This is a genomic window from Thermostichus sp. MS-CIW-36, from assembly GCF_054059035.1.
In genome coordinates, this window is sequence record NZ_JBSSBR010000002.1 from 111,808 (window position 1) to 168,443 (window position 56,636).

The following is a 56,636-nucleotide window of genomic DNA, read 5'->3' on the forward strand; positions in this document are numbered from 1 at the left end:
CGTGTGCATCTCGCCAAGATAGGAACTATCCAGCCTATCTGGAGCCGTCCGCTGCCAAGTCAACCAAGCTCTGTAACCGTAATCAAGGACTGCGCGGAGCGGTACTTTGTTAGCTTCGTCGTAGAGGTGGAGCCTATGCGTGTTCCTGCTCAGTCTCCCAGCGTTGGGGTGGATTTGGGCATCAAAACCGTTGCCGCTGTAAGTAACAGAGCTCAGTACCACAGCCCCAACGATGAGCCTTTGTACCGGCGCATCGCTCAGTTGCAAAAGCCATTGGCCAGACGGGTCCAAGGGTCAAAGCGGTGGGAGCGGACAAGGCTGAGGATGGCCAAGTTGCACCGTCGCCTTGCTGACCTGCGGTTGGACTTCCTGCACAAGCTGTCTACCAAGCTCATCAGCGAAAACCAAGTGGTTTGTTTGGAAGACCTGAATGTAAGTGGGATGTTGAAAAACCGCAAACTGTCCAGGGCAATTAGCAGGCAAGGGTGGGGGATGTTTCGCGCTTTGTGCGAGGCAAAAGGGGGCAAGTACGGCAGGGAAGTGCGGGTCATTGACCGCTGGGCAGCAACCAGTCAGCACTGTTCGAAGTGTGGCTGGCATTGGGGCAAGCTTGACCTAGCTACTCGGGTGGTGGTCTGCGACGGTTGTGGCACAGTCCACGACCGGGATGGGAATGCTTCCCGAAGCATAGAGCAAGTCGGGATGGGGCAAAGCGCTCCGCGCCGCCAAGGCGAGCGCCCGACTCTAGAACGGATGTGGAGACTGTTCGCGCCAGCGGGACGGAGTCCTAGTAAGACCAGCTTGCTGGCATCGGTCTGTGAAGCGTCAAGAATCCTTGCTCTTTAGGGCATGGAGTATGTCAACCCACTCTGGCCCTGAACAACTGGCGCAGGTGCGGCTTGTGTTGGTGCAGCCGGCTGGGCCACGCAATTTGGGCGCTGTTGCTCGCATCATGAAAAACATGGGCCTCAGGCAATGGGTGCTGGTGGATCCCCAATGTGATCCCCTGGATGCCGAGGCGCTCACCGCAGCCGTGCATGGGGCGGACTTGCTCCACCAAGCCCAGAAGGTGCATACCTTGCCCGAAGCCCTGCAGGGGTGTGTGCAAGTTTTCGGGACAACGGGACGCAGCCAAACCTACCCACCCGAATGGCAAATTCAGTCTCCTCGCCAAGCCTTCCCTGCCCTGCTGGCCGCCGGCCCTGCTGCCCTTGTGTTTGGCCCCGAAGATCGCGGCTTGAGCAACGAGGAGCTGGCCCTCTGCCATCGCCAGATCCAGATCCCCACCGATGCGACCTATCCCTCTTTGAACTTGGCCCAAGCCGTGGCCATTTGTTGCTATGAGCTGTACACCCTTGCCTGCGAGAGCCCTTCTCCCGCTCCTCCTGTGCCCTCACCGCAAAGGCTTGCCCCCTTCGAGCTGCTGCAAGGCTTTTTCGCTCACCTGGAAGCGCTGTTGCTGCAGATTGGCTACCTGCGCCCCCACACAGCCCGCCGCAAAATGCTCAAGTTTCGCGCCCTGTTCCAGCGGGCCGGCCTAACCGTGGCCGAGGTGGCCTTGCTGCGCGGGATCCTGCGGCAACTGCAATGGAGCCAGGGATCCTCCTGTCAAGAACCTCTAGAAGCAAATAGGGATCCTGTCCCGCCGACGCGACCGGGTTCCAGCGGGATCCCATCCTAACTGCTAGAGCTTGAGGGCGGCGCGGGGATCGTAGGATTGAACCCGCTGCAGCCTTTCGTAAAGTTCTCGCTCTTCTTCGGAGATCTGGGTGGGCAAATGGATCTGCACCACCACGTAAAAATCCCCCCGTTCTCCGTTGCCTTTGGGAAATCCCCTTTCCGCCAGCCGCAACTTTCGCCCCGGCTGCATGCCAGGTGGGATCCGCAGCTTCACCACCCCATCCAAGGTGGGCACTTCCACCTGGGCGCCCAAAACCGCTTCGCTGGGGCTGATGGGCAGATCGCAGTAAACGTCGAATCCCTCTAGGCGATAGAAGGGGTGGTCTTTCAGCTCAATTTTAAGGTACAGATCACCGGCACCGCCGTTGGGGTTGGGGTGGCCTTGGCCGCGCAGGCGAATCCGCTTCCCTGGCGTAATTCCCGGCGGGATGTTTACCTCGAGCACGCGATCCCCGCCCACCCGCAGGCGACGCTTGCCCCCCTCAAAAGCTTCTGGAATGCTGATCTGGATGGTGGCCTCAGCATCGTAACTGGTGTTGCCAGTGGATCCCGAAAATCCGCTGCTGCGGTCTGTGGTTTGGCTGCGCACCCGGCCCAGCAGTTGATCGATGAAGTCTTGAAAATCATCAAATTGGCTGAAATCGACGCCACTCCCCCCAAATCCGCTCCCCCCAAAGTCTTGGCTGAAGGGGCTGCTGCTGTAGGTGTAGGCATCGCGGCTGGAGCGAAACCCGCCCTGCTGATAGTATTGGCCAAATTGGTCGTATTGCCTGCGCTTGCTGGGATCCGAGAGAACTTCGTAGGCTTCGTTAATGTCTTTGAATTTCTCTTCAGCCGCTTTGTCGTTGGGGTTGACATCTGGGTGATACTTGCGGGCTAGGCGCCGATAGGCTTGTTTCACCTCATCGGCAGTGGCCGTTTTGCTGACCCCCAAAATCTTGTAGTAGTCCTTAAAGTTTTGCATGGAGGCGTCCGCAGGCAAATCGCTGAGAGTGGGCAGAAAACCACGAGGCTAGGCGTCCCCGGCAAGGGCTCCTTCCCTCCGACCTACTGAAGAAAATGAGGAGGCGGGCTAGACGCCATCGCCCATCCCGTCCCTCCTCATTATCGGCGCTACAAGTAAGGGCGGGATCCGCCCTGGGCCCGCGGCCCACGGAGGGATCCCTGAGCAGTCACTTGCTCTCGGTGAAGTCGGCATCGATCACATCATCGCTGCCGCCGGAGGTTTTCCCTGAGCCGGGAGTGGGGCCAGAGGAGGCCCCCGGCTGTTGATACAGCTCGCTGCTCATGGCGTAGAGAGCCTCTTGCAGCTCCCGCTCTTTGCTCTGGATGGCGCTGTCGTCCTCCCGCTGGATGGCCTCCCGCAGTTCTCGCACCAGAGTCTCGATTTGGCTGCGTTTGCTGGAGGAGATCTTGTCGCCCAACTCCTTCAACTGCCGCTCGGCTTGGTAGGCCAGCGAGTCGGCCTTGTTGCGGCGCTCAATTTTCTCCCGGCGGGCCCGGTCTTCGGCAGCGTATTTTTCTGCCTCAGCAATCATGCGCTCCACCTCTTTGCTATCCAAAGTAGAGGCGCCGGTGATGGAGATGCTCTGCTCTTTGCCGCTGCCTTTGTCTTTGGCCGTCACCTTGAGGATGCCGTTGGCGTCGATGTCGAAGGTGACCTCGATCTGGGGCACACCGCGGGGGGCCGGCGGGATCCCGTCCAGCTTGAAGCGGCCCAGAGATTTGTTGTCGCGGGCCAGCTCCCGCTCCCCTTGCACCACGTGGATTTCCACGGAGGTCTGCCCATCTTCGGCAGTGGAGAAGATCTCCGACTTGCGGGTGGGGATGGTGGTGTTGCGCGGGATCAGCTTGGTGGCCACGCCGCCCAGGGTTTCCACCCCCAAGGACAAGGGGGTGACATCCAGCAGCAGCACGTCTTTGACTTCGCCCGCCAGCACACCCGCTTGGATGGCCGCCCCAACCGCCACCACCTCATCGGGGTTGACGCTCTGGTTGGGTTCTTTGCCCAGCAGCTCCCTCACCAGCCGCTGCACTGCCGGAATGCGGGTAGATCCCCCCACCAGCACCACTTCGTTGATGTCGGCCTTGGTGAGCTTGGCATCCCGCAGGGCTTGCTCCACCGGCCCCTTGCAGCGCTCCAGCAGGTCGGCACAGAGGTGCTCAAACTGGGCGCGGGAGAGCTTCAGCTCCAGGTGCTTGGGCCCATCGGCAGTGGCAGTGATGAAGGGCAGGTTGATGGTGGTTTCGGAAACGCTGGACAGCTCGATCTTGGCTTTTTCCGCAGCTTCCGTTAGCCGTTGCAGCGCCTGCCGGTCTTGCCGCAGGTCGATCCCTTCCATTTGCTTAAACTGCTCGGCCATCCAATCGACGATCTTCTTGTCGAAGTCGTCGCCCCCCAACTGCGTGTCGCCGCTGGTGGATTTCACCTCGAAAACGCCATCCCCCACTTCCAGGATGGACACGTCGAAGGTGCCGCCGCCCAGGTCGAAGACGAGGATGGTCTCGTTGTTGCGCTTGTCCAAGCCGTAGGCCAAAGAGGCTGCTGTCGGCTCGTTGATGATGCGCAGCACTTCCAAACCGGCAATGCGGCCCGCATCTTTGGTGGCCTGCCGCTGCGAGTCATTAAAGTAAGCAGGAACCGTGATCACCGCTTGGGTGACCGGCTGGCCCAGGTAGCGGCTGGCATCATCCGCTAGCTTGCGCAGCACCATGGCCGAAATCTCTTCCGGCGCAAATTCCTTGTTCAGGCGGGGTGCGTACAGTTTGACATTGCCCCGCTCGTCCCGCCGCACCTGGTAGGAGACCCGCTTGGAGTCGGCATTCAGCTCATCGTACCTACGACCGATGAACCGCTTAACCGAGTAAAACGTGTTTTCCGGGTTGAGCACCGCTTGGCGGCGGGCCATCTGGCCCACCAGGCGCTCTCCATCTTTGGTGAAGGCAACCACCGAGGGCGTGGTGCGAGTGCCCTCAGCATTGGCGATGACGGTGGGGACACCCCCCTCCATTACGGCGACAACCGAGTTGGTTGTGCCCAGGTCAATTCCTACAACTTTTCCCATCGGCTCCTTATTCTCCTCTTCTTGAGTACATTGCTTCGGTTACCGCCGCCAGCCTGTGTGAAGTAGCTTGGGCAGCCAATCTGTGAAAATCCGGCAGATGCTTGGTCACTTCCTGGGTCGATCCTAACCAGCTGGTTGGCGAGGCCAGGGCGAGAATGCCGCCCATTTCTCGGGGTTGAAGGGCAGACCGGTTACGGATCTCCGTACCTGCAGCAGCCTTGCTTTCGGTGCCGCTTGGGGTATGGCCTGGGTTGGCAGCTATTGGCAACTCTTGGGGGACTGCTGCCAGGCTAGCTCTGGATAAGCTGCAGCGCCTCCAGGCCGCGGTTCACAACGGTTGCGGCCAGGGGCAGGTAGCCCATCTCCTCGGCCAGGGCTTGTCCTTCGGTAAGGGCCCAGCGGAGCACAGCTTGCAGGGCGGCGGCCATGGCGGGATCCGAGTACCGGCGGTAGGTCAGGATCCAGGTGTAGGTGACGATGGGATACGCTCCAGGGCCAGCGGGATCCGGCACAAAAGCCCGCAGGTTTTCCGGCAGCTCAATTTCGCTCAAGGCCAGGGCCGAGGCTTCCGGGGAGGGGAGAATGAACTCGCCGCGGCGGTTCTGCAGAGCCGCCACCGACAGATCCAGCTCGCGGGCATAGACCGACTCCACGTAGCCGATCACCCCTTCGCTGAGAAGCATTTGGGCGCTCATGCCCTCGTTGCCTTTCACCCCAATGCCCACCGGCCACTCTAGCGACATGCCAACACCGATTTCTGAGGCCCAAGCCGGATCGATGGCCGCCAGGTGGCGGGTAAAGGTATCGGTGGTGCCGCTGCCATCGGAGCGGTAGCAGACGGTGATGGGCAGATCGGGAATGGTTAGCTCCGGGTTCAGGGCCAGGATCTCCGGATCCCGCCACTGGTCGATTTGGCCGCGAAAGATCTTCACCAAAACGGGTCGAGACAGCTTGAGTCCAGAAGGGATCCCCGGCAGGTTGTAGCCTACGGCAATGCTGCCTGCGGTCATCGGGATCATGACCACACCCCGCTTCACCTCGGCGATCTCGGCATCGGTCATGGCCACATCACTGGCGGCAAAGTCCACTGTCTGGTCAATAAATTGCCGGATCCCGGCGGCGCTGCCCACCGGTTGGAAATTGATCTCCACCTTGGGATCCACCTGGCGGTAATCGGAAAACCAGCGCAAGTAAAGAGGAGCCGGAAAGGTGGCCCCGGCTCCGTTGATCAGCAAAACTTTGTCGGAGGACTGGCTGCCGGAGGCAGGAACGGGATCCCTGCCGCTGGGTTGGTCAGAACGGGATCCCCTTTGGCAGGCGCTCAAGGTAGCGCTGGTGGCCAATAAAGAAAGCAACACTTCTCGGCGACGGAAGCGGGGCAGTTGAGCCATGGTTCAGGTTCTCCGAGGTCACCGCCCCAATCCTTGTCTTGCCTGCGGGGCCCTGTCAAGGGTTGCCGGCGAGAGCTCTTGGGATCCCGTGCGTGGCCCACTTTCCCCAGGTGGCTGTCTTTCCCTCTGCGCCATCCCCGTATTCCTCGCTACGCTTCCCAGCAAAAGTCGGGATCCGACCCAAGCTCAGAAAGGAGAGACGGAAAACGGAGAATTCAAGAGGAAAACAAAGAAAAACAGCGCAAACAAGAGATTGAGCGAGATGACTTCTGCGGCAGTTGCACAGAGATCCTCAAGCCAAAGCCTTGTCTGGCAAGGCTTAGCGGTTTTTGGGCCTGAGTCCCCCCGCACCAGAAAAATCTTGACATATTCTGGAATAAGGCAATATATTGTGGATTCTGTGCAGAAATCCTGCGCTGTTCACATCTCGGTATCTGGGGGACTACTATGCCGACTTTGACTCGTTCTCCCTGGACACTGCGAGACAGCGAAAAGCTCTATCGCATCTCAGGTTGGGGGGATCCCTACTTCCGTATCAACGCCGCCGGTCATGTGGAGGTGACCCCACAGGGCTTACAGCAGCAGGAACCGGGCATTGACCTGTACCACTTGGTGATGGATCTGGTGGCGCGGGGCCTGCAGTTGCCCCTCTTGATTCGCTTTCCCGAGATCGTGGCCGACCGCATGCGGCAAATTTGCGAGAGCTTTCAGCAGGCCATCCAGCGCTTTGGATACCCCAACGTCTATCGGGGGGTCTATCCCGTCAAGGTGAACCAGCAGCGCCACCTGGTGGAGGAAGTGGTGAAACACGGTCGTGCCTACCACTTTGGCCTGGAGGCGGGATCCAAGCCGGAGCTGTTGATTGCCCTAGCTTTGCTGGATACTCCCGGGGCTTTGTTGATCTGCAACGGCTACAAAGACCGGGATTTTATGGAGACGGCTCTCTTGGCCCAGCGGCTGGGGCGCACACCCATCATCGTTTTGGAGCGGCTGCAAGAGCTGGAGCTGGTGCTGGAGGCTGCCGACCAACTGGGCATCGACCCCATCTTGGGGGTACGGGCCAAGCTCTCCGCCCAGGGCAGTGGACGCTGGGGCACCTCGGCTGGGGATCGGGCTAAGTTCGGCCTCACGGCCACCGAGATTTTGCAAGTGGTGGAACGGCTGCGGGAAGCGGGCAAGCTGCATTGTCTACGCCTGTTGCACTACCACATCGGCTCCCAGATCTCGATGGTGAGCGTGCATGGACGGGCCGTGCGGGAGGCCAGCCAAATCTACATCGAGCTGGTCAAGCTGGGGGCCCCCATGGGCTACCTGGATATCGGCGGCGGCTTGGGGGTCGATTACGACGGATCCCAGTCCCCCAATCCTTTTTCCCAGAGCTACAGCATGGAGGACTACGCCGCCACCGTGGTGCAGACCGTGCTGACCGCCCTAGAACCCCACGGGATCCAGCCGCCGGTACTGGTGACCGAAAGCGGACGCGCCCTCATGTCCCACCAGTCGGTGCTGGTGTTTGACGTGCAAGATGTCAACGCTGCCAGCCCCTACCCGATGCCCACCCAGCTCACTTCCGATGCGGAGGTGATCCAGAAGCTAAACCAGCTCTACTACCAAATCCAGCCCGATACTCTGGTGGTCAACTATCGCCGTTGTCAGGAGCTGAAGGAGGCCGCCCTGCGTCAGTTCACCGAGGGATCCCTCAGCCTGCAGGAGCGAGCTGAAGTGGAGCGGCTGTTCTGGAACTGCTCCGACAAGATCTGCACCTTGGCCTACGAGCAGCACCAAGCAGGGCACCCTGTGGCAGTGGATCTCCTGGATCTGGACGAAATGTTGGCCAGCATCTACTACGGCAATTTCTCCCTGTTCCAATCCCTGCCGGATAGCTGGGCCATCGACCAGGTATTCCCCATCATGCCGATTCATCGTTTGGATGAGGAGCCACGCCAATGGGCTACCCTGGCCGATCTCACCTGCGACAGCGACGGCAAGATCAACCGCTTCTTCGGCGAAGATGGGCAGATCACCTCGGTCTTGCCGCTGCACGACCCCAACGGGCATCCCTACCTACTGGGGGTGTTTCTGGGGGGTGCCTACCAGGAGATCCTAGGGGATCTGCACAACCTGTTTGGCGATACCAACGCGGTGCATATTCGCTCCCGCCCCGGCGGCTACCAAGTTTCCCAAGTCATCAAGGGGGACACCATCGGCGAGGTGCTGAGCTGGGTGCAGTACAACAGCGAAGATCTGGTGGAGACCCTCCACCACGCCACCGAGACCGCCCTGCAGCGAGGGCAGATCACGCTGGATCAAGCCCGCGCCTTGCAGCAGCACTTTGAAGACAATCTGCGGGCCTACACCTACTTGCAGTAAACTACCCGACTCCGACCGCTAAGCGGTACGGAGCGGGCTTTCAGTAGCCCTGAGCCTGTTCTGCTCTACCAGAGAACAAAACAAGCCCGGACCTCTAGGCTGGTTTACGACAGCCCCCAAGAGCGCAATTACGTTTGCACCATTCAAGTCCGCATCTCCTTCCCATCCACAGTGCCCACACTTGAACGACTTGCCACTGCGGTAGGATTGCGCAGGATCGGGATGGATGTGTAAACACTTGTGACAGGTCTGCGACGTGTAAGCAGGCGGCACAAGAACCAGAGAAACCCCTGCAACCCTCGCCTTGTATTCCAGAAATTGACGTAGTTGGTAGAACGCCCAACTGTTGGTCCTACGCCGCTCGGCTTTGCTGCGTGGCTGTTGATTGACTCTTTTCCGGATCCCTGTCAGGTCTTCCAGAGCAATAGCGCTGTTGGTAGCCTTTGCCCTGGAGACAATAGCTTTGGAGATGCGATGATTGACCCACACTTGAAAGCGCCTCTCCTTGCCAGACAGCCGTTGCAGCAGTTGACGGCATCTGCGCCGCGAACTGCGGGTGCCCTTACTGGCTTTGCGTTGGAGTGCCGCCCTCAACCGGGAGTAGTGGTCTCGGACTCTGTTCAACTGCTGTCCATTCCAGTTGTCCCCTTCTGAGGTATGAGCGATATCCGTCCTGCCCAAATCCACCCCGATCACCTTGTCGGTATCTTGTTGCTTGGGTGGTTTTTTCTCTACGCAAATCTGGATGTAGTAGGCGCCGTCCTTCCGCTGGACTAGGGTGGCCGATTTGGGGTTAGAGCCAGCCAGCATTCCCCTCTGGTAGTTACCAATGGCTAGCTCAAAGCGTTCTCTCCCTTCAACCGTGGTCAGCGACACCGTCCAGTCTTTTTGACGGAACGAAAAGATGCGAGCGTCGTAGGTAACAAAGCCGCTCTTAAACTCCTTGACGGGACGCTTTTTCTGCTTAGCCACTTTGCGGGAACCCGCTACCCGTCTGCACACCTGTTGAGCCAAGTTACTGGACAAGCCAAACCGGGCTCGAATCTCGTAGTAGCAAAGGGATTGCAGCTTGACCGCGTTGACGATCTTCTCCGGCGTGTTCTGGTTGACCCAATTCAAGGCTTGGCCAAAAGCCTCCAAAGTCGCGTCCAATTTGGCGGCTTGCGACTGGGCTACCTTGAGCTTGCAGGAGACGGTCAGGACTTGGGTCATGGTTCTATTGTAACCTCGCATTCCTCCCGGCACTGACCCTACGTGTACAGTGCGGGGCTCCTGCGATTTCCAGCTGACTCTATAGAAAAGAAGATGGGAATTTCATGAATGCTAGAAAGGGATCCCCCGCTCGCTGCGACTTCACAGCCCCCAGGCCCTAAACAAAAAAAGACTGGCAGTGTGAGGTCTACCAGTCTGAGTCAGTTCCCTGTGAGTGAGCTGATGCCGTCGTTGCCAACGTCTTCAACCCGATTCCCAGTTTGTGTTGCTTTTTGCCATTTCGAAGTGATTCAGATCACTTGAAACTTGAGGAGCCCGCAGCTTTGGCAAGCACTCCTGTCCTGATTTCTTCGTACAGGGATCCCCCATCCCCACCCCTATGAACCCTGAGGCGACAAAGAGAGCATGCCTCTAACCCCCAAAACCCTGAACTTTGCTGAATTTACTGAGCTTTAGGCGGTTTGGCAAAAGTCATTGAGAGGGATATAGTAGACCAAGTTTCCCCCCTGATCCTTGAGTCCACCGCAACGGTTGCCGGGAAGTGAAGGGGGAAAGCGCTCGGGGGGTATTCCTCAGGGCTTTGCGGGATACCGCCTTCCTGCTTGGACTCCGTCCCGCTAACGCGAACAGAGATAGGCAGGATGCGATCGCTTCTTTCCTGAACCATGTTCAGGAGAGTTCAGCGTGAATGTATCAGCATCTCAAAACCAGTCAAAACAAAGGCAACTGCTCCTCTTCTGCTGAGGCAGGGCTTGAAGCTCCCGGCTCCTCCCAGTTGGGATCCCAGTCCTGCAAGGGATCCGCATATTCCTCCAACAACTGACGGGCGGCGGCCAGCAAATCGTTGTGCAAGGGGGCCAGATCGCTGCGGTTGGCCAAATACTGCTCCAGAGCCGTCAGGGGCTCAAGTCGGCTGGGATCCCATCCCGGCAGACGGATGCGGCTGGGGCTGACCACTTCTGGGGCGATGGTGTAGCTAAAAGCAGGGGCAAGAGCGTTGTGCAGAGCCCGCTCATCAATGCACTCTAGCTGGTCGGGCCGTATGCGGTAGATCAACCGCAGGATGGAGCCGGCCACGGGGGCCTTGGCGATGGCGGCCAGCAGCTTGGACTGCGCCTGCTGGGGTGGATCTGCGCTCAGATCCAGGCGAATGGTGTGAAAGGTACGGGTTGGCAGGGGCAAAAATTCATAGCTGGCCCCCGTAGGGGTGACTTCCACCAGCACACAGCCTTTTTCCTCTTTTTCTTCGCCAAAATCCACCCGCTCAATGCTGCCGGGATAGAGCATCAAGGGATCCCGACACAGCACCTGGTGACGGTGTACATGCCCCAAGGCAACATATTGATAGGCAGGCCGAGCCAGCAGCGAAAGGGGCACCGTAAATCCTCTGCCCACCGAAAGATGGCGTTCTGCTCCGTAGCGGGCTGTCTCCACCATGACGTGAGCCAGCAAAATCGCCGGGATCCCTGGCTGCAGGGTGCGGATCTCCCCTTCTAGGGCTAGGCGGAGGCGCTGCAGGAGCTGATGCGCGAGGATTTCCCCTTCAAGCGCCAAGCTTTCCTGTTGGGCGAGTAGAGCAGAGCAACTCAGCCAAGGTAAAGTGGTCACCTGCACCGGGCCACCGCGAGTTTCGATCCGATGAGTTTCCAGTCTGTCCCCCACAATAAAGCCTGAGACCCCCAAAGCGCGGTAGATAGCCAGGCTGTTGCCTCCCTGTCCCTGCCCGTACTGATCGTGGTTGCCCACCAACAGGACGGTTGGGATCCCTGCATCGGCCAGGCGGCGAAACTGTTGGGCAAAAAGCTCTTGATGGAGAGGGGGGGGTGTCGCATCGGGGAAAGCATCGCCCCCAAACAACACCAGATCCACCGCTTGGTTGAGAGCATGGTCAATGCACAAGCGCAAAGAAGCTACAAAATCTTCCAAACGGGTATTCAGGCCGGTAGCTGGGTTAATGTGGCCGTAGGCAAGACCACTACCCAGATGAATGTCGGAAAGATGTAGCAACCTTACCATCTTGGGCGCTCTTGGAGACTTTGCAGCTCTCCCATCTGTTGGGATAAACCTTGCCGTTCGCGTTAGCGGGACGGAGTCCTTTGGTTGTCCAGAATGGCAAACCCAGGGTTGAACAATCTTTGCTTAGGCTTGGCGGCGGGGCCTGGCTCGATCCAAACGCAGAGGCCGGCCCATGAATTCCTGCCCGTTCGCGCTCTCGATGGCTTCGTCCTCCTCAGCTTCGGTTGCCAGATCCACAAACGCGAAGCCTCGTGTCTGACCTGTCTCTCGGTCTATCGGGATTGTAACCGACTTAACGTTCCACCTCTGCTGGAAGAAAGCTTTCAGTTCTTCTGTTGAGGCTTTATAGTTTAGGTTCCCCACAAAAATGGTCATGGCAATTCAAGCAAAGTAAGTCACCAATCAGCAAGGGTGGCAACAAAGCTCCAGAGTACTTCACTTCTATCATGGAGCCTTGCTAAGTCGCACAACGTGAAAGGATGTAAAGGGATCCCTGCCGGAAAATCTTCCCCCTTCCCCATCCAAAATGCACCTTTGTCCAACTTGACGGGCCTGTACTTTTCTGCCACTGGGTTGAGGTTCTCTGCCCTCGCCTCGGCCAAGCTCCCTTCCGGCACGTCGAGATCCGGCATCTTGTCACGTTGTTGCGATTTGTTAAGATATGTATTATCCTGCTTGCACTACCTGGCCAGATCTGCGCTGTTGGAACTCTTTGCAGACCTCTCTACCTGAGCACCCTGAGGTGATAATGATGGATGAAACGCTAGAGCTCTCTTTGGAGCAGCAATTTCGCCAGCGGGCTTTCGAGACCTTGGTTTCTCGGATGAGCCCCGAGCAGGCCAAGGACATTTTGGTCAAACTGCACAAGCAAATGCTGTTGCAGGAGGCCACTTACCGCCAACTGCTGCGTCATTCCCTCAGCGCCTGATGCACGCCCTTTCGCTTCCCACCTGGTGGATTCACGTTGCCAGTGTTTTGGAGTGGATCGCTGCTGTTGTTCTCGTGTGGCAATTTGGGGAGCGAGTGGGCCGGCCCGAATGGCGAGGTCTAAGCTGGGCGATGCTGCCTGCTTTGTTAGGGGCGATGTGCGCGATCACCTGGCACTGGTTTGACAACGACCCCAAGTTAGACTGGGTGGTGACTGCACAGGCCAGCTTCACCTTGCTGGGCAACTGTACCCTGGCTTGGGCTGCCTACCGCATTTGGCGAGCTGAGAGAGCCGACGAGCCTGCACAGGAGGGGGATCCCGACTAGGCGATGAACAGTTTATTTGCCCTTTCTTTGTTCCCCTACCTGGTCTTTTTATTCTTCCTGTCGCGGCTGCGCCGGATCCCACGTTTGGCCTTGGTTGGATTTTGGCTGCTGTTGCTTTTTGTGGCCGTCAGCATCCCGGCAGGGCTGTACGCTCAGATGCACTACGGCACTTCCCTGGCCAATGTGGATCCCTTGCATGGAGGGGCAGAGGCTTTTCTCACCCTCTCCAATATTTTGGTGGCCTTGGGCTTTAAGCAGGGAATTGACCAACAGGCCCAACGACTTCCAGAGGCTGGCGACGGCAACCCTGAGCCATGATCATCCCAAACAAGCCTCTACCCCCTCTCCAAAGGGAGAGGAGAGCTAGGCAACAATGGTTTCAGCACAACCGGGACTGAATGTAGAATGGGGATCCAGGCCTAATACCTGCTGTTATTCTGTGAGATCTGCCGGATGGTGGCTACCCTTTCTGTTGCCGTTCCCAAAGTGAAGCTGAAGCATCCGCCCCTGCACATTTATCGCATGGGGGACAAGGTGCTGCGGCAGCCGGCCAAGCGCATCAGCCAGGTCAACGACGAGATCCGCCAGCTTGCCCGGGACATGCTGCAGACCATGTACAGCTTTGATGGGATTGGTCTGGCGGCTCCGCAGGTTGGCATTCCCAAGCGCATGATTGTGGTGGATCTTTATCCCGATAAGCCGGAGGTGCCACCGCTGGTGCTGATCAACCCGGAGATCCGGGAGTACATTGGCGAGGCCGTTGCCGGGCAGGAGGGTTGTCTAAGCATTCCGGGGGTGTTTTGCGAGGTCGTGCGCCCAGAAGGGATTGTGGTTTCGTTCAAGGATGAAACGGGGCGGCCCCGCACCTTTCGAGCGGACGATTTGCTGGCGCGGGTGATCCAGCACGAAATCGACCACCTCAACGGCGTGTTGTTTGTGGATCACGTGGAAAACGAGCTGGTGCTGGATCAAGAGCTGCGCAAACACGGCTTCCAGATGCAGGATGTGCAACGCAAAGGCAAGCCCTCTGCTGCCCCCCGCTGAAGCCTTGCTAGATGAGTGTCAGTTTAGTGGTTTAGTCTAGTGTTGCAAGCGCTGGGCCAAGAGCTGCTCTTCCAGAGCGGCAATGCGGTTGTAGGCAGCGGTTAACTGGGCACTCAGGCGCTGTATTTGGGCTTCGGGGGCCAGCTCATGCCCCATGCTGCGGTTGCTCACCACGGTGGGTTCATCATCCAGCAGGAAGTTGTGGCTGCCATCTTCCACCAAGTCTGAGATTAGAACGCTGTAACGGGAGGGGGCGGGGGTGTTTTTTTTGGCTTCCTGGGTAGCCAGGAGAACAGCCACCACCTGCTCGGGCATCCGCTCGATGGCAGCTTTTAGCTCCTGTATTTGCGACTCCAGACGCTCAAGGTAGTGCTGCACTGCTTCGCTCATAGCTGCCCCAGTTTTCGACTACCTTCATTGAAAAAGGCAAATTTCGGATCCCCTCTTCTTCCCCCAGATCATTTAACGATTGCTTCCGGGAGGTGTTCCCCGAAACTCCTGGGTTCTCTCACAAGCCACAATTGAGGTGTGCATTTTCCGGAGATTTTGGTTTTCCGGTCATCCATTTCCGAAGCAAAAAGCTGTGCAGATGCAGGATGCTGTTCAGGGATCCCGACCGCGGGGCTATACCTTGCCCGTTTTCGCCGTTGCCTCGGCCAGGGCTGCTCTTCACCACCTTCTGGGGATCCCTTTGGAGAAGGAAGGGGGGCGCTTGGTTGTTGCGGTGCAGGCTGAGCCCCAGTCCCTTGAGGCTCGGATCCACATCCCGGTGGAGCAGGTAGCTGCCTTGGAGAAGACAACAGCTCTGGCCATTACCCGCTCGGATCCCGGCCCCCACCTGGATCTCACCCGCGACACGCCGGTCTGGGCTTGGGTGAGGTTGGAGGAGAGGGATCCCGAGGATCCCCCCTTGATCTTGGAAGCCGGGGAAGGGCTGGGGCGACGCACCGATGGCAGCCCGGCCATTTATGCCTATGCCCGCCGTTTGTTTGAGATCAATCTTTTGCCCGGGATCCCAGAGGGCTGCCGCCTGCGGGTGCGCATCATTTTGCCGGAAGGAAAGCTGCTGGCCGAGCGCACCTCCAATGCCGCTTTTGGGGTGCTGGAAGGGCTGGCCCTGTTGGGAACGCGGGCGGAGGTGGAGCCTTCCTCAAGTGTTGAGAGCTTAGAGCAAGCCCGCCAAGAGCTGCAACAAAAGTTGGAGCGGCACAAGCATTTGATCTTTTGCGTGGGCAGCCATGGGCAGCAAGTGGCGCTGCGGCAAGGGATCCCGGAAGACCAGATCCTGCGAGTAGCCAATTGGATAGGGCCGTTGCTGGTGGAAGCGGCGCTGCGGGGGGCGGAGTCCATTCATTTGATCGGCTACCACGGCAAGCTGATCAAGCTGGCAGGGGGGATCTTCACCACTTCCAGCCACGTGGCCGATGCCCGCTTGGAAATTCTGGCGGCAGCCCTGATCCGGCGTGGGGGAACGGCAGAACAGGCACGGCAAGTGCTGGAGTTGCGGACAGTAGAGGCAGCGGTGCACCATCTGGATGGCCTTGGCTGGGCAGCACCCGTGATGCAGGAGTTGGCTCGCCAAATCCTGGAGCGAGCCACAGGCTATGTGCAAAAGTATGCCGGTCGATCCCTGCTGTTGGCGGTGACGTTGTTCGACCGACAGGGGCAAATCTGCGCCCAGGTGGGGATCCCATAATGAGGTCATTTCGATTGAGACGAGGACATTGCAATCCCCCCGGATCCTCAACCATTTTTCTCCCGAAGTGTCTTAAGCGCTCCGTGCCGCCAAAGGCAACCACCCCCGGCTCCTCTCCCTTTAGTCCGTGCTCCAAAAATCAATCCCTCTGCTCGAAACCCGCTGAGCAACGGCGGATCCCGGCCAAGACCACATAGGAGAGCGTTACGGCTGAGGAAGCAGATCCACTTTCCCAGCCACTGCCAATCAGACTCAGGTTGGCACTAGGATCCCACACCTAGTTCCCGGAGATGTTGACACTATCCACCCGCCAGCGAGTGGCCGAGCCGGAAGCTGTACCAGAAGAGCGATAGCGGAAGGCAATGTAAACACGGTTGGAAGGCTGGATCCCAGCCAGAGAAATCGGGCCGGAGTCGACGAAGCTGCCCGTAGAGAGAGTGGGAATCGTCAGAGCAGTCCAAGTGGCTGCATTCACTGCCGCTGGAGTGCCTGCACCGCTGTAGTTGGTGGAGTAAAGAACGCTTAGTTGTTGCGAAGGAGGAAGGCCGTTATCGCTAAAAGAACTCTGATTGCGGAAGGTCAGAACTGGGTTGCTGACGGAAGCCAGGTTCAGAGGAGGAGTGATCAGCCAGTCATTACCCGGTTGCTGACCGTTGAAAGCGTTGGCCTCGGCAAGGGAGTTGACACAACGCCAGGAACGACTGGTGTCGCCGTCCACATCCACAATCTGCCAGCCGGCTGGAGCAGGGTTGCAGTTATCAAAGCCTTCTGTCAAAGGCAGGTTAACGGAAGGAGGAGTTGGTGTCGGTGTGGGCGTCGGTGTCGGTGTTGGGGCCGGAGTCAGGTTCAAGCCAACGAGCACCGGATCGTGGTCGGAAGAGCGGAAGGGATCGCTGGCGTAGAAGAGGCTCTGCTGAGAGGGACTCTTGAAGCTCAGGGTGTAGTCCAAGCTCACGGGCTCATCAGCGTTGATGTGCCACTTAGCTGAGCCTGTAACTTGGGGTCTCAGACTGCTGTTGGCCAGGGCATGATCCAGGGATCCCCACTGTCCTTGGAAGCTAAAGGAGTAGCTGTTGGAGCCATTGAGGTTGATGAACCCGCCCGCCTCCAGAGTTTTGATCGGATCCTCCATAGCGTAGGAGTTGAGATCCCCCATAATCAACACATCCGGATCGGTGGAGCCAGTTGGATTGGTGGCGAGCCAGCTCAAGAGTTGCTGAGCGGCCCGGGTGCGGTTGCCGTTGCAATTGCCTTGGAAGGGATCGTTGTCAATAGGATCGCAGGGAGAAACCTTGGACTTGAAGTGGTTGACCACAACAGTGAAGGTGGCGTTGTTGCTCCGCTGCCGGAAGGTTACAGCCAGAGGAGGACGATGGAAGCGTCCGGGGCCTTGGGTGAATTCCCCTGTGTCCAGGAAGGCCGGGTTAGTGCCGGGGGCAATTTCAACCGTAGCTGGCTTGTAGATAAAGCCGTTGGTGATGGCATCGCCGCCCAGGTTGGGCACTCCAACATTCACAAAGGCGTAGGTTCCTGCCCCCATGACCTGGTTGAGCCCGTTCACCAAATCCTGAATGGAACTATTCGAACCGTATCCATCGTTTTCTAACTCGTTGAGGCCTACGATATCGGCATCCATGCGGCGAATAGCCTCGATGAGCTTATCCCGCTGGCGGGTGAACTCGGTGGCGTTGCTGGCTCCCTGACAGGAGGAGTTATTGGGGAAGCAGGCGTTGCCGAAGGTGTTGAAGTAGTTGAACAGGTTAAAGCTAGCTACCCTCAGGGAGCCCCCTACTGAGGGTGGGTTTTGCGGGCGAGGGTTGGTGGCTGTAAACCTGGGCAAGTTGTTGGGATCATTGGGGTGGATACGGTAGTCAATGGTCGCATCCACATCGCCACTGACATTCCGGCCTCGCAACTGGGTCATGATCCCGGTGATGTTGCTGACGCGATCGCCGCCGCGCACAGTGTTAGCCGCGCTCAGGCCACCCGGAGTGGGGTAGATAACCGGATCTGGGTTTTGGGTGAGCAGCCGGTCATCAATGCGAATCCGCTTTCGGTCGTTTTCCGCTTGAATGGCAGCTGCCTGGCTGGGAGCCGCAATTTGCGTAGGAGTGAACAACCGCTCTGTGGCCACACTCAGCTCCCCGTGGCGTCCCAGCAAGAAGGAGTCGGTTACAAACAGGGGCTGATTTCCAAATGTGACCAGCATTCCTTCCAGAGCTTCCCTTTGCTCCGCAGTCAGCGGTAGAGAGATCTGCACTGGGGCCGGCAACGGATTGTCAGAGCTACAGACAGTAAAGCTGGTGACGTTGGAGAGCTGGGTTTGCTGGCGGAACTCAGCAACCGTTCCGGTCACCTGAACCCTATCCCCAAGCCTGACGTTATTAGCTGTGCCACTGAAAACGAAGATGCCATCTGATGTGGCGGGATTCCCGTCACCATCATCTTGTAGGTAGTAGCCCTGGAGATAGGTTTGGCCAGCCACCCCCTCATTTTCAAAGTCTCCTACTACGATTCCAGAAACCGTGACTGTTTGGTTCACCAGGGGGGAAGTGAAGCCAGTGCCCTGGACAGTGCCAACTGGGATCAGGTTGGCGTTGGGATCACAGCCTCCCGGCGTGGGCGTCGGTGTTGGCGTGGCTGTGGGTGTTGAAGTCGGGGTCGGTGTGGGCACAGGTGTAAGTATTGGCAAAAGAGTTCTTCTGGAGCCGAACCCTTGCAGAGAAACCAAAAGCACCAAACCAAAAACTAGCACCGCAATTGATTGGGCAACACGACGCGAAGTAACCCTAGACCACATCTGCTTCACTCCTCCCGAAACTTCAAAGGATCCCGTATTTTTACCGTCTATATGGACTATATGGATACCATCTTCAGGAAGGAATCTGAGTAAAGGGGCAGCTAAGGTACGCTTAAGAAGACAAGAAGTTACCCCCGCCTGAGTCAAAACTCAGGGGAGAATATGGGCAGGCTTTTTCCCCTAATCCCCCAATTCGGGATCCGGTCGTACCCGCACCCCCATCTGGCGCAGCAGGCGTAAAGAGTTTTCTGGTCCATCGATCATCTGCTGCTCGTTGATCCAGTAGGTGGCAATGCCCAGGTCTTCTAGAAATCGCACATAGGGATCCGGCGGCGGTCCATCGAAAACGGCGGCCTTCTGAACGGAAAAGCCCTGCTCGATCCAAGGGCCGAGGGCAAAGCGCTCATAGTAGAGCAACTGTCCCACCACTTCCTGCAAAGCCTCTGCCGCATCCTTGTGGTGCAGGAGCTTCACTTCGGCCAAAAGCAGATGCCCGTCCGCCACGGCCAAAAAGTCAAAGGTATGCTGATCCTCCCGGACTTCCAATCCTGCCAGGCGGAACCAGCGGCGAAACTGGTGCAAGATCTCGTTGTGGCGCTCGCTGCGCTCCAACTGACGTCGACGGCGGCGTTCTGCCATCAGCGGGTCTGTCCCGGCGCTGTGAGGGATCCCACTGCTGCGGAACTGGGGCGGCTCATCGGGATCCAAAACCACCTTGCCCCCAGCAGGTTGATGCAGGAGGGGCGGCATCTGGGGCAAGAGTTCTGTGGATCCCCACTCCACCTCTGGCTGCTGAGCCCAGGTAAGCAGGTGTCGATTCAAGGGGTGCTCAGGGTGGGTGTCGAACAACAGGCGCAGTTGAGACTGGCTGAACTGAAAATCCAGACGAAATTGCTCGATGGAGAGGCTGCTCCGCCCCTTTTGCAAAGTTTCTTGGCCAAAGTAAAGCATCACCAAGAGCGGGTAAATCGGCAGCGGACGATGGGAGGGAATGAGCATCGCCCACATGTCATCCGTCCAGTGGGGGAGCAGGATCTCGGCCTGTTTGCCTTTGCCCACCACCTGCAACATTTTGGGGTGTCCCGGCTGCCAGCCACAGGGGTGATCGTCAAAGCCGCAAGTCTGTCGCCCTTGATCCACGCTCAAGGGGTAGCGCCCATCATAAAGGCGGAAAGGACAGAGATCCCGGTCTTCGGCCAAAAAGCGCTCGTCCTGCCACAGGTGGGCCGCCAAGGCATGACAGCCGATCCCTTCCTGGCTGTTGCAGGCTTTGAGCCAGCGCCGTTCCGCCAGTTTCCCGCCCACTTTGCTCGGGGCCAGGGGCCGGATCAAGCCGTTTTCCCCTTGGTTGAACAGAGGCCACACCAAAGGCTCGCCGGTTTCGGGTAGGGTCGGCAAAAGAGGGTGGGTTTTGCTGTAAAACGGGTCGCAAATGCGCTGGGCCACTTGCTGCAAGGGCAGTCCGCGAGGGGATCCCACCCAAGGCAGCAGGGATCCCGATCCGGCCTGAGCGCGGTGATACTGGATGGCCAGGGCCACCTCCAGCCCTATGGGACGGAGTTCCGGCGTGAGCTGCCGGTAGCGCTGCAGCAGCCGGGAAGCCTGCACAAACAGGTCGTAGCGCCGAACGGGAACTGCGTCAGCCATAGTGTTGCAGGAAAAGCTCCCCACTGCCTTGGGCAAGAGCTGGTACAGGCAAGCACCTCCGCCTCAAAAGAGGATACTTTGGCAACCGCCTCTACAGACCCAGACCTTGCCGAGGATATCGGGCCGACACCCCCTCCTCTTGGCACCAGGTCAGTTGTCAGTGTAGTAGAGAAACTCTAGGGCGAGAAGATGCTGCCACCCGCTTGCAGGTTGTGGGAAGAATGCGCAGCAGACCCTAACGCCACGGCCACCCAGGAAAGGGAAAGGGGCGCTCTGTCTCTGCATCACGGTCGTACTCCGTAGGTCGGCCTGTGTCCCGCTGAAGCACCAAGCTGCCCACATAGTCGGCCTCTCGATAGACGCGGGCAATTTGATGGTGGATTTGGGCCATGTCTTCAGCAGAGACCACGCCATTGTCGGTGGCTTTGTAGAACTGGACCGTGACCCGAATGGGAAAGCGGGGATCCCGCTCGATGTCCAGGTTGTTGATCTCGGTGAAGGGGCCCTCTACCTCTCCATGTCCGATGACAGCGGCTTCTACATTGCTGAGGCCGGCCAGGTCGTCTGCGGGTCCGAAAAACTTGACAGAGATATCCTCAACTTCCCTTCGCGGCGGCTGCCGCTGCTGGAGAGCATGCCTCTAACCCCCAAAACCCTGAACTTTGCTGAATTTACTGAGCTTTAGGCGGTTTGGCAAAAGTCATTGAGAGGGATATAGTAGACCAAGTTTCCCCCTGATCCTTGAGTCCACTGCAACGGTTGCCGGGAAGTGAAGGGGGAAAGCGCTCGGGGGGTATTCCTCAGGGCTTTGCGGGATACCGCCTTCCTGCTCAGAGATAGGCAGGATGCGATCGCTTCTTTCCTGAACCATGTTCAGGAGAGTTCAGCGTGAATGTATCAGGTACTTGGATCACCATCACCAGGTTCAGGGCTTCTTCTGCTACTTCCGCCGAATGGGGATCTCTGGGGGTTGGGTTGGCGGCTTGCTCAGCCCGAAAATCGCTGAGGCGCTGCCCGGTGAGGCTGGCCCGTTCACCGTTTTGATTGAAGAAAAGGCGCTGGCCCCAAATAGCCCCGCCCACCCTATCTTCGGTGCGGTTCTCGATCACCGTAATGCTGGTGCCCTCGCGGGTGGCCAAGATTGCCAGCACGGCTGGGTTACCGGGATAGGATTGGTAGTTGAACAACACCGGGTTGAATTGGGCAGAGCCCCCGACAGGGATAGGCAAAAAGGCAGCTTGGGCGCTCACCAACACATGGCTATCCCGTGGAGCCAGCAGGGAGTTCCGGTTGCCGGCCCAAGAGCCGGGATCATGTAAGTAGCGGCGCAGATTCCCCAGCAGCTCTCGCAACGACACGGGTTGCAGGGGTTTTCCTTTTTCGTTGCCCACCAGCACCTGTAGGCTATCGAGGGGCAGGTCGGCAGACAGATCGGCAAAGTTGGGGTAGCGGATCACCGGCATCAGGCTCAGCTCGTAGCGGCCCGTTCTGGGGTTGAGCTGTTGTACCTGGATGGTCATGTCGCTGATGTTGGGGCCAAGGGCGGATCCCTTGTGGCGTCCGGTATCTTCCCAGGTGATGTTGAAGATATCCAGCCCATACTGCTTTGCCAAGGCTCGCGCTTGCGGATCCCAGGTCATGGAGATCGTCTGGTCAATCACCTGCCTGTAGGCCAAGTACTCTGCCCACTCTGAAGGCGAGGGGGAAGAAAGGGACTGGTGGAGGGGAAAATCCATAGGGGTTGCCTGAGAAGTAGACACCATCGGCGGAGCGGCCAGGGAAATGCCCACCCAGCTCAGTGAACTCAGCAGCCAGGGGATGGGGGCGCGCATAGCAATATTCCTGAGGATTGGAAATTGGGGGACTATACCCTGACAATAGCTCCCAAAAGGGGAGAGGGTGTGGCGGTTTCACTTTTGGCAACCCCATGCTTTTGCCGGGATCCCAGGCCGCCTGGGCTACGATAAAAAGCTGTAGCACCCTTTCGAATCATTCCAGATCATGGCCAATATCCGCCGGGATCCCGAGGTCAACGCTTCTGTGGCTTCTGTAACTCCAGCTTCTCCAGAGCCTCAGGTGCAGGTTCAGTCTTTGCCGCTGCATGTCATGTTCCGCCTGGGCCTGTTTCAAATGGGCTTGGGAATGATGTCGCTGCTCACTCTGGGAGTGCTGAACCGCGTCATGATCGACACGGATCTGCTGGCCATCCCGGCAACAGTGGTGGGAGGATCCCTGGCCATGCACCAGTTGGTCTCCCCGGCTCGGGTTTGGTTTGGGCAGCTCTCGGATGCCAAGCCCCTGTTTGGCCTGCATCGCACCGGCTATGTGCGTCTGGGATCGGTGCTGTTTGCGGTCTGCATCTTCCTGGGGGTGCAGGTGGTGTGGGGTTTGGGGGAGAGCTTTGCGGCTACGGGCTGGTCTGGAGCCACCTATGGCTGGATAGGCTTGGCCTGTTTGATGTTTGCCCTTTATGGTCTCTGCCTCAGCGCCTGCTCCACACCTTTTGCGGCTTTGCTGGTGGATGTGTCAGAGGAGGACAACCGCTCTAAGTTGGTGGGGATTGTCTGGTCCATGTTGATGGTGGGGATTGCCGGCGGGGCCATTGGCTCGGCAGTTCTGCTGCGGGGCTTGGATCCGGACAACCTGCAGAGCACCATTAATCGCCTCTTCATCATCATTCCAGCCGTGGTGATCCTGCTGGGGGTGGTTGCTACCTGGGGGGTGGAAAAGCGCTATTCCCGCTACGGATCCCGTTCCACCCTGGCCGGACGGGAAGACCAAATCACCCTTGGCACGGCCATCAAGGTGCTGACCGCCAGCCGCCAAACCCTGATCTTTTTCGGCTTCTTGGTGTTGATGACCATGGGCCTGTTTATCCAACAGCCGATCCTAGAACCCTATGGTGGCGAGGTGTTTGGCATGACGGTGGCCCAGAGCACCCAACTCAATGCCTTTTGGAGTTTGGGCATTTTGGTGGGGATTGTGCTGACCGGATTTTTCATCGTGCCTAAGCTGGGCAAGCAGACAACGGCTCGTCTGGGCTGCCTTCTGGTGGCAATCTCTTTTGGGCTGACCATTGCCTCAGGGTTTACAGGCAATTCACGGCTGTTGCAACTGTGCATGATCCTGTTTGGTTTGGCTTCTGGGATCACCACCAATGGCGCCATTAGCCTCATGTTGGACTTGACGGCAGCGGAGACGGCAGGCACCTTTATCGGGGCTTGGGGTCTGGCCCAGGCCATGTCCCAGGCGGTTTCCACCTTGCTCGGCGGGGCTTTGCTCGATCTGGGGCGCATTCTCTTCCCCACTTCTTCAGTGCTTGCCTATGCCACCGTCTTTGGGGTGGAGGCAGCGGTGATGTTGCTGGCCGTGTATTTGCTGGGACGGGTGAGCGTGGCCGAGTTTCGCGAAAAGACCAACCGTGCGCTGACCCAGGTGTTGGCTCTGGAGCTGGAGGGCTAGCAACGCGGGGCCGACTCGTAGTGGGGGCAGCCCTGACAGGGCCCGCTGGGGTTGACGGCACAACGCAGCAAGGGCGAGTGAGCATTAAACCGACAGGAGGGATCCCCCAGGAACCTTCCCACTTCCTGAGGTGGGGTGACCGAACGCACCAGGGCGCGGATCCCACACAGGTGGTATTTGCCTTGCCGGAGCCGGTAGGAATGACGCTTTTCCAGAACCAGGTAGTGCTGCTCTGCCAGTTGGACGTAGGTGCCCGGATGGGGACTGCTCTCCCAAGGGCATTCTTCCACCACCTCTCCCGAATCCGCGTCGATCCACTGAATGGGCAAGGTCGGGTTGATGGAAGACATAAGGCGCAAACGGAGCCAGTTTAGGGCAGCAGACTACAAAATGATGGACTGGGCTTGACTTGGTGATTAACAAATTGTGCAACTTTTTCCGGCAACACTGAGTATGGCTGGTACAAATGTTCTCTCTTGTGTGACCTGGAGCCTGCTAATCTACAGAACTTCTACAAAGTTAAGTTAGAAAAAGCTGTACTCAGTGTAATGGATTTTCTGCGGCGGGCGGAGAACGGGATAGGTTGGGCCTGCGGCGGCGAAAAGATGGATGCTTCGACTAGCTATTGGAATGGGCTTGGCGGGCCAGTTGGGTGAGAAAGGCCAGAGGATGACGGTTTTGGAGCTGCTGCCTAATCCGCTCTTGCAGGATTTCCTCTTGCCAGGGATCCCCAGAGGACAGCCACTCTAGGTAACTGAGCCCCGCCACCCGCGTCAGGTAGGCCCCCGTCACTGCCTGCAGGGGGATCCCCATCACCATCAAGGGGCTGGCCTTGAGCAGAGAGCCCAAAGCCTGAGTGGCCAGCTCCAGCCCCCCCAGTTGCACCACCATTTGCGCCAAACTCTGGGCAATTTGCTGGGCCCGGCGCAAGGTAATGCGTCGGTCAAACACCTGGTGCAGTTCCCCAATCATGCGCGCCTGAATGGCTACTCCTGCCAGCACATCCAAAGCAGGAAGAGGGTTTGCCGCCAGGGCAGCAGCGGTGGCCCACTGCATCCGTTCCACGATCTGGCGACCCTGTTGGCGACGTTCTTCTTGGAGGGCCTGCTGGACGGCTTCGCTGAGAGTTCGGGTTTGCAACAAGGCATTGGCCAAGCGCAGGTGGGATCCCTTCTGCTGCAGCAGGTGAGCCATTTGTTGAATGAGGGCCTCTGTCTCGGGGGGCTGCGGCTCCCAAGTTTCCCACACAGAGCCATCTTCGGAGTAGTAGCGAACCTTGAGGGGCTCTGGATCGGCGGCGATGGCCACCACCTGTTCGGCAGGGATCACACCGGCAGTGCGCCGGCGCAAATGGGTCAAGATGGTCTCCACATCCTCCGGCAGCATCTGATCGGTTTTGTTGAGGGCCAGGATGGCGGATTTGCCCAGCCGGGCCAACTCCAGCATTTCGGCATATTCCGAAGCCAGCAGGTCTCCGGCCACCACCAAGATCAGCAGATCGGCTTTCTGGGCTAAGTCGCGGGCTTCCGCTTCCCCTGCTCCCCCAATCGTCAGCAGCCCAGGTGTGTCGGTAAGGGAAATGGGGCCGTTCCAGCCCTCCAATTGGTAGGTGTGGATGGATCCCTGCTGGGTGGTGCCCAGGGTGGGGGCTGTTTCGCCCACTGGTCGGCCCATCAAGGCATTGATCAACGAGGTCTTGCCGGCGGAACTGGTGCCGAACACCACCAGATGCAATTCCTCCTGGTTAAGCCGCTGATTGATCTCTTGCAGCTTGGCACGCAGGGCACGGCGACTGATGTCATTCTGCAGCTTCTGGATCAGGCGATCGGCATCTTCCAGATCGGCTTGCACCTGATTCCGAGTTAACTTAACCCGCCGCAGCGGTTGTGTCCGCTGGTTTGGAGTACTTTGCCGTCGGCCAGCCTGCTGCCACCAATGGCGCGCTGCCAGACCTGCTGCTGCTGTCCCTCCCAGGATCCCGGCCACTGCCAGATCCGCCAGCGGCAACGAATGGGGGGCGATAAAGCTATAGATCCCGCTAACCCATTGCAGATATTGGCTCAGGGCCGCCAAACCCAGCCCTGCCCACAACCACACCCAAGTGGAGCGCGACAGCACCATCCCAACCCACAGCCTGCCCAAATCTTCAAATCAAGCAACCCAAAATTGCTGAGCCATCCGAGTCGCTTCTCCAGCATAGGGCTTGCTGTAGCTGAGCATACAGTTTTGTCGAGAGCTTTTTTGTCGAGAGCTTTGCTGAGAAGTAGCTGAGCAAGAGACCAGAGAAGGGAGCGGGGAGTCAAAAACACCCTCAGCTCAACCGGCCCAATGAGCCAGGGATCCCCTCTCCCAAAATCGCCGGCGGCTCCAGCGGTGCCGGCAAAAACTCGCCCCCGCGATAATCCAACAGCTGTGCCAGCAGCAAGTAGCCCACCCCCAGAGCAATGGCCAGGATCCCTGTAACGATTGCTACCCACTTAGGCCGCTCCACGCTGAATCTCCCCAATAAAGTGCTGGATCTCGATGCTTCTATGATGCCCGAAGTGGTGGCCCAATGCCTAACGCGGCGGGATCAAGACTGCATCGATGACGTGGATGATGCCGTTGGCAGCTCGAATATCGGCGGTCAAAAGCCTTTCTCTCACGGGTGGCCCTAGAGTAGAGCAGAGAGCACCTTGGCGCAGAAACAGCTGCCGTAAAGTTCGGTATCCTGGGGCTGTGATTGCTGGAGAGGAGAAAGGCCGTCAAGTACCCCCATTCTTAGCTGGGGGCTTGTGGGAGTAGGGCCTAGCCAGCCTGAAACCCCAAGGGCAAGGAAAGACTAGCCTGCCCAAGCAACCCAGTCATGGGGGGCGTTTGAAGGAGACTGAGCCGACTGGGCGTGGCAGCCCAAAGTACGTAGCGAATGCTTCCCTAGTTTGCTACCTCTACGTCGGCCAGGGGCGAAGGGATGTACATACTCCGCAAGGAGACTTACCGCATGTTCGTGCCCGTCGTAGACCACAACCAAAACCCCCTCATGCCGACCACTCCCAGCCGGGCGAGGCGGTGGGTTAAATCCGGCAAGGCTACTCCCTTTTGGAAGAGAGGGGTGTTTTGTGTTCGTCTCAACGGGGAACCTTCTGACCGGCAAACCCAACCCATAGCCGTCGGTATTGACCCAAGAAGCAAGAAAGAAGGGTGGTCGGTCAAATCAGCCGCACACACCTACCTCAACATCCAAGCGGACGCGGTTAATTGGGTGAAGGAGCATGTTGAGCAGCGTCGAAACATGCGTCGGTTGAGGCGGTATCGCCAAACGCCCTGTCGGCAACCGAGAGCGAACCGGGCTAGAGGCGGATTGCCCCCTTCCACCAAGGCTCGGTGGCAGTGGAAGCTCTGTCTTGCCAGGTGGCTGAGCAAGTTGTTTCCCATATCCGTATTTGTGGTGGAGGACATTAAGGCGAAGACCTCAGGCCAGCGTCGCTGGGACGTGTCTTTCTCCCCCCTAGAGGTGGGTAAGCAGTGGTTTTATCAACAACTAGCGGGCTTGGGGCAAGTGTTGATCCGCTCAGGGTGGGAAACCCAGCAGATGCGGGACGCCCTTGGGCTGAAGAAAACCAACAAAAAGACAGCCGAGGTCTTTGAGGCTCACTGCGTGGATGCGTGGGTGTTGGCTAACTCCGTAACCGGTGGGCACCTGCAACCTGACAACCGGCAGATGCTCATAGTAGTTCCTCTACGGTTTCATCGTCGTCAACTGCATCGTTTGCAACCGGCCAAAGGTGGGAAAAGACTGCCCTACGGGGGGACTATCAGTCTGGGTTTGAAGCGCGGCAGTTTGGTGCGTCATCCCAGGTGGGGGCTCACTTTTGTGGGTGGCAGTTCTGGGGGGAGGTTAAGTTTGCATTGCTTACGGAGCGGGAAGAGGTTGACGCAGAGCGCCAAAAGAGAGGATGTGCGGTACTTATGCTTTTGTTCCTGGAGGTTTTATGGAGAGTAAAGCCGCCCTCAAGAGCGGGGTTTCAGACCTAGGTTGTGTTGATCTTTAGCCAGAAGAGAGCACCTGCGAAGTAGAGAAAGCTCAAGAAGTTCCTGGCCAACTTGTCAAAACGAGAAAACAAATGCCGATACTGCTTTAGCTTCTGAAAAAAGCACTCTACTAGGTGCCTCTCTCTGTAAACATGCCGGTCGTAATCTCGCACCACCCTCCTCTTCTTCCTAGAAGGAATCACCACCCGACTCTCCCTTATCACTTTCGTGCGTTCTTTTTGCCAGCTGTATCCACCTCGACTCCTGCCCAAGGCTTGCTCCCCTCTGGCTGCACAGGGATGAGCACGAACGATAGTTGAGTCCAGGATAAGATGCTCTCAATCGGGTTCTGTGATGAAGAACTGAAACATTCTTTCCCAGACTCCCAAGCGACTCCAGTGATGGAATCTTGGGTAAACGGTGTACCACTTTCCACATCTTTCCGGGAGGTAGCGCCAGGGGGAGCCAGAACGAGCCATCCACAGCACGCCCTCGATAAACCGCTTGCATCCTGCCTCTTTGCCAATGTGGGGTTCTGTTCGCAGAAAAGCCAGAATCTTTTGCTATTTATTGTCATCTATGACAAGGCAACTCATCAGACCTTGCCCAAAAACTATCCTCACCTCATACTAAAAGTAAACACAGCCTAGTTTTTTCGATGAACGGGATCCAGTCGTGGTTGCGGCAACTCCGCCGCTGGCTGCCCTGGGCTGCTCTGCTTCTCATTCTGGTCTTGATCGGCTACTGGGTGGGTCCTCGGGCCAGACCCTACCCCCAAGAGCCGGAGCTGCCCACCCTGGCCCCTCTGCCGCAGCACCCCCGCATCCGGGTGGTGTTCAACCAAAGCCGCGAGAGCACCTATCGGGATCCCTACCGCCAGATCCGCCGCTACGGCTACAACCTGGAAGAGTTCATCATTTCCCAGATTCGCTCCGCTCGGCAGTCGGTGGATATTGCCGTGCAGGAGCTGAACCTACCCCTGATTGCCCAGGCTCTGGTGGAGCGGCGGCAGGCGGGGATCCCTGTGCGTTTTATTACTGAAAACACCTACGTGCGAGCCTGGCACCAGCTCACCCCTGCCGAAGTGCAGGCGCTGGACGAGCGCAGCCGTCGCAAGTTCGAGGAGTACCGCAACCTGGTGGATGTGAACCGCGATGGACGGTTTTCTCCCGAGGAGATTGCCAGCCGAGATGTGTACGCCTTGCTGGATGGGGGGCGGGTGCCCTGGCTGGATGATACCGCCGATGGCTCCAAGGGCAGCGGCCTGATGCACCACAAATTTGTGGTGATCGACGGGCAGAAAGTCTTGACCGGATCGGCCAATTTCACGCTCTCTGATATTCACGGGGACTTTGATGCGCCTGGCAGTGTCGGCAATGCCAACCATCTGCTGCTGCTGGACAGCCCGGAGCTGGCCCGCCTCTACACCGAGGAATTTGATCTCATGTGGGGCGATGGTCCTGGCGGCCTGCCCGATAGCCGCTTCGGCGTGCAGAAGCTCAAGCGTCCCCTGGAAACGGTGTACCTTGGCGATGCCATTGTGGGGGTTCACTTTTCTCCTGCCAGCCGCTCCCTGCCCTATGAAGCCACCTCCAACGGCATCATCGCCGCCACCCTGGCCCAAGCCCGGCGACAGGTGGATCTGGCTCTGTTCGTCTTTACGGATCCGGGCATTGCCAACCAGCTCAGGCAACTGCGCCAGGAGCGTAACGTGGAGATCCGCGGGGTGTTCGATCCTGGTTTTGCCTTCCGGGACTACAGCCGCACCCTGGAGATGTGGGGGCTGTTGCTCCCCGACGAAAAGTGCCAGGTGGAGGCGGCGCGCCTGCCCTGGACGCTGCCGGCCCAGTCTGTAGGCATACCCAACCTCGCCCCCGGCGATAAGCTGCACCATAAGTTTGCCATCATCGATCCCGGCACTCCTCAGGCCACGGTGATCACCGGATCCAACAACTGGTCGGTCTCGGCCAACCACCTCAACGACGAAAACTTCCTGATCATCCGCAATGGCCGAGTGGTGGATCACTTTGTGCGGGAGTTCGACCGGCTGATGGCCGAGGCCCGTTTTGGCCCCAGCCGCCGCTTGCAACAGCAGGCAGAAGAGGCGTCCCGTCGCTGCCCCAACCCCGTCCCCGTTGCCGCTTCCTTGCCTGAACCGGAGCCGGAGCTGCTGGAAGTCGAGGTCGTTCTTCCTCCTGAGGCGGGATCCCCTTCCCCGTCGGTTGCTTTTCCGGTGGCGTCTCCTGGGGGATCCCCTCGCGTTAACCTGAATACGGCCACGGCGGCGGAGCTGGAACAGTTGCCCGGCATTGGCCCCGCCCTGGCGCAGCGCATTATCGAGGCCCGCCCCTTCTCCTCTTTGGAGGATCTGCAACGGGTCAATGGCATTGGCCCAGCCCGGATTGAGCAACTGCGGGATCGGGTAACCTGGTAGGAGTTAGCCCCCTCTTAGTCAGGTTGAGGGCGCGGAGTGCTTTCGGAAGTTCATCCCAGAGCAGCTCCTAAAGAGCCTCTCCCCTCGAATAAACCCCAAATTAAACCCCAAATATAGTCATTTCAGGGATGCATAAGTCTATTCAGAAAGCTCCAGAAACGCTCCCATGCGGCGAAACTTTTGGTAGCGCTCCTCGCGCAATTCTCGCCCGCTCAGGCTAGAAAGTTCCTTGAGATGCCTGAGAAGAGCCTCTTTGAGGGTTTGAGCAGCTTCCAAGGGCGCGCGGTGGGCGCCGCCAACCGGCTCTGGCAGGATCTCGTCGATCACCTCCAGTTGCAGCAGGTCTTGGGCGGTAATGCGCAGGGCTGCCGCCGCTTGGGGAGCTTTTTTGGCGTCTTTCCAGAGAATAGCCGCGCAGCCTTCCGGCGAGATCACGGAGTAGACGGCGTGCTCGAACATCAGGATGCGGTTGCCCACCCCAATGGCCAAGGCTCCGCCCGATCCCCCTTCGCCGATGACGGTGCAGATGATGGGGATCTCCAGCCGAAAGAGGGTTTGTAAGTTGGTGGCAATGGCCTCTCCTTGGCCCTCAGCTTCCGCCTTGACGCCTGGGTAAGCCCCCGGCGTGTCGATGAAGGTGAGCAGGGGCAGGCCGAAGCGGTGGGCATGTTCCATCAGCCGCAGGGCTTTGCGGTAGCCGGCGGGATTGGGCATCCCAAAGTTGCGGTGGATGTTGTCTTTGGTGTCGCGACCCTTTTGGTGGCCGAGGATCATCACCGGCTGCTCCCCCAGCTTGGCCAACCCGCCCACAATGGCTGGATCGTCCTGGCCGTGGCGATCCCCGTGCAGCTCAAACCAGTCGTCACAGATGGTCTGTACGTAATCCAGGGTGGTGGGGCGGCGGGGGTGACGGGCCACCTGGAGCCGTTCTACTGGCGTGAGCTGGCTGAAGATCTCACGGCGCAGCTCTTCGGCTTTGGCTTCCAATTGGCGAATTTGCTCAGAGGCATCGATGTCGTTTTCTTCTGCCAAGGCCCGAATTTCCTGAATCCGTTGTTCTAGGGCGGCGACAGGCTGCTCAAACTCCAGCAGTAGGCGGTCGTTGGACTTGGTCATGACCGGTTGGCTAAATTTCGGGAGCGTGCTGTGACCGGCAGAGGCTGCACAGATTTCGGGGTCAGGCTTTGATCTTCTCACATGTAGATCCCGTAGGCTAGAGGGAGCAATCCCCCTACTGCCCAAGAGGGATCCCTTGTCTGCTTCTGTCTCTTCTCCCCCTTCACCCCTTCCCCCCTGGCTGCGCTGGGGGGTGGTGGGATCCGTCGTCTTGGCTATCGGGGTGGGAGCCTTTTGGCAATACGGGCGGCCTGAGCGGCAAATCCGGGCCCACACCCAGAGATTGCTGCGGGCGGTGGAGCAGCGCAACTGGGATCAGGTGGAGATGTTGGTCTCTGAGGCCTATAGCGATGGTTGGGGCCTGAACAAGCAGCGGGCGCTGGCCTACAGCCGCGAGATCTTCGGCCAATTTTTTCGCTTGCGCCTCCAACCCCAAGCGCTGCAGGTGCAGCTCGACCCAGGGGATCCCAGTCGCCAAGGACGGGCCACCCTCTGGTTTGTGATCGAGGGATCCGGCGGCCCCTTAGCCAACCTGACGCGGGATCAGGTGAACGCCTTGGAGCAACCCTTCCGATTGAATTGGCAGCGACGGGGTGGGGAGCCCTTTCGCTGGGAGCTAACCCGCGTGGAGAATCCAGAGCTGCAACTGCCCCTTCTCCCCGCTCAAGAACAGGCAGGCCAGAGATGAGGGTCGAACACCAACAGGGGGAGCTGGCCTTCGGCTGGCGGGATCCACTGCACAATACCCCGTTGGCGGGCCTGAGCTGCATAGCGGCTGGGGAGAGGCTGCAACTGGGAAGAGGGCAGACGGCGCAGGAGGGGCTGAGTGGGAATGGGCAGAGCCCCTGTTTCTGGGTTGTCGATCTGGTCGGACAATCCGTCCTCAGAACTGCCTGGCTGCAACAGAATAACCCCTTCCGGTTGAAAAGGGATCCCTCGGCCCAGCAACAAACGACCGGTATCCAAAAGCTGGGGGCCGCCCTCCTGAGCAAGCTGAAACTCTGCCCAGCTAAAAACTCGCCGCGCCCGATCAACAGGGAGGCCGAAGCAGTAGGAGCCCAGTTGGAAAGTAATCAAGGTCTGCCGGTTTCTCAGTTGTTCTTGCCGAGCCAGACGACGCAGGCGCAGAGGGGAAAGCAGGGGCATGGACTACCTCGCCATCAAAACGCCGGTGGAAGGTGCCGAAGAGGCTGGTTGCAGCAGTTGCCGCAGCTTTTGGATCAGCTCCTGTTCCTGGAAGGGCTTGGAGAGGTAGGCGCTGGCTCCCAGCCGCTGGGCCAGTTGGCGGTGTTTCTCGCCACTGCGGGAGGTGAGCATGACCACGGGAAGCTGGTCATACAGGGGGTGGGCACGAATCTGGGCCAGCAAGCCAAAGCCATCCAGCCGCGGCATTTCAATGTCGGTAATCACCGCTCGGATGGGAATTCCTCTCTGCAAGTGCTCGAGGGCCTCTTGTCCGTCGCGAGCCTGTTCAACCCGGAACCCTGCTCTTTCTAGGGTCATGGCCAAGAAGCGGCGCACGTTGACCGAATCTTCCACCACCAGCAGGGTGGGCTGGGCGGCAAACCTGGGCTGGGGAAGGGGATCCCTTGCCGACTGACAGGGCTGATCCCGCTGGGCGAGCAGCCAGCTCAAGAGGGCAGGCGGATCCACGAAAAGAGCGATTCGCCCATCGGCCAAAACCGTACAGCCGGAGAATCCCGACGGCAGAGGCAGACCTCCCTCCACCGGGCGCAGAGTTACCTCTTGCTCCCGCCAAAAGCGATCCACCAACAGGCCATAGGGCCGGTTGTCTTCTACCACCAGCAGCACCACAGGTCGGTCGAGAAGGGGGGTCTCGTCAATTTCCCGGCGAGGCTGCCAGCGCGCGAAGCGAAACCAGTGGCCCACAGGAATTAAAGGGATCTGCTCCCCTTCCCAGAGAAAGGAATCGGCAGGCAACTGCGGGGGGATAAGCAATTCTTCCACTGCGTTGGCCGGAAAAGCCAACATCAACCCCTGGCATTCTGTCAGCAGCACGCGGGTGACGCTCAAAGAAACGGGCAGAGTGAGGGTAAACAGCGTGCCCCGTCCCGGCCAAGATTCCACCTGCACCTGGCCGCCAATTCGTTGCAGGTTGGTGCGTACCACGTCTAGACCCACTCCCCGTCCAGATAGCTCGCTGACTCGCTCGGCGGTGCTGAAGCCCGGCTGGAAGATCAACTCCAGCAGCTCCTGGGAGCTGGCCTCAGCCAGGTCGGCAGCGGAAAACCCTATCTGCAAGGCGCGGGCCCGGATTTTATCCAGACAGATCCCTGCCCCATCGTCTCGCACCGTGATCAGAGTGCGGTTGCCCCGTTGGCTGGCGGCAATTTCGATGAGGCCCTTGGCCGGCTTGCCCTGGGCCAGGCGGGTGTCTGGAGCCTCGATGCCGTGGTCAAAGGCGTTGCGCACCAAGTGCAACAAGGGATCCGCCAAGGCCTCCAAAATCGAGCGCTCGATTAGGGTGGATCCCCCCAAGACCCGCAGCTCCACGGGCTTGCCATGGGCTAAGCTCAGCTCCCGCAGCGCTCTGGGGAAGCGATCCGTCAAATCCGATAGAGGCTGCATGCGCACCTGGTCGAGACGGGTTTGCATTTGCCTGGAGAGGCGGCTGAGCTGGCGGGCGCTGCCTTCGGTCTCCTGCAGGGTGGTGTCGATATCGTGGGTTACCTCATCAATTTGCACAACGGTTTCCATCACCTCTTGGGTCAGCAGGTGCATCTCTCCATAGCGATCCATCTCCAAGAGGTCAAAGGTATCGGCCAAGGTCAGGCCGGGATCCCCTTCTTTTTTCAAGAGCACAGAAGCAGGCACGGTGGCAGCGACGCGGTCGTAGCTGCTGCGCAGGCGGCTGTTGGTTTCTTCTAGAGTGCGAACCCGCCGTTTGAACAAGCTGACCAGCTCCCGCAGCCGTTGCAGGCGACTGTTTAAGCGGTTGCGCTCCCCTATGAGCTCTCCCAACAGCTCCCCCAACTGTTCCAGAGGGCGAGCCGGCACCCGTAGCATCTCGGCAGCGCTTTTGGCCCCGGCTGGAATCGAATCCGGCAGCTCGGTGGCTCCTGCCATTGCAGGGGGAGGGGCTTCTGGCGGGGGGGAAACTGGAGGCTCTGCCGGATCCCAGGAGCTGGGGAGAAGAGCGACCTGACCGACCAGCACCAGGGCCTGCGAGCGTCGCCAAGCTTGTAAAGCCGCCTGAGCAACGGGCAACACCTGCTCCTTGGCATTTGGCGGCAGCGTCTCCAGAGCTTGGACTACTGAGCCGCACAGGGTGGCAAAGGCAGGCAGATCCAACATTTCCCCCAGCGCCCCCAGCTCTTGGGCAGCAATGAGAAACTCCTCCCGCAAACAGGGCTGCTCGGGGTGGGCCAGCACACCTTCCAACCGCTGCAGACAGGCCTCCACCTCGGTTGCAAACAGCAGCACCCGCATATCGCCCCCGGCCTCTGCTGCCAGGACTTGGACGTTGTCCTCAGGCTGCAACTCTCCCAACTGCTCTCGCAATTGATCGAAAAGAGGCTGCACCCGCTCTGCCAGCCAAGATTCGTCCAAAAGCCGCTGCTGGCGGTGCTGCTGGGCTATTTGGCGCATGCAATCCAACGCCGCCAAGAGGTTGCGCTCCACTGCGGGGTCGGCTTTTTGGGGATCCACCTGCAAGATCTTGAAACCATCTTCCAGGCGATGGGCCAAGTCGCTAAGCACCGGAAAGCCCATCATGGCCGCCCCGCCCTTGATGGAATGAGCAGCCCGCAGCAAGCGATCCAAACGGGGGCGATCCAAACTCTGGGATCCCAGGCCCAACACCCCTGCCTCCAGGGTGTCGAGGTAAGCCTGGGCTTCGTCCAAAAACTGCAGCCTAACCTGCCACTCGCGTGGGTCGAGGGAAGTGGGATTCGGCCCCATGCTAAACCGCCTCCCCCACCTTGAAGGTGGACACAGAAGTCTGCAACTGACGGGCAACCGCCACCGTAGCCTGGAGAGAGTTGGCCACCTGCTGCGAGGCTGCCGCCGTCTGGGCGGCAATGTTGGCGATTTGCTGCATCAACTGGCGCACCGTTTGAGATGCATCTGCCTGGGCATCGGTGGAGCGGGCAATGGCCTGAAAGAGCTGGTTCACCTGCCGCGAGACTTCCACAATTTGTCCCAGGCTCTGCTTGGCTGCTTCCACCAAGCGGGTTCCCTCCACCACCTGGCCGGTGCTGGTTTCCATCGCCTGTACCACCTCGCCGGTTTCCCGTTGGATCCCTTCCACAATGCGCTCGATCTCGCGGGTGGCTTCTGCCGACTGGGCCGCCAGTGCCCCGACTTCCTCGGCGACCACCGCAAAACCTCGCCCTTCTTCGCCGGCACGGGCTGCCTCGATACTGGCGTTCACCGCCAAGAGGTTGGTTTTCAGCGCAATCTGGTTGATCAAGGACACCACCTTGGAAATCTGCTGGGAAGATTCCCCCAGCCGCTTCACCTTCTTGGCCGTTTCGGCCACCGTTTCCCGCAGTTGCAGGATGTTTTGCACTGTGCGATCCATAGTCAAGCTGCTGTTGATGGCCGTGGCGGCGGCAGATTCGGCAACGGTGGCGGCCTGTTGGGCTTTATCGGCTACCTCCTCGATTGAGAGCGTCATTTGCTCGACAGAGCGCAAGGTCTCTTCGATTTGGGTGGCCTGTCGGAGAGCGGCTTCGGCCAACTCGCGAATGGCTGCCTCGTCACGACCAATGGATTGGTTGACTTGACCGGCGGCCTGCTGCACTTGAATCACGATGTCGCGCAAGCTCTCGATAATGACGTTGAAAAAGTCCGCCATGATGCCAACTTGTCCGGCTGTTAGCTGCGCCCGCACCGTGAGATCCCCCCGCGAGGCTTCTGTGACCTCGCTGATAAGCTGCAGCAGCTCTCTTTGCAGCGCTTCCGACCGCTCCCGTTCCTGGGCGGCCACGGCTTTTTGCTCCAGCGCCCCCAGGTTACCCAAAGCTTGACCCAGGCGGTTGGCCAGCTCTGCCAAGGTTTTCTGTTCTTCGTCAGACCAGCTCTGGCTTTGGGCGCGGCCTATTGCCAAAAAACCGTAAAGCTCATCGCCACGCACCACCGGCGCTATCATCTCGGCTTTCAGTTGGGCTGTGGCCAGCCTCTGCAGGTAGTCGGCGCCCAGATCTGGCCTAGGCACCGGGCCAAAAGCGTAAACTTGCCCGCCGTGGAGAGCCTGCTGGATCGGAGCCGGGATCCTGCGGAGGAGGGTGCCCAAGGTGTCGGGCAGGCGGCTGTCGTGAGATTCAGCGATAACCTGCGCCTCTTCGGGAGCGGTCAAGCGATAGAAGGCCACTCGTTCGGCACCGAAGCGCTGGCGCATCTCGCCCAACAAGTCAGTTAGGGGATCGATCAGCTCTTGCTCTTGGCGAATCCGGGCAATATCGGCAAACCGCTGGGCCAGTCGGGTGTCGGAAACTTGTCGCTCGTAGGTGGCGTTGCGTTCCCGCACAAAGTTGCGCACCAGGATCAAAATGATCCCCCAGCTCAGCAGTAGAATCGGGAAGCTGATGCCGGAAAAGATCAAAGCCTGCAGCAGCTCTTGCTCGTAAAGCTGGACCCTGGCCTGAATGTTGCTGCGAATGGCCTCCAGGGTTTGGTTGATCCCTTCGGCGTAGATGCGCTTTTGCTCTTCGTACTCAGGGCTGTGCAGCAAGTTGAAAGCCCGTTCCTGCTCGCCGGCCCGAATCAGATCAAAAGCCTGCACTTCCCACTCCACCAGCTTGATGTTGGCTGCTGTGGTTTTGGCTGCATAGGCTTCGTAAGAGGCGGGATCCAATTGCTGAATCTCCGCCAGCACCTCATCCAACTGAGGGACATGGATGTTGTAGCGCTCTTCCCAGGACAGATCCCCGCTGGCAGCGGCCATGCGGGCAGACATGGTCAAGACTTCATCCAAATAGATCACCTGATCGCTCAGGTTTTGCAGGGTGAACTGCCGCGAGATCGCCGGCTCGAACTCGAAATAGGTGCGGGCTACGTTGCCGGCAGAGACGGCAAACAGCAGGGAGCTGATGCCCAGAGGAAAACTGATTGCCAGGGCCAGGCGGGATCCCGCGACTTTGCGTTGGGGCCGGGAAGATGGAGCAGGCCTGAGAAAGAGGGGACGGAAGGAAACCATAGAATTTTGCCTTTAAGTGAGGGTAAGTCGGGGAAAAGGTCGCCAAGATCAAGGGTTTGCCGAGGAATCAACTGAGTTGAGCTTTTGGACAATGGCAAGAGGGTCGAGCACCCAGAGAGGCTCATCCCCTTCCAACACCAGCCCTTTGCAAGAGTCGTAGAAGTTCTCCAGTCGAAAGTTGTTTTGTGCTGCCTGGGCTTTTGTTAAGGGTTGGATCTCCTCGGCGGGCACTCGAGCTACTCCTTTCACGTGTTGGGTTGCCAGGCCCAAGCCTGTTCGCACTGGCGATGCAGAGCCCCCAAATTCTGGGCGCATCACCACCAAGTGGTGTTCGGGCTGCCCAAAGTCCAAGGGCTCTAGGCCGAGAAATTGCGGCAGATCCAGTCCCCAGAGAATGCGATTGCGATAGTTGAACAAGCCCAGCACCCATGCGGGCTGGTTGGGGAGAAGGGTAAAGTGGTGCGGGCCAACAATTAGAGCTTCCTGGGCAAATGCCATGGGCAAAAGGGCCCGACAGTCTACCCCCAACTGTAGATGTAAGTACAGCTCGCCGGTACGGGTAGAAGTAGGGCTGTGTGGGGAGAAAGCTACCGCCATTGCCGTTCTCGCTCTGCCAATTCTAAGACATCTCCTAAGAACAATTCGTGATAATCACAGGGATCCTAACTGGAGGCGCAGCTCAGCAAGGACAGGAGTGGCAAAAATCATGAGCTCGGGCTGAGCACTACTGATTTCACGGCCCGCAAAATGTCTTCGCGGGTAAAAGGCTTGGTCAGATAAAGATCGATCCCTTGCTTCATGCCCCAGAGTTTGTCCAGCTCTTGATTTTTAGAAGTACAGGCCACAACGGGCAACTTTTGGGTTTCCGGGTTTTTCTTGATTTGGCGGCACAATTCCAGCCCGCTCATGCCTTCCATGACCAAGTCCGTCAGCACCACATCGGGTTTGTCGTTGCGGATCTGCTGCAATGCCTCTTGGGCGTTGGCCACCGCTACCACCTGATAGCCTTCTGAGCGGAGGTAATCGCTGATGAGCTGTCGCTCCGAGGCCACATCTTCCACCACAAGAACTTTCACCATGATCGACATCTCCTTATCTCTTTTTCGACGAACCTTTAGAGGGATCCCTAGCTGAGATAGCGAAACACCATCTGCAGCAATTCTTCCTGCCGAAAGGGCTTGGTCAGGTAATCGGTGGCACCGGCCAGGCGCGCCTTCACCCGATCGATCAGACCTTTGTGGCCTGTGACCATCACCACCGGCACATCCTTTAACACGGAGGATTTGCGGATGAGGCTGCACAATTGGTAGCCATCCACGTTGGGCATACCCACGTCCAGCAGGATCAAATCTGGCTTGAGGGTGGTCAGCTTCATCAGGGCTTTCAAAGAGTCGCTGATGGTGTGAATGACCAGGTTGTGCCCTTCCAACAACCGCTGCAACTCGCTGAGCATGGCTTCGCTGTCGTCAATACAGGCCACAATCCAGGTTTTCGAGGCTTGGGGAGATGGGCCTAGATCTGCAAGCCCGTTGGCCAGGTGAAGAGGGACGGTGGAAGTTTCTGAGGGCTGTGATTCTGTCTCAAGCTTGGCCGAGTAGGTTTTGGGCAGCCGATCAAAGGGGGGCTGGGGATCCCGCAGGACAAGGATACCGGCTTTGACCAGAGGATGTAGGCGGCGAGCGATCTGGAGGTCGTCTTGATCGAGAAGGGCGCTCAACTGGCGGAAGCTAAACCCCTTCAGTAACCGGCCTAGCCGTTCCTGTTGCTCGGCGGGAAGGCGTTCTGCCTGGGCCCGGCTGGCAAAGTAGGGCCGTTGGTAGGGGGAGGTGATCTCAGGCCCCAAAGATTGCCATGCCCGTAGCCGCTTTTGGATCAGGTCGAGCAGGGATCCCCCATCCCACTGGCCCAGGGTGGGCACGTTGTCCAGTGGGATGATCTCCTGCTGAAAGCCCCCTGGAACCAGCAACAGATTTTGCAGCACCTCCTCGCCGATCCAAGCATTCAACCTGCGCGCAGCTTCCCAAGGCAGCAGTTGCTCCGTTACCATCCAACTCAGCCCCAGAAGGTCTGCAGGTAGAGGCCCAGTCTCCTGAGCCAATAGCGCCTCCACCTGCCGATGGATGCGTAGGCAATTTTGGCGAGTCAGAGAAAAGACTTGATGGCTGAGCCGACGCAGGTGGCGATCCAAGCGCTCCAAGGGCTCCAAGCTGTGGTGAGCAAACCCCAGGCGACCTTGGTGAAACACCAATGACCAAGTGCCCAGCCCCTCCCCTTTGTCCAAGGCACTGAAATACCGAACAACTCCTGTGAAGCTGACCTCTGCGTTCAGCAGATGGGCCGAGACTTCTGTACAGACGGGGGGACGGTTCATGGGTCGAGAGGACGTGCTCGGACAATTTCCTGCGCTGAGGTTGATGACACGACTGAAGTCTTAGCTACCCCACAAGCCGGTGAAAAAATGCTTTCCAGAATACAGTTCAAGCCCAGCCCTGACCCAGACGAGATCTTTAGATGATCCAAGCCCAACAAGACGGCCAAGGCTGCACGAACTCAAAGGCAGTTTCAGCGTTCAATCCGTATTCAGAAAAACTCTCCTCCTGGGGAGATCGATGACTATTGCTCATCAGCCAATCTCTAAAGGTGAAGGCTAGCCCTCAGATTGTCTGCTGGCTTTCTTACTCGGGAACTTCCCACGGAAAGCCTGCAAGACAAGATAAAGGTAACCCCGATAAACCTCTTCCGTAAAAATACGGAACTTAGGTCTTCTCCAATTTCCAAAGCTGCTCCAGGTGGGCTTGGCAGCGGCGCAGCAGTTGCCGACTTTCTTCAAAGCTGATCTGCTCCAAGGCTTCGGGGTAGGAGCACCAGCGGTAGGCGGCCACCTCCTCTGGTTGCACCTGTAGCTCAGGGGGAGAAAATTGGGGCGGCAGCAAGGCCACGTAGTAGGTAACGGTTTTGGCCACTCGGTTCCCCTCTGGATCCGTAAAGGTGTAGGCTTCCTGCAGCGTCAAAGGGTCAGACTGGCCGGGCAGGGTCAGAAGCTGGTAGTCGGTCAAGCCGGTTTCCTCTCGCAATTCTCGCTGCGCCGCCTCCAGGTCGCTTTCGGAGCTATCCTTGTGCCCTTTTGGGAAAGCCCAATGCCCCTTCTGGTGCTGGATGAGCAGATACAAATGAGAAGAGCCCAGTCTGGGAGCTTCCTGGGCGGGTGGGTGGGGCAGGATGGGGATCACCCCATAGGCAGCATCTATCAGCATTGGGGAGCTAATCTCCAAAGAGTTTGATGGCTGGCGGCTTAGGAGCGAAGACCTCATTGGGATCCACCTGCGGGCGCTCTACCCCCTGCAGGGGCGAGAGGGGGCGACCGGTGTCGAATTGGAAGAGATAGATGGGCAACTGGCCATTCCCCAGAGGCAAAAGAGCTAAAGTATCGATTTGGGTCAGGACGTTGCGGCTGGTGGGTCGGGTTAGGTTGAAAGCAACGATTCGGTCTTCCAAGGAATTGTCCGGGCTGGAGCGCCGGCCCAGGCCAATGCTGAACTGCTGGTTGCCCTGCTCATCCACTCCCAAGGCCCGCACATCTCCCAACTCCGCTTGAGGAGCGCTCCCCGGCAGGCCGGCTACCACCGGCGGCGCATCCACCGGCGGCTGCGAAGGCAAAAAGCGCAACTGCGTCCCTTCTGGCAAAATGCGGTAGTCCTGGTAGTCATGCTGGATGGACAGGGATCCCCTGAACACGCGGCGGTTCAGGCCCTCCAGGGTCCAAAAGCCATAGCCCAAATTGATGCGGGTGCTCTCCGGCAGCCAGTAGCGCTCCCCTCCCTCGGGAGCTGGCACCGCCGTAAACCCCATCAGGACATAGGCCTGCCCCCACACCCCCGACAAAAACAGCAACACCTGCCGCGGCAGCCCCGACTGCGGATCCAGCCACAGCTCCCGCAACTGGCCTTCCTGAATGGGCTCTAGGCGTAAGTGCTGGACAGGGGATCCAGCCAAATCCACCCGTTCTGAGGAGAGGACGCGGTAGCGGCTGGGATCCGCCTTCAAGTAAAAGCTCACCGAGGGCAAGAGGGCTTCCGGTCGGCTCACATACATCGAGTACAGCTGCAGCAGATCCGACTGGTTCACCACTTCCAATTGGCGCGAATCCAAGAGGCGGATGCGATCCCCTTCGGCTACCCAAGCCTGCCAACTGCCGTCGCGGCGGTAGAGCACATCCAACGTGGCTGTGAAGGTTTGGGATCCCTCTACCCGCACCTGCTGGCGATATTGCAAGTTGGGCAAAGGGGGCAATTGCCCCAGAGCAGCGTTGTAGCGCTCCAACCAAGCTTGGGGATCAGAGCTGGCAAGAGAAGAGGGATCCGATTGGGCCAAGGCCGGATCCCCTGACGGCAGACCGACCAGTCCCGTTACCAGGAACACAATCCCGCAGAGGTAGCCACAGCCTCGAAGGGATCCCTGCCGCTTCCTGAATTGGGACTGTTCAGGGAACATCAGCTCACCTCGCAACCCTGCTCTTGTTGCCCTTCTTGCCACTGCTTCTGCCGGGATCGGAGCGCTTCCCACGACCGTGAGTAACCCTTTGGAAGGGATCCCTACTCTCTGCCCGCCGATTGAGTACGCCTATTCAATGGAAATGGATTGGGGGCCGTCGGAGCGACCGGAAGGCGGGGGCTCCTCCACCCTCAGCCCCTGGGACTCCAGCCAACTGCGCAGCGGATCTTGCTTCACATCCAAACGCAGCAGGCCGCTGAGAAAACCGCCACAGAACGGAACAGGATTGCTCAGAAAGGTCTTCCAGACCTCATTCATCTCCATAGCCGCAACACCAACCACCCCCCCAATCCTAGCAAGGCCGGCAGGTGGGGATCCCCTCCCTTGGCTAGACGGCAATCAACTTCTCTCGGTTTATGTTCTGCAGCACACTAAAAATGCTGTTGCCAATGCGCTGGAACTCTTTACTGCTTTTGTCGGCAAAGTGCAACACCCAAGGGAGCCTGCAAGGCTGAAACCCACTAGCAGGATGAAGCTGAGAAAGATGGTAGGTTTGCAGGGCCAGTACTTCCAAGGGGGTGCTTCCATATTCGTGAATAACTCGCAATGGCCTTGCACTCCCAATGGAGCCTGAACCCTTCTTGATGGGCTGACTTGTTACTAGAGTAAATGACTTTTTAGGGTGATTGAAAATAATGGTGCCTATCGCAGCATCTTTATATCTGCCTTCTTCTTGAATCCCCATTCTTCCCGCGCCACTTTTGCGCACCCCAACAATATCCACAGCAATCTTTTCTTTTCTTAGTTCCTCAATTGTTTTATCAAATTCGCCTCTTTGAACTAAGCCATCCCTCATCAAAAGAACCTTTCTAGGGTATCGATGAAATTTGTTGTAGAATCTATTGACGAGCTTGGACACGGTTTGATAAATTGCCTCGCCGGAAAAAGTTTCTCCTCTTTGTATATCGGGCAACTCCCAGCCTAAGCTTTGACCATTGGCCAGTACCGCGAAGGCAGAGGTTCCGTAGTAAAGCTCTCGATTCGTCCCCACATCAAAACCAATGGTAAGCTCGGAGCACTCAGGATGATCGAGGGGTTCAAGCAACACGGGTTGCCACGCAGCTTTACACAGAAGTCCTAGTACGACATTTAGAGCTTTGTAGGGGTCAGCTCCAGGAATCATAAACTGAGTTGCTATTCCTGCTCGAAGTGCTTGCAAGCGGATCTTTTGCTTGTGCTCATTAGGCGACAAGGGCATGACAACCAGAACGGTTTTGATCCCTTTGTCGGCCCAGCTTTGCCAAAACCTCTGTTGAGCAAGGTCGCCTTCAGGCAAATCTTGACGGGTTGCGTAAAAGTCTATTTCAACTCTTGCTCCGCTCTTTTTAGCTACTTCAAGTAGGCACTTGCGAACCTCAGTAGGATACTCACGTTTATTATCGTCAAGATTTAGAAGTCCAAACTTTGTCTCGCCAACTCTTGCACATCCTTGGTACCTAACTCTCGCGGGGTTTTGGACTTGTCTATGACCAAACCCCAATAGCCTTGGACTTGGCATAATGTATCCTTCTGCTTTTAGGGGATCAGCCTGAAAGTCAGAAATATTGTAGACATTTTCTATAATAGTTTTTGCGGTCTCTTTAGACTCTTTCAATCTCTCTTCTAAACTTTTTCTGATGTGCTCGCTAACCAAGGAGCTAACTTTTTTGCCAGTCCATCTTTGATCTTCTATACTTGCTAGCATCTCCAAAGTTAAAACAGGCGACAGTCTCCGCGATAGATGAAGGATAGGCTCTGCCTTTTGTCTGAAATTGCGTTCTCTCGAGACCACTTGAACCACCAGAGAGCCATCAACTTCTTCTGGAGTTGCTCCGTACTTCTGTACATGATAATCCGCTAAGCTAGTGTTTAGCTCCGCTAACCATACTTCCCTTGGCGACTGATTGGAAATAATGCCTCGATACTCCCAAGTTGGGTATTTATTATTTTTTGTCCTGTATGTGTTTCGTACAATTTCAATTGAGACATCTGGGTAATTTTCCAGCCACTCATGCAGCGTCCATGGGCTGTAGAAATGGTATCGGATGTCGATCTCTAGATAGAGCTTCTTATCTTGTCTAATAACAACGTCTAGCTCTCTTCCTCTGTGAACCTCCCACCCATCTCCGCAAAGTGGTTTTACTCCTTCAATCCGTTCTACTCCTTCCAGACCCGTAACCCACCAGATCAATCCTCCTCCTGTTGATCGCTCAATCTCTGTTTTTTTGTACTTAGATCTTAGACTCCAATCTAGTTTCTTGCGCTCGAAAGTTTCTAGAGCCTGTCTCTCTGTAGGGTCTGTACAATCTAGAGCCTTAGAACCAAGCTCTTCCAACTCCCATTCCTCTGTTTTGAGTTTACTGGCCGGAACTTTTTCTCGGGTTATGATGCGATTTCCCAGACGAACAGCCATTACACCTAGCTGATTACAAATCTTGGAGAGAGCCCTCTGCTCCTCTCCTAGATCTGGAAGAGGGTTTGGCCTGCAACCATACTCATAGAAGGTGAGCTCTTCTTGAGTTAGCTCCTTGACGAAGAAGTGATTGAGTGTAGCCTCAACTTTTTGCTGGAGTAGGCTCATTGAGAAACTCTGCGTTTAAACTCCTTTCCATGATAAGCCTTCACCATCGATACTTAGCCAGGGATCCCTTTCTTCTACCCCAGTGACAATCAAGAGAGGGGGCTACGACGTAACCTTTGTCATAGTTGCCGACAAAGGCCCAGGTGCATAGGGCTGATGTGTACTTTGCCTGCACCTTATGCAGATGGGGAACACCGTTGAGGAACGGCATGATTGGATATACTCAGCTCAGGGCTGCGCGGGCGCTTGCGATGACCTCTGCAAAACGGCTTGGCAAAATTCTGCTGGTGGACAGGGATCCCGCGGTTAACCGGCAGTTGAGATCCCACCTTGAGCAAGCTGGGTACAGCGTCCTTGAAGCGCAGAACAGCACTAAGGCTTTGGAAGCCATCATTCATCAATCGCCAGATCTGGTGCTGATGGAGTTGGCGCTGCCGGAGCTGAATGGGCTGGAGCTGTTGCAGATGATCCGCTCGGCCCGTTCCCGCTCGGAGTTGCCGGTGCTGATTCTTTCCGGCTACAACGATGCAGCGGCAATGGTGGCCGCCTTTGACCTGGGGGCAGATGACTACCTCACCAAGCCTTTCGTTCCAGAGGTTGTGCTGGCCCGCATTCGCTCGCAACTTGCTTTGGGCGCGGCCCAGGGAGCCTGTGCTGACAAGCAACCGAACCAGGTTGGCAATGGGCGCTACCAAATGGAACGTTTGATCGGCATCGGCGGCTTTAGCCAAACCTACCTAGCCCGCGATACCCATCGCCCCGGCCATCCCCTCTGTGTGGTCAAGCGCCTGCGACGCATGGATGACAAAGCAGAGGAAGACCGAACCGGGAAACACGAAAAAATAGCCGAAATTGCCAGGGCAGCCTTTGAGCGGGAAGCTAAAATTCTGGAGAAGCTGGGCCACCATCCTCATATTCCCAAGCTGTTGGCCCACTTTGAAGAAGACGGGCAGTTCTACACCGTGCAAGATTTTGTCCGGGGATCCTCGCTGCGGCAACACGCCAATCGGGGAGTGATCTGGTCGCCGGCCCAAACCGCCTACTTCCTCTGTGAGCTTCTCAAGATCCTTGTCTTTGTCCACCAGCACGGCGTTATCCACGGCGATATCAAACCCCCAAATATCATCCAAACCCGACGAGGCCAACGTACCCACTTCACCCTGATCGATTTCGGTGCCATCCAACACATTGGCAACCAGCCCGGCCAAGATCGCTTCCCCGGTGTCTTCATCGGCACCAGCGACTATGCTCCCCCTGAACAGTTGTCTGGCTGCCCCCGCTTCAACAGTGATATTTTCGCCCTTGGACGGGTGGCGGTGGAAATGTCCGTAGGGACGTTGCCGCAGATCGGCGAACCTTTGGCAGAAGCCATCCCCTTCGGCTTCGGGGATCCCCGCCTGCTGGCCATTTTGGAGCGCATGGTTGCTCCCGACGCAGATGCCCGTTACCCCACCGCCCAAGCGGTCTTGGACGAGATCCTGCCCCTATGCAGGCAACTGTTGGCAGAACGGTCTCGAGCCTCACAGCAGCCGGTGCTTGTGGGGCAAGGCAAGGTGGAAATCACGGCTGCGGGGCCAAATCTTCGCTGATCGCCTCTGCCTGAAACCGACCGCTCATGCCCACCACCTGCCACTCGGCGCTGCGATTTCCCTGGCGGAAGCGCAGCCGTCGGGCTCGCAAGGGCACCACTTCTACGACTTCTACCGGAAAGTGTTGGTATTCGCCCAAGTACTCCCGGTAATCCGGGGGTAAGTTTGAATGACTGTGGATTTGAATCCAAAACACCCGTCCCGCTTCGTTTCCATAGGCGCGGATCTGCTCTTGACCTCGGTATTGCTCCACCCCCCGCAAGCGCTGTCGCCCCACCGGCATGGGCTGTGCCCATTCGGGCAAGGGATCCCCCAAGCTGATCGACCAAGCCGGCCCGCTCAGCCCTAGCCAACAGAGCAGCAGTAGCCCCCAAACCCAAGGCCATCTGTGCAGCGTGCTGTTCCCGGTTTTCAAGGCTCGACCGAACATGGCAAGTTTTTCTCCGCAATTGAACCCAACGTTAACGTTTGGGATGGTTCAAAACAACTTTGTCTCAACGCACGCGAAAGCCGATCCGCCCGCCCTCAACATCGAAGGCAACGTCGGCGTTGAAAAACAGTGGCATGCCCAACAGTTGCACTCCTTGGTTGCCGTTAACAAAAATCCGATCCCGGCTGGGCGTAATGGGAAAGCCAACCCGAATGCGGTAGTCAAAAGCCCCCTCCAGCACAGCTCGCCATTCAGCGCCGGGGGGCAAGGTCGAGGTGGAGAAGGGAGCTGCCCCCAACAGCCTGACGTTGAGAAAAATGTCGGAAGAACCACTGTCAAAAACGGTGGGGCTGAGGGCATTTTGAATAGAAGTGTTGCTGATGCTGTAGGCCACTTGTAAAGCCTCATCCCGCCAGATGGGGGTGCCGTCGGGAAAGCTTCCCACCTGGGGAAACTGCCGGAAATTGAAGCCGACGGTGTTGGCAGCCGTTAGGCCAACCGTGAACAGGCCCTGGGTGGAGTTGAAGCCCCCCGTTTGAATAATGTACCCAGAGCGGAAATTGCCCGGAAGGCGGGTGAGCGGACTAAACAGCTCGCGGTCGGGGCTGCGCTCATCCAAGGATGTGCCTAGGATCCCAGCAAAAGGCCGTCCTGGCCCAAACAGATTGTCGGAACAGTTGGCCACCAGTGGCTCCACGCAAGTGATTTGGTCGATCAACTGAATCGTTACCGGCTCCCGACTGGGGATCCCTCCTATGCTGAAGGGGGCGCGGGCCAACACCCCGATAAATTGCGTGCCATCTCCGAACGTCACAGTGGAAGGGATCCCCGTCCGTTCCAGGCCAAAGCGACCTGCCGCCGTCGCTACAATGCGCAAACCTGCCGAGCCGGTATCCAGTAACACCTCAGCTCCGCTCCCGGCCACCCCCACTGTCAGGCCCAGGAGCTTGAAGCGGCTGTTGCCCAGGGTACGCACCGGCATGGGAATCGACTCGGTTCCCGGTTGAGGTGGGAGAGGGATCAACGCAGGGGGGGAAGCCACAGATTCCCCCTGGCCAGAACATCCGGCACCGAGCAGCAGCAAGGCCAAGATCCCAACTAGGGCGATTGCCATTCCCCAAGGGCTGTGCCAAGCCCGCCCAGACCGTGGCTCATTCTTTGGGCTTGACCTCACCTGCATTGAACACCCACACTAAGCCGATAAGGAGCGTATCCTGTCTGCAAGCGGCAAAGAACATTCCCATTGCCAGCATGCTCGAACCCGGAAGCATCGCGCGGCAATATTGGATCCCGGCCAAAGACAGTGTACACAAGGCCGACTGAGGGAGAGTGCGCAATACCGTCGTCAACTGTGGAGTTGTGGGGCTGGATGGGCTGCAGCCTACAGCATTAGCTCCGCCTGCCAATCGACTACCTTTTGGAAGCGAAAAGCGCCCGCCAGGGCCCCCCAAACCTGCTGGTGGGTGATGGGATCCATCCCTCGGTCATGGCTGCAAAACTCGCTCTCGCTCAGGTGCAAGGTGGTCTGCAGATAAGTGGTTTGGCCGTTGCGCACCACGCAACACCGGCACCCCGGCTCCGTCACGCCGACAAAGAGGGATCCCTGCCTCTTCACCTGCACATCACACCCCTCTAGATAGGCCAGATCGGCAGCCTGCAGTTGACTCAGTTGGTCTGCCCTTTCCCGAGCACAGCCCCGCCACCGCTGCGGCTCCAAAGGGCGATAGTTGCGAATCAGGATCCCAGCGCTTGCCTGAGTCAACTCCACCACCGCCTGCCGATAGGGATCTTCCAAATGGCCACTGTAGGCTTGCTCCACATAAAAGCCGATCCCGCCCAAAACGTGGGCCGGCAAGGGGCGATAGGCCACCCGGATCTGGGCGAAAAACGGTGGATTTTCCCAGGCTTGCTCTTGGTTGCTGAAGTCTCCTGCCAGCCAACGCGCCATCTGCAGCAGCTCCGGGGAAGGAGTGCGATCCAACCCAATAGGCATAAGCGGGCATCCAGAACTTCTGTAAAAGGTGTGTACCGAAAATCTTAGGGAATCGAAGAGAACCTTCTCAGATTTTGCCCCAACCTCAGGCCCGACCGAGGATTGCAGCAAGTGTTAAATTATGTATCCTTTATGAGAATGTTCGCTCCGATACTGAAAATGGATCCCTTGCAAGCTGCAAAGCCGCGATCGGGGCTGACATCTTTGTTCATGTTGTAAAGCTAGGCAAAGAAACATTCTCTTTTGTAAAAAACTACTCCCGCGAAGGACAGGGAGAACAGCCTGGGATCCGAGATGGGAAGCAGGTTGGAAACCGATCTAAGACCTTTTGCGCGAGGTAAAGCCGATTTACATTTTTTGATTTCATCGCTTCTTGCCTTCGCGGTAGAAAAAGACTGGAAGCAAGGCGAGCCAGCTTCTTCTCGTCTGCCAGTTGAGGTTGCCAGCAGCGGCTGAGGCTTCTTGTCCAAGTCCGATCCCGTAGATGGTGGCCTGGCTCTGGGGGCGAGCTTCGCTTGCTCATCTTGGTTCTATCGGCTTCGATCCCGTCGGCGGTTCTGTGAGTTAAACAGCACCTCTCGGCACTGGGGATCCAAGCAGTGTTGCATTCCTGGCCGGCAGGTGCTCTCTTGTCCGCTGCAGGGAATGTGGATTCATAACCTCTTTTACTTTTGCTAGGGAGATTCAAAACCATGAACGATGTATTTGGCAAAGTGGTTGCACAAGCTGACTCCAAAGGCGCTTTTTTGGGAGAGAACGAGTTTGCCGCTCTCCAGCAGGTAATTGCCGAGGGGAACAAGCGTTTGGACGCTGTGAACCGCCTCACCAGCAATGCCTCCAAGATCGTGACCGATGCCATCCGTCAGTTGTTTGCCGAGGAGCCCAATTTGAACGCTCCCGGTGGCCCTGCCTACCCCAGTCGTAACGTAGCCGCCTGTATGCGGGACATGGACATTATTCTCCGCTACATCACCTACGCCGTGGCAGCCGGAGACGCCAGTGTGCTGAACGAGCGCTGCCTGAACGGCCTGCGGGAAACCTATCAAGCCTTGGGCACCCCCGGTAGCTCGGTGGCCAACGGCATCCAAAAGATGAAAAAGGCTGCGGTGGCGGTGGTAAACGACCCCAACGGCATCACCCGGGGGGACTGCAGCGCTCTGATTGCCGAAATCGAATCCTACTTCGATCGCGCTGCTGCTGCTGTGGTTTGATCCCCTTTGGGCTGAAGTTTCTGTTGTGTTCGGATCCAGTTATGAAGACCCTCTCTCAAATCTGAGGCAACTCAGGCTAGCAGGGGATCCCTGGAAAAGTAACCTGTTTTGCAGCGATTTTGCAGTTGAGACTTTGAATCTTTTGCTTTGTTTTTTGCATTGAGCTTGAGTTAAGTAAAGGAGCGTTTTGAATCATGCAAACCCCAATTGTTGACGCCATCGCCACTGCCGACAGCCAAGGGCGCTACCTGAGCAACAGCGAATTGCAGGCCATCAATGGCCGTTTTCAGCGGGCTGCCGCCAGCATGGAAGCCGCCCGAGTTCTGAGCAGCCGTGCCGACGAGCTGGTGCGCGGTGCCACCGAAGCGGTTTACGCCAAGTTCCCCTACACCACCCAACCCGGTGGGCAGTGCCACACCCAAGCTGGCAAGGACAAGTGCGCCCGCGACGTGCGCCACTACCTGCGCTACATCACCTACTGCTTGGTAGCCGGTGGCACCGGTCCTCTGGACGAGTATCAGTTGGCCGGGATCCGCGAAATCAACGCCGCTTTTGAACTCTCCCCCAGTTGGTTCATCGAAGCCCTGCGCTACATCAAAGCCAACCACGGCCTGACCGGGCAAGCGGCCACCGAGGCCAACACCTACATCGACTACGCCATCAACGCGCTCAGCTAAACCCTTGGCTTGGGATCCCTCTAAAAGGGCGACGCCGGCTAGCCAGTTGGCTCATCCCATAAACCAGGGGGGATGGCGAGGGAAGGTTGTTGAGGGCAACGGTGGTGAGCCTGCTACGTTGCGGAGAGATACGTTTGACCACGTGGGTTTGCGGATCAGTCTCCCCAATAGGAAGGCGCCACTGTTGCTCTTCTGCAGCTTGGGGCTGCCGATTTTTGATTTCTAATTTTAGTTTTCGATTTCTACAGTCGTTTCAGGCTAGGGTGAGACGCCTGGGCTATTGATCGCGCCAGCGGGACGGAGTCCTTGAAAAGCCTTTTGGCCCCCTGCATTATTGCTCCGCAACGCCGACGCGACGACGCAACCAACACTTTAGGTGTGGGTGCAATGTCCTAGCTTGAATCGAAATGACCCTAAACGCAAGCTTGTTCTCAATCTGTGTCCATTCAGTTCAATCGGGGGAATTAGCATGAGTGCAATCACAGCGGCAAGCCGGATGGGGATCCGGGGCATTACGGAGACCACCCCACTGGAGTTGCGCCCCAACGCCAGCCAGGATCAGCTCAATGCGGTGCTGCGGGCCATCTACCGTCAGGTGCTGGGCAACGACCATTTGTTTGGGGCCGATAGGAAGGAGCTAGCCAGTGCGGAATCGCTGCTGCGCCAGGGCAGCCTGACGGTGCGGGAGTTTGTGCGATGGATCGCCAAGTCCGAAGCCTACAAAAAGCGGTTTTTCTACCCCAACTCGCAAACCCGGGCCATCGAGCTCAATTTCAAGCATCTGCTGGGACGCGCTCCCACCAGCCCCAAAGACATCGCCCGCCATTTGGACATCTACCAATCTGGCGGCCACAGCGCGGAGATCGATTCCTACATCGACAGCCCAGAATACCTAGAAGCTTTTGGAGACAACATCGTCCCCTACCCGCGTGGGTTTGAATACCGCAAGGCCCATTCCACCCGCGACTTTACCAATCTCTTCGCCCTCTACGGGGGCTACGCCAACAACGACCGCTCCCAAGGGCCCAGACCCCGTCTGATGATGCCTTTGGCCACCGGGTTTACCCCGGCCATTCGCCGCATTGGGGTGCGGGGGCTGCTGCCGCCCAGCCCCATTTCCAAACACCTGGGGCCGCCAACGGGCCAGTCGGATCGCATGTTCTGTGTGGAAGTGACCCGACTGCTGAATCCGCCTTCGGCGCTGGCCACTTCCAGCCGAGTGCGCAAATCCAACCAGCAGATTTTCGTCTCTGCCGATCAACTGTCGGCGACAATGCAGCGGTTGCTCAAATCGGGCGCCAAGATCGTCAGTGTCCGCAGCGCTTGATCCCTTCTCGGTGTCTTCTCCGTTGTCGATTCCATGACCACTGCTGTTCCTCTGGATCCCAATCCGTCGGTGGATCTCACCCCGGCTGGACAAATCGCCAAGCTGCGCCACGGGGATCCGGGGGAACGCTACTATGCGGCTTGGTGGCTGGGGCGCATGCGCATTGCCGAAGGGATCCCTGCCCTGATCGAGGCCCTGGCCGATGAAACGGATCGCACCGCTCAAGGGGGATATCCGCTGCGGCGCAACGCTGCTCGTGCTTTGGGTAAACTGGGATCCCTCGCCGGGATCCCTCCCCTGAAGGCGGCTTTGTCTTGCTCTGATGGCCAAGTGGTGGCAGCGGCTGCCCAGGCACTGGTTGAGATTGCCCTTGCCAACAACCTCAACAGGGATCCCGACGAAGTGGAAAAGCTGGGATCCGCTTTGCTAGAAGGGCTGCGCTTTGTGGAGCGAGGACTGCAGACGGAAGCCCAAGCCGCCCTAGAGGCCATTATCGAGGCTCTTGGACAACTGCAGGTGGCTGCTGCCCTGGAGCCAATTCGTCCTTACCTAGAGCACACTTCCATTCGCTTGCAATGTGCGGCGGCACGGGCCTGCTATCGTCTCACCGGGGATCCGACTTTTGCTCAGCGCCTGCTGTCGGTGTTGGATCACGACAACATCCATCTGCGGCGGGCTGCCCTTTTGGATTTGGGGGCCAGTGGCTATTTGCCGGCAGCACAAGCCATTGCGGTGGCGGCGGTGGAGGTCAACCTGAAGCTCCTCGCCCTCAAACAGTTGGTGGAGATCAACCTGGAACAACATCAAAGGATCCCCGGTGCTGAGCTGCACCAGGTGCTCCGGCTGATCGACGAGCTGCTGTGAGCGGTGGTGCTTCTGGGCCCTTGCTGTTCACATTAGCGGGACGGAGTCCTTTGCAACTGACCTATCAAGGCATTGCCCATGAGTTTGTGCATCCCTCTGCAGCGATTCAAAGCCGTCAGAATCTGTCCGCTCGGCACCAGGGTTGGGCTCCGTGGCTGTAGCACTGCCTCAGTCTTTTGCCTTCCCGTATCGAGGTGCCGCCCTCAGTTTTGGAGCAAGGGCAACAGCAAGGATCCCTGAGGTGCAAGGGATCCCGGCAGCGGCTGTCTCCTCTCGGAAGCACTTCATGACCTTGGTCGAGGAAACCCAAAGGACGCCGTCCCGCTGACGCGACCGGGGGGATGAGCATTTGTTGCAGCACCTGGCACAGGAACGGCAACTGTTGGCCTGACAAGCTCGCTGCCTGCCCAAGGGATCCAGCTAATGCCCGACAATTGCCCAGAAGGGTTCGATATTCCCGATAATGGGAAGCGGCTCCTGGGATTCAAAGAGGGATCCGGGATCAGTTTGTTGTGTTGTTGAGGCAGTGGTTGGGGTGCAGGACACAAGGTAATGGAGGAGTCTGCCACTCAGGAAGAGATCCCTGGGGGATCTCCTTCAGCAGGGCCATCCCGTTCGTTGATGTCGGTGGCGGGCTTGGTGGCCGGGGCGACCTTGCTCAGTAAGGGCATAGGCTTTATTCGCCAAGCTTTGATTGCAGCAGTGTATGGCTCGGGGCCGGAGTACAGCGCCTTCGGGGTAGCCTACATCCTGCCCGGTTTTCTGTTGATTCTGCTGGGAGGGATCAACGGCCCTTTTCACAGCGCCATCGTCAGTGTCCTCAAAAAGCAGCGGGATCGGGACAGGGAGGATGCGGCTGCCTGGCTGGAATCCATTTCCACCTTGGTAGGCTGCCTGCTCCTGCTGGTCAGCTTGGGCCTTTGGTGGGGAGCGGACTGGGTGGTGCGCCTGAATGCGCCGGGAGCCAGCCCCGAAGTCCATGCTCTGGCCGCTGCGCAACTGCGGATCATGGCCCCTTTGGCCTTGCTCTCGGGGTGGATTGGCATCGGCTTTGGAGCGCTGAATGCTGCCGAACACTATGCCTTGCCTGCCCTTAGCCCGCTGATCTCCAGCTTGGCGGTGATCGGGATCCTGGTCACGCTGGGATGGACGGGGATCCCAACTTTGCTGGCCTGGGGCGTGCTCATCGGGGCCATTGCCCAATGGTTGGCCCAAGTTCCGCTCCAGATGCGGTTAGGGCTGGGGCGACCGCGCCTGCGCTTTGAGTGGGGATCCCCGCAGGTACGGGCGGTGGGCTTGCTGATGTTGCCGGCGGTGATCTCCTCCGGGATGATCCACATCAATGTTTATGTGGATCTGTTTTTTGCCTCTTTCGTACCTGGGGATCGCACCATCGGCAACTTGGGATATGCCCAGCTTCTGGTACAAACGCCGCTGGGGATCCTCTCCAACATGGTGCTGGTGCCCTTGATGCCTCTCTATGCCCAGTTGGCAGGGGATGGATCCCGTTGGCCGGAGCTGCGCCAGCGTATCCGCCAAGGGCTGATGCTTACGGCAATTGTGACCCTGCCCCTGTCGATGCTGTTGGTGGCTTTGGCCGAGCCCATTGTCCAAGTCGCCTACCAGCGGGGGCGCTTTACGCCGGAGGTGACACAAGAGGTGGCAGCCCTGCTCATGGCCTATGGTCTGGGGATGACCGGTTACCTGCTGCGGGATGTGCTGGTGCGGATCTTCTATGCCCTGGAGGATGGGGCTACGCCTCTGCGCATCAGCAGCATGGCCATTGGCCTGAATGCCCTACTGGACTTTCTATTTTTGCAGGCTTTTGGAGCGCCGGGCATTGCCTTGGCCACGGCGGGGGTTAATCTGGTGGCGCTGATCGGTTTGGGAATCCGGCTGCACCGGCACCTGCCGGGGATCCCTTGGCAGGAGATGGGACAAGCCCTGCTGCCGTTGCTGGGGATCACCGTCTTGGCCGGGGGGCTCAGCCATTGGCTGTGGACCCAACTGCGCTCCTACGAGATTGTGGGGTCTCCCCTGCTCACCGCCATCATTTGGGCCGGGCTGGCCGCGGGTTTAGGTCTAAGCTTGTTCGCCGCCGGAGCTCTCTACCTGCGGATCCCAGAAGTGGAGTGGGCAGCAGCCCGACTGCGGAAACGGGTAGGACGCTGGGGGAGCCAGTGGGCAAGCCGGAACTAGCTGATAGCTTCCAGGTAATCTCGCACGCGGTTGCGTCGCTTCGGCTGACGCAACTTCTGCAGAGCTTTGGCCTCAATTTGCCGCACCCGTTCCCGCGACAGATCCAAGGCGCGACCGATTTCCGCCAGCGAATAGGTGCGCCCATCCCCCAAGCCGAAACGCATGCGGATCACATCCCGCTCGCGGCTGGTGAGATCCGAGAGCAACTGCTGTAGATCGCGATGCAGGGCTTCCCGCATCATGGTCTCTTCTGGAGAAATGTCGTCAGTTTCCAGCAAATCCCCCAGTTCGGTGTCCTTGTCTTTGCCCACCTTGGTTTCCAGAGAAACCGAGCGGGGCACCCGTACCAACAGCTCGCGTACTTGAGGCGGCGTCATCTCCAACTCGGAGGCGATGTCTTCGATGGTGGGAGTACGGCCCTTTTCCTGGGAGAGCTTGCGCTGCGCTTTTTTGATCTTGTTCAGCTTCTCGGTGATGTGGACGGGCAGGCGAATGGTACGGCTTTGGGTGGCAATGGCACGGGTAATGCCCTGCCGGATCCACCAGTAGGCGTAGGTGCTGAAGCGGTATCCCTTTTTCGGGTCAAACTTTTCCACCGCTCGCTCCAGGCCCAGCGTACCCTCTTGGATCAGATCCAGCAGCTCCAAGCCGCGGTTTTGGTATTTTTTCGCCACCGACACCACCAGGCGCAGGTTGGCCTTGATCATGTGCTCTTTGGCACGCTTGCCAATTCGCTGAACCTGCTGCAGCTTTTCAGGGGTCAGTTGCGCCCACTCGGGGTACTGGTTGGCCTTGGCCACCCATTCCGCAAGAGTGGGATCCCGTCCCAACTCTTTCTGCAGGCGCAGGCGCAAATCCAAGAGCTTCATGTAGTCTTGGACTTTTTGGGCCAGGGCCACCTCTTCATCGCGCCCCAACAGAGGAACACGACCAATCTCTTGTAAATAGAGACGCACCAGATCGGTGGAGCGGCGGGTTGGCTCCTCTTCCAGAAACTCGCCATCGGCCAGATCCACCTCTGCTTCTTCGGCAGCATCGAGGAGATCGGCGGGGCCATCCAACAAAATGTCGTTGAGTTCAGGTTCGTAGTTAGACATGTAGGGTGTTGCTGATGTAGCGACAGGGGTGGACAGTCCGGTGGGCTGAGAGAGGGATGGTAAACGATGTGGAGCGGGTTAAGCTTAAGTGTTCCCCTTTGCTCAACGCCTTGCGGCATTCGGAGGAAAATCACACATTGACCTCTTCCTCAACCCGACCTCCTGCCCATGCCCCATAGGGAAAGGCTGAAGTAGCAGCGGAGGGGTCACACGGAGAGCGTGAGCCCCTTATCATAAATTAATTATAGTTGCATTTCTCAGCCCAGAGACATGAGAGCCAGCGTAGGATCCCCCCAGTTCAACCGTCACCGCCACTGCGAAAAAGCGTATTGCCCTCAGGGTGAACCCAGCAGCTCGTCCTTGGGGGAAGTAACCCATCCATCCTAGAGGGTCTAAACTTCAAAGGTAGCGTGTAAATTGCTTTGCCTATTCCAATCTATTCGATTCTATTCGATGAACTGTTCCCATTCACCTATCCCACCCAGCTGTGGGGGAGCCAGACTCCCCGAACAGGTCAACCCCCTTCCTCTGGGCAGACTGGGCTCTGCTCAGGCACTTGGGTTGGCCATAGCCCCGCTGACGGGGGAAAAGGTTTCAACCTTGGCATTGACGACTCTATTGGCCATCGGTCTATTCTTTTTTCTGCGAGCTGCAGGCAAGGATCGCGTGGAGAGTCGCCTCTACTTTAGCAGTCGCAGCCTGGAAGAAATGGGATCCGCTCTGCGAGAGCACTTGGAAGGGCGCGGCTATCGTCTCCAGTCCGCCGATGCCGAGGGGATC

49 protein-coding genes and 2 pseudogenes (2 of these 51 only partly in view) are annotated in these 56,636 nt (G+C 58.1%); 20 read left to right on the forward strand and 31 right to left on the reverse strand.

Features of this window, described 5'->3' with window-relative positions; all coding sequences use genetic code 11:
• Window positions 1–846, forward strand: the 3' portion of a protein-coding gene (locus ACVWVQ_RS01880) for an RNA-guided endonuclease InsQ/TnpB family protein (protein ID WP_414374316.1). It extends 348 nt beyond the left edge of the window; the window shows 846 of its 1,194 coding nt (coding positions 349–1,194); its start codon lies off the left edge, out of view; its stop codon occupies window positions 844–846.
• 10 nt (window positions 847–856) lie between these two features.
• Window positions 857–1,681: an RNA methyltransferase gene (locus tag ACVWVQ_RS01885; RefSeq protein WP_457506585.1), complete on the forward strand. Its 825-nt coding sequence runs from the start codon at window positions 857–859 to the stop codon at window positions 1,679–1,681.
• Between the two features lie 3 nt (window positions 1,682–1,684).
• Here the strand turns inward: ACVWVQ_RS01885 and ACVWVQ_RS01890 are convergent, their stop codons facing one another.
• The 3 genes from ACVWVQ_RS01890 to pstS form a co-directional block, all read right to left on the reverse strand.
• Window positions 1,685–2,644, reverse strand: coding sequence for a DnaJ C-terminal domain-containing protein (locus ACVWVQ_RS01890; protein WP_457506587.1), 960 nt, complete (start codon window positions 2,642–2,644; stop codon window positions 1,685–1,687).
• A 208-nt stretch (window positions 2,645–2,852) separates the two neighbouring features.
• A complete protein-coding gene (gene dnaK, locus ACVWVQ_RS01895) occupies window positions 2,853–4,745 on the reverse strand; it encodes a molecular chaperone DnaK (RefSeq protein WP_414329477.1) in 1,893 nt (630 codons plus the stop codon).
• A 290-nt stretch (window positions 4,746–5,035) separates the two neighbouring features.
• Window positions 5,036–6,136, reverse strand: coding sequence for a phosphate ABC transporter substrate-binding protein PstS (gene pstS, locus ACVWVQ_RS01900; protein WP_457506589.1), 1,101 nt, complete (start codon window positions 6,134–6,136; stop codon window positions 5,036–5,038).
• A gap of 447 nt (window positions 6,137–6,583) precedes the next feature.
• Here pstS and speA point away from each other — a divergent pair, with 447 nt between their 5' ends.
• Window positions 6,584–8,506, forward strand: coding sequence for a biosynthetic arginine decarboxylase (speA, locus tag ACVWVQ_RS01905; RefSeq protein WP_457506591.1), 1,923 nt, complete (start codon window positions 6,584–6,586; stop codon window positions 8,504–8,506).
• A gap of 18 nt (window positions 8,507–8,524) precedes the next feature.
• Here speA and ACVWVQ_RS01910 read toward each other — a convergent pair whose 3' ends face one another.
• The 3 genes from ACVWVQ_RS01910 to ACVWVQ_RS01920 form a co-directional block, all read right to left on the reverse strand.
• Complete coding sequence (locus ACVWVQ_RS01910; RefSeq protein WP_457506593.1) at window positions 8,525–9,718, reverse strand: RNA-guided endonuclease InsQ/TnpB family protein; 1,194 nt, start codon at window positions 9,716–9,718, stop codon at window positions 8,525–8,527.
• Window positions 9,719–10,429: 711 nt separating this feature from the next.
• Window positions 10,430–11,734 carry a metallophosphoesterase family protein gene (locus ACVWVQ_RS01915; RefSeq protein ID WP_414399101.1) on the reverse strand — a complete coding sequence of 435 codons (1,305 nt, stop codon included), beginning with the start codon at window positions 11,732–11,734 and terminating at the stop codon, window positions 10,430–10,432.
• A 123-nt stretch (window positions 11,735–11,857) separates the two neighbouring features.
• Entirely contained in the window at window positions 11,858–12,109 is a 252-nt protein-coding gene (locus ACVWVQ_RS01920) for an RNA recognition motif domain-containing protein (RefSeq protein WP_011434316.1), read from the reverse strand.
• Between the two features lie 376 nt (window positions 12,110–12,485).
• Here ACVWVQ_RS01920 and ACVWVQ_RS01925 point away from each other — a divergent pair, with 376 nt between their 5' ends.
• From ACVWVQ_RS01925 to def, 4 genes are all read left to right on the forward strand, one after another.
• Window positions 12,486–12,662, forward strand: a complete 177-nt coding sequence (locus ACVWVQ_RS01925) for an NblA/ycf18 family protein (protein WP_041437678.1) — start codon at window positions 12,486–12,488, stop codon at window positions 12,660–12,662.
• Window positions 12,662–12,988, forward strand: coding sequence for a DUF2499 domain-containing protein (locus tag ACVWVQ_RS01930; RefSeq protein WP_457506594.1), 327 nt, complete (start codon window positions 12,662–12,664; stop codon window positions 12,986–12,988). Before ACVWVQ_RS01925 ends, ACVWVQ_RS01930 begins: the two co-directional genes overlap by 1 nt.
• Before the next feature lie 3 nt (window positions 12,989–12,991).
• Complete coding sequence (locus tag ACVWVQ_RS01935) at window positions 12,992–13,306, forward strand: DUF3593 domain-containing protein (protein ID WP_011434312.1); 315 nt, start codon at window positions 12,992–12,994, stop codon at window positions 13,304–13,306.
• Between the two features lie 135 nt (window positions 13,307–13,441).
• A complete protein-coding gene (def, locus tag ACVWVQ_RS01940; protein WP_414330519.1) occupies window positions 13,442–14,032 on the forward strand; it encodes a peptide deformylase in 591 nt (196 codons plus the stop codon).
• 36 nt (window positions 14,033–14,068) lie between these two features.
• Here the strand turns inward: def and ACVWVQ_RS01945 are convergent, their stop codons facing one another.
• Window positions 14,069–14,422: a hypothetical protein gene (locus ACVWVQ_RS01945; RefSeq protein ID WP_414350209.1), complete on the reverse strand. Its 354-nt coding sequence runs from the start codon at window positions 14,420–14,422 to the stop codon at window positions 14,069–14,071.
• A 199-nt stretch (window positions 14,423–14,621) separates the two neighbouring features.
• On the opposite strand from ACVWVQ_RS01945, the gene cbiD reads away from it, so the two are divergent.
• Window positions 14,622–15,728, forward strand: a complete 1,107-nt coding sequence (gene cbiD / locus ACVWVQ_RS01950; RefSeq protein ID WP_457506597.1) for a cobalt-precorrin-5B (C(1))-methyltransferase CbiD — start codon at window positions 14,622–14,624, stop codon at window positions 15,726–15,728.
• A 277-nt stretch (window positions 15,729–16,005) separates the two neighbouring features.
• On the opposite strand, the gene ACVWVQ_RS01955 is transcribed toward cbiD, so the two are convergent.
• The 4 genes and pseudogenes from ACVWVQ_RS01955 to ACVWVQ_RS01970 form a co-directional block, all read right to left on the reverse strand.
• The gene (locus ACVWVQ_RS01955; RefSeq protein ID WP_457506599.1) at window positions 16,006–18,402 is read right to left on the reverse strand and encodes an ExeM/NucH family extracellular endonuclease; all 2,397 of its coding nucleotides are present in this window, start codon (window positions 18,400–18,402) and stop codon (window positions 16,006–16,008) included.
• A 306-nt stretch (window positions 18,403–18,708) separates the two neighbouring features.
• Entirely contained in the window at window positions 18,709–20,175 is a 1,467-nt protein-coding gene (locus ACVWVQ_RS01960) for a hypothetical protein (RefSeq protein ID WP_011434306.1), read from the reverse strand.
• Between the two features lie 235 nt (window positions 20,176–20,410).
• A pseudogene (locus tag ACVWVQ_RS01965) lies at window positions 20,411–20,722 on the reverse strand (hypothetical protein); the annotation flags it as partial.
• A gap of 283 nt (window positions 20,723–21,005) precedes the next feature.
• Window positions 21,006–22,007: a hypothetical protein gene (locus ACVWVQ_RS01970; protein WP_457506601.1), complete on the reverse strand. Its 1,002-nt coding sequence runs from the start codon at window positions 22,005–22,007 to the stop codon at window positions 21,006–21,008.
• A gap of 169 nt (window positions 22,008–22,176) precedes the next feature.
• Between ACVWVQ_RS01970 and ACVWVQ_RS01975 the strand changes: the two genes are divergently transcribed.
• The gene (locus ACVWVQ_RS01975; protein ID WP_457506603.1) at window positions 22,177–23,637 is read left to right on the forward strand and encodes a BCD family MFS transporter; all 1,461 of its coding nucleotides are present in this window, start codon (window positions 22,177–22,179) and stop codon (window positions 23,635–23,637) included.
• On the opposite strand, the gene ACVWVQ_RS01980 is transcribed toward ACVWVQ_RS01975, so the two are convergent.
• The 4 genes from ACVWVQ_RS01980 to ACVWVQ_RS01995 all read right to left on the reverse strand — a co-directional run bounded on the left by ACVWVQ_RS01980 (window position 23,634) and on the right by ACVWVQ_RS01995 (window position 26,282).
• Window positions 23,634–23,987, reverse strand: a complete 354-nt coding sequence (locus ACVWVQ_RS01980) for a DUF6464 family protein (protein WP_414349734.1) — start codon at window positions 23,985–23,987, stop codon at window positions 23,634–23,636. The genes ACVWVQ_RS01975 and ACVWVQ_RS01980 overlap by 4 nt on opposite strands.
• 268 nt (window positions 23,988–24,255) lie before the next feature.
• Entirely contained in the window at window positions 24,256–25,758 is a 1,503-nt protein-coding gene (locus tag ACVWVQ_RS01985; protein ID WP_457506605.1) for a DUF697 domain-containing protein, read from the reverse strand.
• A 190-nt stretch (window positions 25,759–25,948) separates the two neighbouring features.
• Window positions 25,949–26,128, reverse strand: a complete 180-nt coding sequence (locus ACVWVQ_RS01990) for a hypothetical protein (protein WP_414349732.1) — start codon at window positions 26,126–26,128, stop codon at window positions 25,949–25,951.
• A 67-nt stretch (window positions 26,129–26,195) separates the two neighbouring features.
• Window positions 26,196–26,282, reverse strand: a complete 87-nt coding sequence (locus tag ACVWVQ_RS01995) for a fasciclin domain-containing protein (protein WP_414400693.1) — start codon at window positions 26,280–26,282, stop codon at window positions 26,196–26,198.
• A gap of 335 nt (window positions 26,283–26,617) precedes the next feature.
• Here ACVWVQ_RS01995 and ACVWVQ_RS02000 point away from each other — a divergent pair, with 335 nt between their 5' ends.
• The gene (locus ACVWVQ_RS02000; RefSeq protein ID WP_457506607.1) at window positions 26,618–27,619 is read left to right on the forward strand and encodes an RRXRR domain-containing protein; all 1,002 of its coding nucleotides are present in this window, start codon (window positions 26,618–26,620) and stop codon (window positions 27,617–27,619) included.
• A gap of 28 nt (window positions 27,620–27,647) precedes the next feature.
• Here ACVWVQ_RS02000 and ACVWVQ_RS02005 read toward each other — a convergent pair.
• A pseudogene (locus tag ACVWVQ_RS02005) lies at window positions 27,648–28,205 on the reverse strand (transposase).
• A gap of 101 nt (window positions 28,206–28,306) precedes the next feature.
• On the opposite strand from ACVWVQ_RS02005, the gene ACVWVQ_RS02010 reads away from it, so the two are divergent.
• Window positions 28,307–30,082: a phospholipase D-like domain-containing protein gene (locus ACVWVQ_RS02010; protein WP_457506609.1), complete on the forward strand. Its 1,776-nt coding sequence runs from the start codon at window positions 28,307–28,309 to the stop codon at window positions 30,080–30,082.
• 138 nt (window positions 30,083–30,220) lie between these two features.
• On the opposite strand, the gene ACVWVQ_RS02015 is transcribed toward ACVWVQ_RS02010, so the two are convergent.
• Entirely contained in the window at window positions 30,221–31,198 is a 978-nt protein-coding gene (locus tag ACVWVQ_RS02015) for an acetyl-CoA carboxylase carboxyltransferase subunit alpha (RefSeq protein ID WP_414349729.1), read from the reverse strand.
• 136 nt (window positions 31,199–31,334) lie between these two features.
• Here ACVWVQ_RS02015 and ACVWVQ_RS02020 point away from each other — a divergent pair, with 136 nt between their 5' ends.
• The gene (locus ACVWVQ_RS02020; RefSeq protein ID WP_457465442.1) at window positions 31,335–31,886 is read left to right on the forward strand and encodes a hypothetical protein; all 552 of its coding nucleotides are present in this window, start codon (window positions 31,335–31,337) and stop codon (window positions 31,884–31,886) included.
• Here the strand turns inward: ACVWVQ_RS02020 and ACVWVQ_RS02025 are convergent.
• The 10 genes from ACVWVQ_RS02025 to ACVWVQ_RS02070 form a co-directional block, all read right to left on the reverse strand.
• Window positions 31,862–32,344, reverse strand: coding sequence for a hypothetical protein (locus tag ACVWVQ_RS02025; RefSeq protein WP_414329976.1), 483 nt, complete (start codon window positions 32,342–32,344; stop codon window positions 31,862–31,864). The genes ACVWVQ_RS02020 and ACVWVQ_RS02025 overlap by 25 nt on opposite strands.
• Before the next feature lie 3 nt (window positions 32,345–32,347).
• The gene (locus ACVWVQ_RS02030; protein WP_011434294.1) at window positions 32,348–35,119 is read right to left on the reverse strand and encodes a hybrid sensor histidine kinase/response regulator; all 2,772 of its coding nucleotides are present in this window, start codon (window positions 35,117–35,119) and stop codon (window positions 32,348–32,350) included.
• A gap of 1 nt (window position 35,120) precedes the next feature.
• Complete coding sequence (locus tag ACVWVQ_RS02035) at window positions 35,121–37,358, reverse strand: methyl-accepting chemotaxis protein (RefSeq protein WP_457465439.1); 2,238 nt, start codon at window positions 37,356–37,358, stop codon at window positions 35,121–35,123.
• A 48-nt stretch (window positions 37,359–37,406) separates the two neighbouring features.
• Window positions 37,407–37,955 carry a chemotaxis protein CheW gene (locus ACVWVQ_RS02040; RefSeq protein ID WP_011430974.1) on the reverse strand — a complete coding sequence of 183 codons (549 nt, stop codon included), beginning with the start codon at window positions 37,953–37,955 and terminating at the stop codon, window positions 37,407–37,409.
• 107 nt (window positions 37,956–38,062) lie between these two features.
• A complete protein-coding gene (locus ACVWVQ_RS02045) occupies window positions 38,063–38,437 on the reverse strand; it encodes a response regulator (RefSeq protein WP_011434291.1) in 375 nt (124 codons plus the stop codon).
• A 47-nt stretch (window positions 38,438–38,484) separates the two neighbouring features.
• Window positions 38,485–39,729 (reverse strand): response regulator, encoded by a 1,245-nt coding sequence (locus ACVWVQ_RS02050; RefSeq protein WP_457506611.1) that lies wholly within the window; start codon window positions 39,727–39,729, stop codon window positions 38,485–38,487.
• 385 nt (window positions 39,730–40,114) lie between these two features.
• Window positions 40,115–40,612 (reverse strand): bis(5'-nucleosyl)-tetraphosphatase, encoded by a 498-nt coding sequence (locus tag ACVWVQ_RS02055; protein WP_457506613.1) that lies wholly within the window; start codon window positions 40,610–40,612, stop codon window positions 40,115–40,117.
• Window positions 40,613–40,619: 7 nt separating this feature from the next.
• Window positions 40,620–41,849 carry a hypothetical protein gene (locus ACVWVQ_RS02060; RefSeq protein ID WP_457506615.1) on the reverse strand — a complete coding sequence of 410 codons (1,230 nt, stop codon included), beginning with the start codon at window positions 41,847–41,849 and terminating at the stop codon, window positions 40,620–40,622.
• A gap of 129 nt (window positions 41,850–41,978) precedes the next feature.
• On the reverse strand, window positions 41,979–42,191 hold the full coding sequence (locus ACVWVQ_RS02065; RefSeq protein WP_238376814.1) for a hypothetical protein: 213 nt from the start codon (window positions 42,189–42,191) through the stop codon (window positions 41,979–41,981).
• Between the two features lie 46 nt (window positions 42,192–42,237).
• Window positions 42,238–44,469: an argonaute PAZ domain-containing protein gene (locus tag ACVWVQ_RS02070; protein ID WP_457506617.1), complete on the reverse strand. Its 2,232-nt coding sequence runs from the start codon at window positions 44,467–44,469 to the stop codon at window positions 42,238–42,240.
• 251 nt (window positions 44,470–44,720) lie between these two features.
• Between ACVWVQ_RS02070 and ACVWVQ_RS02075 the strand changes: the two genes are divergently transcribed.
• Complete coding sequence (locus tag ACVWVQ_RS02075; RefSeq protein ID WP_414356833.1) at window positions 44,721–46,058, forward strand: protein kinase domain-containing protein; 1,338 nt, start codon at window positions 44,721–44,723, stop codon at window positions 46,056–46,058.
• Here ACVWVQ_RS02075 and ACVWVQ_RS02080 read toward each other — a convergent pair.
• From ACVWVQ_RS02080 to ACVWVQ_RS02090, 3 genes are all read right to left on the reverse strand, one after another.
• Window positions 46,030–46,488, reverse strand: coding sequence for a hypothetical protein (locus ACVWVQ_RS02080; protein ID WP_457506620.1), 459 nt, complete (start codon window positions 46,486–46,488; stop codon window positions 46,030–46,032). The two genes, ACVWVQ_RS02075 and ACVWVQ_RS02080, sit on opposite strands and share 29 nt — an antisense overlap.
• Before the next feature lie 64 nt (window positions 46,489–46,552).
• Window positions 46,553–47,530, reverse strand: a complete 978-nt coding sequence (locus ACVWVQ_RS02085) for a hypothetical protein (protein ID WP_457506622.1) — start codon at window positions 47,528–47,530, stop codon at window positions 46,553–46,555.
• A 339-nt stretch (window positions 47,531–47,869) separates the two neighbouring features.
• On the reverse strand, window positions 47,870–48,481 hold the full coding sequence (locus ACVWVQ_RS02090; RefSeq protein ID WP_457440114.1) for a chromophore lyase CpcT/CpeT: 612 nt from the start codon (window positions 48,479–48,481) through the stop codon (window positions 47,870–47,872).
• Window positions 48,482–49,173: 692 nt separating this feature from the next.
• On the opposite strand from ACVWVQ_RS02090, the gene ACVWVQ_RS02095 reads away from it, so the two are divergent.
• From ACVWVQ_RS02095 to murJ, 6 genes are all read left to right on the forward strand, one after another.
• The gene (locus tag ACVWVQ_RS02095; protein WP_011434282.1) at window positions 49,174–49,692 is read left to right on the forward strand and encodes a globin family protein; all 519 of its coding nucleotides are present in this window, start codon (window positions 49,174–49,176) and stop codon (window positions 49,690–49,692) included.
• A gap of 194 nt (window positions 49,693–49,886) precedes the next feature.
• Window positions 49,887–50,369 carry a globin family protein gene (locus tag ACVWVQ_RS02100; RefSeq protein ID WP_011434281.1) on the forward strand — a complete coding sequence of 161 codons (483 nt, stop codon included), beginning with the start codon at window positions 49,887–49,889 and terminating at the stop codon, window positions 50,367–50,369.
• A 469-nt stretch (window positions 50,370–50,838) separates the two neighbouring features.
• Window positions 50,839–51,696, forward strand: a complete 858-nt coding sequence (locus ACVWVQ_RS02105; protein ID WP_414332161.1) for a phycobilisome rod-core linker polypeptide — start codon at window positions 50,839–50,841, stop codon at window positions 51,694–51,696.
• 33 nt (window positions 51,697–51,729) lie between these two features.
• Window positions 51,730–52,560: a HEAT repeat domain-containing protein gene (locus tag ACVWVQ_RS02110; protein WP_457506624.1), complete on the forward strand. Its 831-nt coding sequence runs from the start codon at window positions 51,730–51,732 to the stop codon at window positions 52,558–52,560.
• Between the two features lie 151 nt (window positions 52,561–52,711).
• On the forward strand, window positions 52,712–52,888 hold the full coding sequence (locus ACVWVQ_RS02115) for a hypothetical protein (RefSeq protein ID WP_457506626.1): 177 nt from the start codon (window positions 52,712–52,714) through the stop codon (window positions 52,886–52,888).
• 224 nt (window positions 52,889–53,112) lie between these two features.
• Window positions 53,113–54,759, forward strand: a complete 1,647-nt coding sequence (gene murJ / locus ACVWVQ_RS02120) for a murein biosynthesis integral membrane protein MurJ (protein ID WP_457506628.1) — start codon at window positions 53,113–53,115, stop codon at window positions 54,757–54,759.
• On the opposite strand, the gene sigC is transcribed toward murJ, so the two are convergent.
• Window positions 54,756–55,856, reverse strand: coding sequence for an RNA polymerase sigma factor SigC (gene sigC / locus ACVWVQ_RS02125; RefSeq protein ID WP_414374965.1), 1,101 nt, complete (start codon window positions 55,854–55,856; stop codon window positions 54,756–54,758). The genes murJ and sigC overlap by 4 nt on opposite strands.
• A 600-nt stretch (window positions 55,857–56,456) precedes the next feature.
• Here sigC and ACVWVQ_RS02130 point away from each other — a divergent pair.
• A protein-coding gene (locus ACVWVQ_RS02130; protein ID WP_457506630.1) for a cofactor assembly of complex C subunit B crosses the window boundary here: on the forward strand, window positions 56,457–56,636 show its 5' end (the start). The gene runs 360 nt beyond the window's last position; 180 of the gene's 540 nt are visible here — the first part of the coding sequence; its start codon is at window positions 56,457–56,459; its stop codon lies beyond the right edge, outside the window.

Excerpts from the sequence above, each read along its gene's own strand:
- ACVWVQ_RS01885 (WP_457506585.1), top strand. The coding sequence starts at position 857 with ATGTCAACCCACTCTGGCCCTGAACAACTGGCGCAGGTGCGGCTTGTG.
- ACVWVQ_RS01890 (WP_457506587.1), bottom strand. The coding sequence starts at position 2,644 with ATGCAAAACTTTAAGGACTACTACAAGATTTTGGGGGTCAGCAAAACG.
- dnaK (WP_414329477.1), bottom strand. The coding sequence starts at position 4,745 with ATGGGAAAAGTTGTAGGAATTGACCTGGGCACAACCAACTCGGTTGTC.
- pstS (WP_457506589.1), bottom strand. The coding sequence starts at position 6,136 with ATGGCTCAACTGCCCCGCTTCCGTCGCCGAGAAGTGTTGCTTTCTTTA.
- speA (WP_457506591.1), top strand. The coding sequence starts at position 6,584 with ATGCCGACTTTGACTCGTTCTCCCTGGACACTGCGAGACAGCGAAAAG.
- ACVWVQ_RS01910 (WP_457506593.1), bottom strand. The coding sequence starts at position 9,718 with ATGACCCAAGTCCTGACCGTCTCCTGCAAGCTCAAGGTAGCCCAGTCG.
- ACVWVQ_RS01915 (WP_414399101.1), bottom strand. The coding sequence starts at position 11,734 with ATGGTAAGGTTGCTACATCTTTCCGACATTCATCTGGGTAGTGGTCTT.
- ACVWVQ_RS01920 (WP_011434316.1), bottom strand. The coding sequence starts at position 12,109 with ATGACCATTTTTGTGGGGAACCTAAACTATAAAGCCTCAACAGAAGAA.
- ACVWVQ_RS01925 (WP_041437678.1), top strand. The coding sequence starts at position 12,486 with ATGGATGAAACGCTAGAGCTCTCTTTGGAGCAGCAATTTCGCCAGCGG.
- ACVWVQ_RS01930 (WP_457506594.1), top strand. The coding sequence starts at position 12,662 with ATGCACGCCCTTTCGCTTCCCACCTGGTGGATTCACGTTGCCAGTGTT.
- ACVWVQ_RS01935 (WP_011434312.1), top strand. The coding sequence starts at position 12,992 with ATGAACAGTTTATTTGCCCTTTCTTTGTTCCCCTACCTGGTCTTTTTA.
- def (WP_414330519.1), top strand. The coding sequence starts at position 13,442 with ATGGTGGCTACCCTTTCTGTTGCCGTTCCCAAAGTGAAGCTGAAGCAT.
- ACVWVQ_RS01945 (WP_414350209.1), bottom strand. The coding sequence starts at position 14,422 with ATGAGCGAAGCAGTGCAGCACTACCTTGAGCGTCTGGAGTCGCAAATA.
- cbiD (WP_457506597.1), top strand. The coding sequence starts at position 14,622 with ATGCAGGATGCTGTTCAGGGATCCCGACCGCGGGGCTATACCTTGCCC.
- ACVWVQ_RS01960 (WP_011434306.1), bottom strand. The coding sequence starts at position 20,175 with ATGGCTGACGCAGTTCCCGTTCGGCGCTACGACCTGTTTGTGCAGGCT.
- ACVWVQ_RS01970 (WP_457506601.1), bottom strand. The coding sequence starts at position 22,007 with ATGCGCGCCCCCATCCCCTGGCTGCTGAGTTCACTGAGCTGGGTGGGC.
- ACVWVQ_RS01975 (WP_457506603.1), top strand. The coding sequence starts at position 22,177 with ATGGCCAATATCCGCCGGGATCCCGAGGTCAACGCTTCTGTGGCTTCT.
- ACVWVQ_RS01980 (WP_414349734.1), bottom strand. The coding sequence starts at position 23,987 with ATGTCTTCCATCAACCCGACCTTGCCCATTCAGTGGATCGACGCGGAT.
- ACVWVQ_RS01985 (WP_457506605.1), bottom strand. The coding sequence starts at position 25,758 with ATGGTGCTGTCGCGCTCCACTTGGGTGTGGTTGTGGGCAGGGCTGGGT.
- ACVWVQ_RS02000 (WP_457506607.1), top strand. The coding sequence starts at position 26,618 with ATGTTCGTGCCCGTCGTAGACCACAACCAAAACCCCCTCATGCCGACC.
- ACVWVQ_RS02010 (WP_457506609.1), top strand. The coding sequence starts at position 28,307 with ATGAACGGGATCCAGTCGTGGTTGCGGCAACTCCGCCGCTGGCTGCCC.
- ACVWVQ_RS02015 (WP_414349729.1), bottom strand. The coding sequence starts at position 31,198 with ATGACCAAGTCCAACGACCGCCTACTGCTGGAGTTTGAGCAGCCTGTC.
- ACVWVQ_RS02025 (WP_414329976.1), bottom strand. The coding sequence starts at position 32,344 with ATGCCCCTGCTTTCCCCTCTGCGCCTGCGTCGTCTGGCTCGGCAAGAA.
- ACVWVQ_RS02030 (WP_011434294.1), bottom strand. The coding sequence starts at position 35,119 with ATGGGGCCGAATCCCACTTCCCTCGACCCACGCGAGTGGCAGGTTAGG.
- ACVWVQ_RS02035 (WP_457465439.1), bottom strand. The coding sequence starts at position 37,358 with ATGGTTTCCTTCCGTCCCCTCTTTCTCAGGCCTGCTCCATCTTCCCGG.
- ACVWVQ_RS02040 (WP_011430974.1), bottom strand. The coding sequence starts at position 37,955 with ATGGCGGTAGCTTTCTCCCCACACAGCCCTACTTCTACCCGTACCGGC.
- ACVWVQ_RS02045 (WP_011434291.1), bottom strand. The coding sequence starts at position 38,437 with ATGGTGAAAGTTCTTGTGGTGGAAGATGTGGCCTCGGAGCGACAGCTC.
- ACVWVQ_RS02050 (WP_457506611.1), bottom strand. The coding sequence starts at position 39,729 with ATGAACCGTCCCCCCGTCTGTACAGAAGTCTCGGCCCATCTGCTGAAC.
- ACVWVQ_RS02055 (WP_457506613.1), bottom strand. The coding sequence starts at position 40,612 with ATGCTGATAGATGCTGCCTATGGGGTGATCCCCATCCTGCCCCACCCA.
- ACVWVQ_RS02060 (WP_457506615.1), bottom strand. The coding sequence starts at position 41,849 with ATGTTCCCTGAACAGTCCCAATTCAGGAAGCGGCAGGGATCCCTTCGA.
- ACVWVQ_RS02070 (WP_457506617.1), bottom strand. The coding sequence starts at position 44,469 with ATGAGCCTACTCCAGCAAAAAGTTGAGGCTACACTCAATCACTTCTTC.
- ACVWVQ_RS02075 (WP_414356833.1), top strand. The coding sequence starts at position 44,721 with ATGACCTCTGCAAAACGGCTTGGCAAAATTCTGCTGGTGGACAGGGAT.
- ACVWVQ_RS02080 (WP_457506620.1), bottom strand. The coding sequence starts at position 46,488 with ATGTTCGGTCGAGCCTTGAAAACCGGGAACAGCACGCTGCACAGATGG.
- ACVWVQ_RS02090 (WP_457440114.1), bottom strand. The coding sequence starts at position 48,481 with ATGCCTATTGGGTTGGATCGCACTCCTTCCCCGGAGCTGCTGCAGATG.
- ACVWVQ_RS02095 (WP_011434282.1), top strand. The coding sequence starts at position 49,174 with ATGAACGATGTATTTGGCAAAGTGGTTGCACAAGCTGACTCCAAAGGC.
- ACVWVQ_RS02100 (WP_011434281.1), top strand. The coding sequence starts at position 49,887 with ATGCAAACCCCAATTGTTGACGCCATCGCCACTGCCGACAGCCAAGGG.
- ACVWVQ_RS02105 (WP_414332161.1), top strand. The coding sequence starts at position 50,839 with ATGAGTGCAATCACAGCGGCAAGCCGGATGGGGATCCGGGGCATTACG.
- ACVWVQ_RS02110 (WP_457506624.1), top strand. The coding sequence starts at position 51,730 with ATGACCACTGCTGTTCCTCTGGATCCCAATCCGTCGGTGGATCTCACC.
- murJ (WP_457506628.1), top strand. The coding sequence starts at position 53,113 with ATGGAGGAGTCTGCCACTCAGGAAGAGATCCCTGGGGGATCTCCTTCA.
- sigC (WP_414374965.1), bottom strand. The coding sequence starts at position 55,856 with ATGTCTAACTACGAACCTGAACTCAACGACATTTTGTTGGATGGCCCC.